Source organism: Pseudahrensia aquimaris (assembly GCF_042676045.1).
GTDB lineage: Bacteria > Pseudomonadota > Alphaproteobacteria > Rhizobiales > Rhizobiaceae > Pseudahrensia > Pseudahrensia aquimaris.
In genome coordinates this window covers 742,111-795,578 of the sequence record NZ_JBHTJV010000002.1, presented here as the reverse complement: position 1 = coordinate 795,578, position 53,468 = coordinate 742,111, and the positions used below count along the sequence as shown (strand labels likewise).

Here is a 53,468-nt window from a genome sequence, read left to right as displayed (position 1 = left end):
CAGGTTCGCATTGTCACCGTCCGGATCATCGTCATTGCCCAGAAGATCAAGCACAACCGGCGTATCGTTGTCGGTCGTACCCGTGTCGTCCTCGGCAACCGGAGGTACAAGCGCCGCGGTAATCGTGATGCCAACCGAAGCCTCATCCGTGCCGCCATTGCCATCGTCAATCGTATAGTCGAATNTGTCGTTGCCCAGAACATCAATCGCCACTGGCGTGTTGAAGTCTGTCGTTGCGTCGTCATCGACCGCATCAACCGTGTTGTCAGAGACCGCAACCGTCACAGAACCTGTGTCCGTCAGGCCGTCTTCGTCCTCAACCGTGTACTCAAACACAGCATCGCCCGTGAAGCCGTCTTCCGGAGTGAACGTCACCGTGCCGTCGTCGTTCAGCGTCACCGTGCCGTTGGCAACGTCAACCGTCTCACCAGGCTGGATCGGCTGGCCGTCGATCTCAGTGATCGTCAGGTTCGCATTGTCACCGTCCGGATCGTCATCATTGCCCAGAAGATCAAGCACAACCGGCGTATCGTTGTCGGTCGTACCCGTGTCATCCTCGGCAACTGGCGGCAAGGCGGATTCGCCCACCGTTACAGTCACCGTCGCCGTGTCGGTGTTACCGTTGGCGTCTGTGATCGTGTATTCGAATGTGTCCGTGCCCTCAAAGCCATCGGCAGGCGTGTAGTTCAGCGTGCCGTCGGCGTTCTCGGTGATTGTGCCACCGTTGGCCGACGTGTCGTCGAAGTCCGTGACCTCGAACGCATCGCCTTCCGGATCCGTGTCATTGCCCAGAACATCAATCGCCACTGGCGTGTTGAAGTCTGTTGTTGCGTCGTCATCGACCGCATCAACCGTGTTGTCAGAGACCGCAACCGTCACAGAACCCGTGTCCGTCAGGCCGTCTTCGTCCTCAACCGTGTAGTCAAACACAGCATCGCCCGTGAAGCCGTCTTCCGGCGTGAACGTTACCGTTCCGTCGTCGTTCAGCGTCACCGTGCCGTTGGCAACGTCAACCGTCTCGCCCGGCTGGATCGGCTGGCCGTCGATCTCCGTGATCGTCAGGTTCGCATTGTCACCGTCCGGATCGTCGTCATTGCCCAGAAGATCAAGCACAACCGGCGTATCGTTGTCGGTCGTGCCCGTGTCGTCCTCGGCAACCGGAGGTACAAGCGCCGCGGTAATCGTGATGCCAACCGAAGCCTCATCCGTGCCGCCATTGCCATCGTCGATCGTGTAGTCGAACGAAGCAGGACCAACATAACCGTCATCTGGCGTGAACGTGATCGTGAAGTCATCGTTCAATGTTGCCGTACCGTTCTGAACAGGAACCGTATCGCCAGGCACGACCGGCGTGCCGTCAATCTCGGTCACCGTCAGCGTGTCACCATCGGCATCCATGTCGTTGTTGAGCACGTCAATGATCACAGGCGTGTTTACCGGCGTATCGGCAAAGTCGGAATCCGCGTCCGGTGGCGTGTTCGGATCTTCACCCACCGTTACAGTCACCGTCGCCGTGTCGGTGTTACCGTTGGCATCCGTGATCGTGTATTCGAACGTGTCCGTGCCTTCAAAGCCGTCGGCTGGCGTGTAGTTCAGCGTGCCGTCGGCGTTCTCGGTGATTGTGCCACCATTGGCCGACGTGTCGTCGAAGTCCGTGACCTCGAACGTATCGCCTTCCGGATCCGTGTCGTTGCCCAGAACATCAATCGCAATCGGCGTGTTGAAGTCTGTTGTTGCGTCGTCATCAACCGCATCGACCGTGTTGTCAGACACAGCAACCGTCACAGAACCCGTGTCCGTCAGGCCGTCTTCGTCCTCAACCGTGTACTCAAACACAGCATCGCCCGTGAAGCCGTCTTCCGGAGTGAACGTCACCGTGCCGTCGTCGTTCAGCGTCACCGTGCCGTTGGCAACGTCAACCGTCTCGCCAGGCTGGATCGGCTGGCCGTCGATCTCAGTGATCGTCAGGTTCGCATTGTCACCGTCCGGATCGTCATCATTGCCCAGAAGATCAAGCACAACCGGCGTATCGTTGTCCGTCGTGCCCGTGTCGTCTTCGGCAACCGGCGGCAAGGCGGACTCGCCCACCGTAACAGTCACCGTCGCCGTGTCGGTGTTACCGTTGGCGTCCGTGATTGTGTATTCGAACGTATCCGTGCCTTCAAAGCCGTCAGCTGGCGTGTAGTTCAGCGTGCCATCGGCGTTCTCGGTAACCGTACCGCCCTGGGCAGACGTCGCGTCGAAGTCCGTGACCTCGAACGTATCGCCTTCAGGATCCGTGTCATTGCCCAGAACATCAATCGCCACAGGCGTGTTGAAGTCTGTTGTTGCGTCGTCATCGACCGCATCAACCGTGTTGTCAGACACAGCAACCGTCACAGTGCCTGTGTCCGTCAGGCCGTCTTCGTCTTCAACCGTGTAGTCGAACGTAGCATCGCCCGTGAAGCCGTCTTCCGGCGTGAACGTCACCGTTCCGTCGTCGTTCAGCGTCACCGTGCCGTTGGCAACGTCAACCGTCTCACCAGGCTGGATCGGCTGGCCGTCGATCTCCGTGATCGTCAGGTTGGCATTGTCACCGTCCGGATCGTCGTCATTGCCCAGAAGATCAAGCACAACCGGCGTATCGTTGTCCGTCGTGCCCGTGTCGTCTTCGGCAACCGGCGGCAAGGCGGATTCGCCCACTGTCACCGTCACGATCGCGGTATCAGTCGCGCCCTTAGCATCCGTAATCGTGTATTCGAATGTGTCCGTGCCCTCGAAGCCGTCGGCTGGTGTGTACGTAAGCGTGCCGTCGGCGTTCTCGGTGATTGTACCGCCGTTGGCCGACGTATCATCGAAGTCACTGACTTCAAACGTGTCGCCCTGCTCATCACTATCGTTTCCAAGCACATCAATAACGACTGGTGTTTCGAAGTCGGTGACCTCGGAATCATCCTCAGCTTCAACCGTGTTCTCTTCGATCGTCACGGTAACCGTAGCGGTATCCGTATTACCGTTGTCGTCGGTGATTGTGTATTCGAACGAATCCTCGCCGGAGAAGCCGGCAGCAGGTGTGTATTTCAACGTGCCATCAGGATTCTGCGTGATCGTGCCACCATTGGCGGTGGTCATGTCGAAGTCCGTCACGTCGAAGGCATCGCCTTCTGGATCTTCGTCATTGTTGAGCACATCGATATCGACGGATTCGTCCTGTCGGGTATCGGCGATATCGTCGCGCGCGATCACCACGTTGTCGGCGATCGTTACGGTCACAGTGGCCGTGTCGGTCGCGCCAAATTCGTCGGTGATGGTGTATTCAAACGTGTCGGTGCCCACAAAGCCATCGTCAGGCGTATAGGTAAGCGTACCATCAGCGTTTTCAGTGACGGTGCCGTTCGCGCCATCGGTGAAGTCAGTAACTTCGAACGTGTCGCCCTGGTCGTCTTCATCGTTAGCCAAAACATCGATGGTGATTGGCGTGTTCTTGTCGGTCGCATCTTCGTCATCAATGGCGTTTACATCGTTGGCTTTCACAACAATCGTAACGATAGCTTCAGCGGTTGCGCCTTTATCGTCGATGATGACGTAGGAGAACGTGTCTGTGCCAACAAAACCAGGAACGGGCGTGTAGACCGCATTGCCGTCTGCATCAATCGTTACTGTTCCGTTATCCGGCTCGGTGCGCGTCAGGATGGTGAAGTCATCGCCTTCTGCATCGATATCGTTGTCGAAAATGTTGAACTCGACTGGATTATCTTTGCGCGTCATCGCCATGTCGTCTTCGGCATTCGTGCCGTTGACTTCCACAGTCACGGTCGCCGTATCGGTGTTACCGAATTCGTCCGTGATCGTGTATTCAAATGTGTCTGTTCCCGTGAAACCATCAGCAGGCGTGTAGGTCACCGTGCCGTCGGCATTCAGCACAATCGTGCCGCCCTCATCGGATGTTGGGTCGATGGCTGTGATGGTTACGCCAGTGTCATCGTTTGCGAGCACGTCAATGTCGACGGCCTCGCCAGTGTTGGTCTGAGCGGTATCATCTACGGCGTCTGTGGCCGTGTCGCCTTTGACGGTGACAGTCACAGTTGTGGTGTCGGTTGCACCAAATTCGTCCGTGATTGTGTATTCGAACGTATCTGTACCAGCGAAGCCGGCCGCAGGGGTGTAAACCAGATTGCCATCGGCGTCTTCTGTTACCGTTCCACCTTCGGCACTGGTGGTGTCGAAATCGGTGATTTCGAACGTGTTGCCGTTCGGATCGACATCGTTGTCGGTCACATCAATCGTGACCGGGGTATCGAAATCGGTCATTTCTGCGTCTTCAACCGCGTCAACCGTGTTGGCGCCGACAGAGACCGTTACGGTGGCGCTATCGCTCGCACCGAATTCATCAGTAATCGTGTAGGTGAACGTGTCATCGCCCTCGAAACCGGCATCCGGCGTGTAGACGAGGTTGCCATCAGCATCGATCGTGACCGTGCCATTTGCTGGCTGTTCAAAGTCGGTAACAGTGAAGTCATCGCCCTGAAGATCAGTGTCGTTTTCACGAACGTCAATTGTAATCGCTTCACCAAATTCGGTATCCGCAACGTCATCAACGGCATCAACGCTGTTTGCACCAACGGTTACAGTCACGGTTGCAGTATCGGTTGCACCATTCTCGTCGGTAATTGTGTAGGTGAACGTGTCGTCACCCTCAAAGCCAGCATTCGGCGTGTAAACGAAGTTGCCATCGGCATTGATGGTGACCGTGCCGTTTGCAGGTTGATCGAAGTCGGTGATGTCAAAATCATCGCCTTCTGGATCGCTGTCGTTAGCTAGAACATTGATTTCCACCTCTTCGCCAAACGGAGTCGTGGCGTTATCATCAACCGCGTCGGTTGTGTTGGTACTCTGGTAGCTCTGGTCAATATTCAGCTGCAAATCGCCTGTTGCGAAGAACGTGCTGGTGCGTCCGGCAGTGTCGCCATCGCTGTCGCCGTCGGAATCCACCGTAGGATCGCCGCCGACGTCTTTCAGCGCGAAGCGGAAGCCGTCAACTTCTGGGAACTGCACATAGTAGTCGCCTTCCAGAACATCGAATTTGTAAGCGCCCGCGTCGTCTGTGACCTGCGAACCGACAAATGTGCCGTCAGCTTTGTAGAGTTCAACGGTTAGGCCGCCAAAGCCCTCGAAAATGTTTCCTGCTTCGGTGTTGTCACCATCCACATCATTGGAAAGCACGCCAGCGATGTGAGCGGTGTTTATAACACTTGCGTCAACATCAGCTTTGGTTTCGCCGCGATCAACGGTGAAGAATTCCGTTTCACCATCAGCGTTTACGTCAGAGTCGACAGCTTCGTCACCACCAACGTTTTGTTGGGCGAAGACCATGCCATCCATGCTCTCAACGACAACCTTGTAGGTGCCAGCAGGAGCGTCGAACTGGTAGCGACCGTCAGCATTTGTCGTGGTTTCACGCACAACATCGCCGTTCTCGTTGATCAGTTGAACCTTGACGCCCTGAATACCTTCATCAAGCCCGCCACCAACAGTGTTAACCTGTGTGTTGTCCTGATCGTCATCCTTGGTAACGCTGCCTTTAATCCAGGCGTTGTTGTTCTGATAGCTGACGTCAATGTTTTTGATCGCCTCACCAGGATTCACATGGAAAACATCGGTGCGGCCATCAGCATTTGCATCGGAGTCTGTCGCGCCGTTGCCAACGTCTTTATCGGCAAAGCCCATGCCCTGCATCTCAGGGAACTGGACATAGTAGCTCCCGGCTGGAACATCGAACTGATAATTGCCGTTTGCATTGGTGGTCGTTTCAGCGACTTTCGTCCCGTCTTCCGTAAACAATTCAACCTTCACATGAGGGATGCCTGTGTCGAGGTCGTCGTTGTTATCGTTCTTGACGGTGTTAACCTGCGTGTCGTCGTAGTCATCGTCTTTTGAGACAGTGCCTTTGATCCACGCATTGTTGTTTTGATAGCTAACGTCGATATCCATCTTCGTCTCGCCACCGGCGATGTGGAATAGGTCTGTGCGACCGTCTGCATTGGCGTCAGAATCGGAAGCTTCGTTACCAACATCTTTGTCAGCAAAACCCATGCCCGGCATGTCCGGGAACTGAATGTAATAGTTACCTTCCGGCACGTCGAACTGATACATGCCGTTAGCGTTGGTCGTCGTTTCACCGAATTTGGTGCCGTCTTCTTTAAAGATTTCGACTTTAACGCCACCGATGCCAACGTCGTGGTTGTCGTTGTTATCGTTCTTGACGGTGTTGACCTGCGTGTCGTCGAAGTCGTCGTCTTTAGAAACGGTGCCTTTGATCCAACCGATAGCGCCGGGTGCGTGCTGATAGCTCGCATCAACGTCTTTGACGGTTTGACCATCCGCCAGATGAATGACGAAACCCAGTCCAGTGTCCACATTGGCGTCGGAATCCACCGTTGGATCGCCGCCCTGATCTTCCTTGGCGAAGACGAGACCGTTCACTTCCGGGAATTGAACAACATATTGCCCTGGAGCCACGTCGAACTGATATTTGCCGTCACCGTCTGTATGCGTCTCAGCAACCACATTGCCGTGCGCATCTTTCAGTTGGACGAGGCGACCGCCGAGGCCGCTGTCAAAGCCACCACCAACGGTGTTGATTTCAGTGTCATCTTTGTCGTCGTCAAACGACAGACGGCCCTTAATCCAACCCATGCCGCTGGCTGCAGACCCTGCGGAGCCGGAACCCGAACCAGAACCCTTTGAACCCGAGCCCGAAGCTTTTGAGCCTGAGCCAGAACCAGATGCTTTGGAGCCTGAAGCCGAACCTTTAGAGCCCGAACCGGAAGCCTTAGTACCCGAAGCCGAACCTCTGGAACCGGAACCAGAAGCCTTGGAACCCGAAGCCGAGCCTTTGGAACCGGAACCAGAAGCCTTGGAACCCGAAGCCGAACCTTTGGAACCGGAACCAGAAGCCTTCGAACCAGATGCTGAGCCTTTGGAGCCAGAACCAGACGCCTTGGAGCCCGACGCCGAACCGGATGCGTCGCTGGCAATGTGCGAAATATCGACCGTCGTGTCGTTGAACTTAATCTTTTCAACGTCATACAGGTACGCGTATGTCGAATGACCTTTTACAACTTCAACGACGCCTTGACCGCGATCAATGAATTCAAATCCTGCTGAATGAGCATGAATGACAAACGAGTCGTGACCACCCCGACCGTCGATCAAATCATCAATGCTGCTGTCGTTAGCGATATGGTCGTTACCGTCCGTCAGCCTGATAATCCCCTGACCAGTATCGAAGCGCGAAAGCGGATGGGCGCTACCCGCCGAGCCTTTCGAACCAGAGCCAGTTCCCTTCGAGGAACTAGAGCCTGAGCCTTTCGAACCTGAACCACTGCCGTGGGCTTCGGCGGTGAATTCGAACCATGTGATGTTCTGTGTGGTGGTCGTGGTCATTTGGATTACCCTCCTAAAGTGGAAGCCACTTCATATAATAGAGAAATACTGTTGTGTAAAAAACTCGGCTTTAACCCTAATTGCTGGGGATTTACTCAATTTAATACTTAATTTGAATAAAATTTGATCTAAATCTTATCCAACCTGTTTTTGGTTGGTCCGCCAGATCCCCTGCTTTGCTTCCGCCTCGTCTCCTACACTCTATTCCTTGATTTACGTTACGTTATGCAGCCAACGAGGCTGCGTGTGTTTGCTTTCCAGTCTGCAGCTCAAAGAAGCTGCTGATATCTTTGATCCAATCGACATAACCGCGCGTCTGGGGTGTTCGGTCAGCCCAGCGGCTCAGACGGTCGCACAGCCGTGCTATTTCAGCCGGCGTGTTTCCCGTGCCATCGCCAGCTAGACTTGTGTTTCGATCACACCAGCCCTGTTGGCGCACGTTCATGTGTATGCAGCGTCGCACGCGCTCGCACATGTGAACAGTGCCATATAGCACAAATTGTCGCGTGGCAGCACCTGTGGATAACTTTGGCGCAAATGCTGAGAGATAAGTGTCAATCAACTGCGTTTCCGCCCTTTCGTCTAACATCATCCATTCATCACATAAGACGAATACAAGATCTTCCAGCGCGTTGCCACGGCCACAATCTTCCCAATCGAACCAAACGGTACGGTGTCCATCTCTTAGTGCATTGCCTGGTCGGGCGTCGAACTTGATGAAATCGTTTCGCGGCCCGCACAATGCTTCACCAATCGCATGTTCATTCACATTCGGAGGTTTTACGCCAAGTTGCTTTGACAGCATGCGAGCGCCCCGCGCGCTCTGCACGAACCAATCCAAATCAGCGCCAATAACTGGCGCTTTGTCGAATAATGGGCCGCACCGACCAATATGTTGAATGCGCAACAGAGCTTCCAGCGCTTCCCCAACCATCTCAACCCGTTCAGCCATCGATAGTGAAGCATCAAGCGCAATCGGCAGTCGCGTGCCGGGAACATATTCTTGGACGGTCCATCGACCGCATATGGCTTTGAATTTAGGGGTGTGACCCGTTCGGGCGAGATATTGTAGCGCCACAGCTTCCAGTGCTGCAGCCTCGGAGGTTTCACGCTGAGATAAAATCCAGCTTTCATCGCCAAGATCAATCAAGAACGTATTGCGGCTTCTACCGCCCGGAAACGCAACGCGTTTCGGAGCTTGGCCGAAGACTTTCATACTCACCTCAGCGACCAGCCGCCCCCGGTCGGCGCCGATCATAGAGGAAGCAGTTTTGACCTGCTTCCGCTCTTCTAGCATTCTAACCACTCCAACCCATCGCGACCACGCAAGAAAAACTCATGCCGACGATACCAACAGCCTACCACAATATGGTTAATGTTCCGAGGCCGAATCGACCTGAACAGATGATGGTTTTCGATCAACTTATTTAAGGAACTGATAAATATGACAGACTCCCGAAAAGTTTTTCGAGCAACAATTGTTTTAACGGCCATTTTGGCGCTTTCTAGCCCGTTATTTGCCCAACAAGCAGCCGATGAAGTCGCCCCAGAAGCCACAACTTCGCTGGCCGCAAAGCGCGCAATCCAACCCGTGAAGTCGAAATCGTGGATGGTGTCAGTCGCCAATCCCTATGCCGCAAACGCGGCCGCGAACGTTCTTGCAAAGGGCGGAAGTGCTGCAGATGCAGCAATAGCTGCACAATTGGTTCTGGGGCTGATAGAGCCGCAATCGTCCGGTCTGGGTGGTGGCGCTTTCGTTGTCCACTACAACGCAACAACCCAGCGCCTCACCACACTCGATGGCCGCGAAACCGCGCCGCTGGCAGCAGACAGCAATCTGTTCCTTTCAGCCGATGGAGAGCCTCTCAAGTTCTTTGATGCAGTAATCGGCGGAAGATCGGTCGGAACACCTGGAACACCTGCCCTCCTCGACACGATGCACAGCAAATGGGGCGAGCTTGAATGGTCCGCGCTTTTCGATGATGCAATACCCTTGGCTGAAAACGGCTTTATCGTCTCCTCCCGCCTCTCAGGCCTTATCGAACGCAACGCAGAAAGCCTTGCGCGCCACGCACCAAGTGCCGCTTATTTTCTGCCAAACGGACAGCCACTGAAAATGGGGGTAAGGCTACAAAACCCGGCATACGCAGATACACTGAAAGCGTTTTTAAACGAACGTTCCCGACCTTTCTATCAGGGTCAGATCGCCACGGACATAATCAGCACAGTCAAAGGTTTCAGCGCCAATCCGGGCTTGTTGGAGCAAGCGGATTTTAACGCCTATCAGGCGAAAGAACGGCCAGCCGTTTGCGCAAAATTCCTCGCTTACAATGTTTGCGGCATGGGACCACCTTCTTCAGGTGCGCTCACACTCGGGCAAATTTTGCAGATTGTTGAACCGTGGAAAATCGAAACCCGCTCACCTGACGATGCTCAAACTTGGCGCTTGATCGGCGATGCAAGCCGTCTCGCCTTCGCGGACCGCGGCCGCTATATGGCAGACAGCGATTTCATCAAAATGCCGACAAAAGGCCTGTTAAAACAGAGCTATACCGATGCTCGTTCCCGACTGCTGAAGATCGAAAAAGCGCTCGAAAAAGCCCCCGTTGGTGAACCTGAATGGGACGATGCCGCCCTGCCCCGTGCAGATGATGAGTCTTTGGAACTCCCTTCAACCTCACATCTTTCCATTGTCGATGCGCAAGGCAACATCGTTTCAATGACCACAACCATCGAAAACGGCTTCGGCTCGCGGCTTATGACCAACGGCTTTTTGCTCAACAACGAACTGACCGATTTCTCCTTCCGCCCAGAACGAAATGGCAAACCCATTGCCAACCGCGTTGAACCCGGCAAACGGCCTCGTTCGTCCATGTCACCCACAATCGTCATGAAAGAGGGGAAACCCGTCTTGGTTATCGGCTCTCCAGGCGGCAGCCGCATCATTCCCTATGTAGCCAACGCTATCATCGCCCATTTGGCGTGGGGCGAAAACATTCAACAAGCGATTGCCCGGCCACATCTGGTGAACCGCTTCGGCACATACGATCTAGAGAAAGGCACCAGCGCGGAAGCGTTTGAACCTTCGCTGCAAGCCCTTGGTTTCAAGACGAATATCAGAGAGCTTAACTCCGGATTGCACGCCATTTCCATCACACCAGAAGGTTTAAGCGGGGGGGCTGATCCACGTCGCGAGGGCATAGTTTTAGGGAAATAACGTACTAGTTGGTTCGGAATTTCGACCTAAACCATATCCCGCTCAACTGTGTCGCTGATATCCTTCTCGAAAACGGTTTCGCCGTTCAACCAAGCCTCAATGCGGGCATTCGTGCGAAACTGTACTGCATCGCACGTCATGCTGCTGAACGTCCTTGTTCGCCACATCGCCCCTTCGCGCCCGCCGGTCGCTTCCCACTCGATCTCGGCGCTGGCTGAATCTGGATTTTCAGGATGGACGCTAAAGCGCTCTCTGGTCCATGAGCCGGAAATCAGGCCGTGGTCGCTGTCACGGTTTTCGCCGTTGTCACATTCGATAATCATCGCCACACGCCCGCTATTGGGGTCTCGCTCGACGCTGCGACGGTAGTTTGCCTCCCGCAAAACCTCGTGTCGCCAGGGCAAAGCGCCTTCCGGCGGCTCAAAAACCCATTCATCGCTGTGCGAATGGGGCCGCACAGGCAGATCAATCGAGCCAGAATGGATGGTGATGCTCCCCTTCTCCGGCGAAGGCCAAATAAATGGAAAATAGGCGTTGGATATAGCAAGACGAAGCCGATGGCCCTCGGGCACCCGATAGGCGATTTGATCAAGCGTAATCTCAACCTCAATGGCCTCATCTGGAACAAGAGCTTGCGGATATTCATGGCTATCGCGGTGGGTCAGGTTAAGAACGCCAAGCGTTATAAATGCGCTCGTTCCATCGGGCAGTAAGTCGCAAAGCCGCACGGCCAACTGCCCACTTTTTGCCGAACACGACACAAGAAGCCGCACAATCAGTGCGCCAACGATATCCATGTCCTCTTCCAACAGTGCACCATCAAAGCACACAGAACGCGCATCATCTTCACTCTGCTCATCTGGGAACTCATCAGAAAACGTGAACGGGAAGTACTCTCCACTGGCCATGCCGCAGTCCAAAGGAGATGAAACCACCCGCTCCACTTTCCCCCCTTCTTGCGCCAGAACATCGCCATTGAGATGAAGGCGCCGCATCTGAATGTTTGACGAAGGCCAGTGTGCTTCCGCGATCCACCGTCCGGGCCGCTCGTCCCACCACCGTTGCGGTGGCAGGGAGTCCATCAGCCATGCACGATAGGCCGGATCAGCCTCCACGCCAGTGTCGATATCCTTGAGCCACTGGTCCCACCAACGCTTGGCCTCTTGTAAGAACCCAATGGCGGGCTGCGGCGCAGCGATGTGCGGATATTTATGAATCCAAGGACCAGCAATCGCTTTGACCGGCGCGCTGATGTTTTCCGCCAGATGCGCCATCGTATTGCGATAGCCATCGTGCCAACCGCCAACAGCCAAAACAGGCGTCTTTATCGCGCTGTAATCCTCACAAACCGACCCGTGTTTCCAATAATCGTCACGCCGTTGATGCCGCGCCCAGATCGACCACAACCAGGGCTGATGTTCCAAACGCTCCAACCAAGCATCCACCCAACCGTCACCAACCAAGGCAGGATCGGGCGGAGCAGATGAATAGGACAGCATCTGGCTGGCCCAACCAAAATTCTCGATCAACTGACACCCGCCTTTGGTGTGAATATCGTCGGCAAATCGGTCTACAGTCGAGCAAATGGAAATCACCGCCTTCAGCGATGGGGGCTGAAGAGCAGCAATCTGAAGCGAATTGAACCCACCCCATGAAATGCCCCACATGCCTGCCTTGCCGGTGCTCCATTCTTGCGCCGCCGCCCACTCCAGCACCCCGCAGGCATCGTCCCATTCCTGCTGCGTGTATTCGTCTTCCAAAAACCCCTGCGAATCTCCGCTGCCACGCATATCCGTGCGGATGATCGCGTAGCCGTGACCCGCCATCCACGGATGACTAATGCAGTCGCGCACCACGGTCCCGTCACGCTTGCGATAGGGCAGATGTTCGAGGATCACCGGCACAGGATCGTCTCGCGCGTCTTCCGGCATCCAAACGCGGGCAGACAAGCGGCATCCGTCAGGCATAATGATGCCCATGTCGGGAAATTCCACCACTTTGCGCGGAAACTCGCTCACGACCTTCATTTCTCACTCCTCGGCAGCACCGATCAAATATCGCTGACGCAGCTTGGAAGCATCTGCTATGGCTTGTCGAGGCGCAGTAGGACAATGACACGATGAACCGCACAACGCTCGGCATCTTATGCGCCATGGGGGCCAGCGTCGCCTTTACGCTCAACGATGTTGGCATCAAGTTTCTCGCAGGAGACTACGCCCTGCACCAGATCGTTTTCTTCCGCACCCTTTCAGCGCTGACGATCACCATGGCGATCATCATTCCGCTGGAAGGCGGTTTTCATCTGCTGAAAACAAAACACCCCATGCTGCACATCGCCAGAGGTTTGGCGGTCGTGGCGTCCAACATGGTGTTCTTTATGGGACTGGCCGCCCTGCCACTTGCAGAAGCGACGGCGATCTTCTTCGTGTCACCGCTCGTCATCACCCTGTTCTCAGTTATCTTTCTGAAAGAGAAAGTTGGCCCATACCGCTGGCTGGCCGTTGTTATCGGTTTGGTGGGCGCCATCGTCATCATGCGGCCGGGCACAGCAGCGTTTCAGATAGCAGCGATCTTCCCCGTGCTGGCGGCCTTTGGCTATGCAACGTTGCACATGCTCACACGCAAACTCGGCGCTACTGAAAAAGCCTCAACGTTGGCATTTTACGTGCAGTTGATTTTCCTCGTCGTCTCAGGCTCCATCGGCATTATCGCGGGCGATGGCAAATTCGCCAGCGATATCCACCCCTCCGTCTCGTTTCTTAGCCGCGCCTGGGTAATGCCCGACCAGCGCGATTTGATGATCATGCTGGCTGTTGGCCTGTGCAGCGCCTCCGGCGGCTATCTCATCAGCCAAGCCTACCGCTTGTGCGCGGCAGCAACGATTGCACCCTTCGAATATCTTGCCCTCGTCTTGGCCATCGTCTGGGGCATCGTCTTCTTTGTTGAATGGCCAGACTTCGTCGCTTGGACGGGCATCGCCCTCATCTTGAGCGCCGGCCTATGCGTGCTGTGGCGCGAAAACGTGCTCAAAAAGCGCATTGCCAGCGAAAGGCCCATGCCGAGGGTACGCTGAACGCGCCAGAAAAAAGGGCGGCCCGAGAGCCGCCCTTTTCATATTGCTGTTTGTAATCAGCTTAGCTGTTGAACCACCAGCGCTCTGCTGAACGGCCCCCGTCGAGATCCCAGTTGGCGGCAACATTTTCGCCAGTGGAGAGCTTTTTGGACAAGCCGTTAATGTAGTTGTTGAACAGTGGAATGATCGCGCCGCCATCGTCGGCGAGCAACATCTGCGTTTCCTTGTACATTTCAGCACGCTTCGTTTCATCGAGCTCGCCTTTGGCGGCCTTGGTGAGCATGTTGAACTTCTTGGCTGCATCGGTGGTTTTCCAAGCGGTATCGTTCCACTCTGTCGAATCCACATAGGCCGAAGCGTACATCCAGTCGATCGTCGGACGACCAGACCAGTAGCAAGCGCACCAGCCTTTTTTGTTCCACACGTTCGACCAATAACCATCGGAAGGCTCGCGAACGACTTCAATGTCGATGCCAGCCTCTTTGGCGGAAGCCGCAATCAATTGAGCAGCATCGACGGCACCTGCGAAGGCAGCGTCAGACGCGGAAAGCTGAATCGTGCCGCTGTGGCCGGACTTCTTGTAGTGCTCGGCTGCTTTCTCCGGATCGAACTCGCGCTGTGGCAGTTCGGCAAAGAAAGGCATGGACGGCGAAACCGGCACATCATTGCCCAATGCGCCATGACCCAGCAGAATTTTGTCCACCAATTCCTGACGCTTGATCGCATGCTTGAGCGCCATACGCAGATCGTAATTGCCAAAGGGCTCTACATCGAGACGCATCGGAAATGTGTAGTGAGCGGTGCCCGATTTCTCCAAAATGTTGATGTTCGGGTTACGCGCCAGCAGTGCGACCGTCTTCGGATCCACACGGCCAATAGCATCCACATCACCATTGATCAGCGCCGTTTGACGCGCAGTGATATCGACAATGGAAAGCAACTGCACTTCATCGAAGAAGGCCGCATTTTCTTTCCAGTAATTCGGGTTGCGGGTAAACTCTGCACGCACGCCTGGCTCGAATTTGTTGAGCACATAGCCGCCGGTGCCAATACCGGAAAGCGGGTCAATCTTGCCGTCTTTGCCGGGCATAATGACCAGATGATAGTCGCTGATCAGGAACGGAAAGTCAGCGTTTGGCGCGTCCAATTCAAAGACAACATCATCGCCATCTTTGCGAATATCGGTGACGCCTGAAAGAATTCCCTTCGCAGCAGACTTGGAAGCCTCGCCGCGGTGATGGTTGAGAGATGCGATCACATCATCGGCATCCATCGTCTTGCCGTTGTGGAATTCAACGCCTTTGCGCAGCTTGAAAACCCAAGTCTTCGCGTCTGTGGAATCGTAGCTTTCGGCAAGTTCTGGGCGCAGCTTGCCCGAAGCATCAACCTCGGTGAGGAAGTTGCCGTAGTTGAACACGGTACCGGCGCTGAAATCGTTTTCAATGGTGCCTGGATCAAGCGAATCCGTGGTCGAGCCATGGCCGGAGCCGAGGCGATACGTTCCGCCTTTTTTCGGCGTCATGGCGTAGGCTTGGTCCGCCATCGTCAGCGCAGATGGCAGAACAAAGCCTGCAGCCAGCAAACCAGTGACAAACTGGCGGCGATCAATCGTGCCGGACTTCAGCTTCTCTGTCTGGTTGGTAACATAAATCTGTTTTTTGTCGTCCATGTCTTCTCTACTCCCTGGGTAAGACAAACGGTTGCTCCAAACTGTTAGTGTGTCGCACTGGAGCAGGTTTTCGTGACACTTGCGCAACAATAAGGCACAGCAACCAATTGGTTGCAAATTTTGCGCAGCACCAACATTTACCCAAAGCTTCTTTTTGGCAAACCGCTCCTTGGCGTTTACACGGCAGGTTCAGTCGCCTAGCGTTAAAGCGACAGCGTGGGAGGGCCAGTTTCGGTCAGCGCTGTCAAAATGTTGCGTAAGCAGGGGAGCGTAGAACCAGTGCATCCGGTCGTGAGCACGATTTTCCAAAGGCTTGCATTGGGCCTTTTGACCCTGTTTTTCGTCTCCATCATCATCTTTTGTGCACTGCTGCTTTTACCGGGCGATTTCGGCCAAGCCGTTCTGGGCCAAGCCGCAACAGAAGCCACCGTGGCAGCCTACCGCGCTGAACTGGGCCTCGATAAGCCAGCCTATCTTCGTTATTTCGAGTGGATGAGCGGTGCGATTGTCGGCGACTTCGGCACATCGTTTTCTGGCCGTGCAGCATCGGGCGTCGACCGATCCCGCCCTGTGTTGGAGCTGATCGCTCCGCGCCTCAGCAACACACTGTTTCTCGCCAGTGTCGCCGCAGTCATTGCCGTGCCTCTTTCCTTGTTTCTCGGCATCACGGCAGCGCTTTATCGCAATTCTATCTACGACCGCATCGTCAACGCCACAACGCTGACGACCATCTCGTTTCCGGAGTTCTTCGTTGCCTACATCCTTATTCTCATGCTGGCGACGATCTTCCCGATCTTTCCATCGCTTCCCAATATTTCTGACGACATGGCGCTATCGGAAAAACTTTATCGCATCACCCTTCCGGCAATGACGCTCACCCTCGTGATCGTCGCGCATATGATGCGCATGACACGGGCCGCAATCATCAACCTGCTTGCTAGCCCCTATATCGAAATGGCGCGGTTGAAGGGCGTTTCACGCTCGCGCATCATTCTCAAACACGCTTTGCCGAACGCTTGGGCGCCCATCGCTGCCGTTATCGCTTTTAACTTGGCCTATCTCGTTGTTGGCGTGGTCGTCGTGGAAGCCGTCTTCGCCTATCCCGGCATCGGACAATTGATGGTCGATGCTGTGACCAGCCGGGACATCCCGGTTGTACAAGCCTGCGCGCTAATCCTCGGCGCAACATACATTTTGCTGAATCTATTGGCGGACGTTATCGGCATAATCACCAACCCCAGATTGTTGCATCCAAGATGAGCGTTGAGAGCAAAGACGTGAGCGAAACCGGATATTCCGCAGCCGCCGAAGTCGGTGTTGTCCGCGTGCGCCGCACCCGCTGGGAGCGAATAAAGGTTGAATTGCGCAAAGCGCCGCTCACCGCTTGGTTCGGCATGATCGTGGTGCTGCTTTACGTTTTGACAGCCATCTTCGCGCCACTCATCGCGCCCTATGGCGAGGCGGAAGTGTTCCCAACCCCTTATGCGCCATGGGACGGGACACACATTTTCGGCACCGACCAGATCGGCCGTGATGTGTTCTCCCGCCTTATCTACGGCGCACGCAACACGATGGGCATCGCTCTGGCGACAACCATCCTATCGTTCATCATCGGTGGTGGCTTGGCATTGGTCGCCGCCATTTGGCGCGGTTGGATTGATCAAATTTTGTCGCGTTTTGTCGATGTGCTGATGGCAATTCCCAGCCTCATTTTCGCGCTCATGCTGCTGGCAGTTTTCAAGTCTTCCGACCCGATCACCAACACGCTCAACCTCATCATGATTATCGCAGTACTGGACGCCACACGTGTGTTCCGGCTCACACGCGCAGTCGCGCTGAACGTTGTGGTAATGGACTATGTCGAGGCCGCAAAACTGCGTGGTGAAGGCACACGCTGGATTATGGTGCGCGAAATCCTGCCCAACATCATGCCGCCGCTGGTCGCCGAGTTCGGCCTGCGTTTCTGCTTCGTGTTCCTAACGTTGGCCGCGCTGTCATATCTCGGCGTCGGCCTTCAGCCACCCACTGCAGACTGGGGTTCGATGGTGCGTGAAAACGCGGCGCTAATCCAGTTTGCCCAATACGATCTCAAAGCCGGTCTAACGCCGCTACTGCCAGCTGGTGCTATTGCCCTATTGGTGGTTGGCGTGAACTTCGTGGTCGATTGGTTCCTGCACAAAACGAGTGGCCTTAAAGATGAGCACTGATAGCGAAAAGGGCGATATTCTGCTGGAAATGCGCGATATTCGCATCGACGGTTTTTCCGACGAACGCTGGCACGAAATCATCAAGGGCGTAGACCTTACCCTGCACCGCGGCGAAGTGCTTGGTCTGATCGGCGAGTCCGGCGCGGGCAAATCAACCCTTGGCAAAGCCGCCATGGGCTTTGCCCAACCGGGCTGCAAAATCAAATCGGGCTCCATCATGTTCGACGGCCTTGATCTTGCTTCGATGCCGGAGAAAGAAAAGCGCAAGCTCTGGGGTTCGCGCATGGCTTATGTTGCGCAATCCGCCGCTGCCTCGTTCAACCCCGCCCACCGCTTGATCGACCAGACCGTTGAGGCGACCGTAGGCCACGATATCAACCCGACAGAAGCGGCCAAACAGGACGCGGTACAGCTTTACGAAAGCCTTCAATTGCCGGACCCTGACACCATCGGCGAGCGCTATCCCCATCAGGTCTCCGGCGGTCAGCTTCAGCGCGTGATGACGGCAATGGCCATGTCACCCCGACCCGATCTCATCATCTTCGACGAACCCACCACGGCACTGGACGTAACCACCCAAGTCGAAGTCTTGGTCGCCATGCGCGATATCGTCGACCGCTTCAACACCGCCGCAATATACATAACCCACGATCTGGCGGTCGTCGCGCAGATGGCAGACAAAATCAAGGTCCTGCGATATGGCGAAGAGGTTGAAGAGGCCGAAACCCGCAAGATGTTGAGCAAGCCGGAAGCGGAATACACGAAGTCTCTGTGGTCAGTGCGTTCTCTGGAAAAGCCGGAAGAAACATCAGACGACACTGTGCTGTCCATCAAGAACGTCGATGCAGCCTACGGCAATTCGATCAAAGTCTTGCACGATGTGTCGATCAATCTTCCGCGGGGAAAAACCGTTGCTGTGGTCGGCGAATCCGGTTCGGGCAAATCCACTACAGCGCGGGTGATAACGGGTCTTCTGCCGCCCATTGGTGGCACTGTGGAATTCAATGGCGAGCCACTGCCCGCAGCATTGAAGCAGCGCAGCAAAGAGCAACTGCGCAAGATCCAGATGATCTATCAAATGGCGGATACGGCAATGAACCCGCGCCAAACCGTTGCGGACATTATCGGACGGCCGCTTGAGTTCTATCACGGCATAAAAGGTGCAGCGCGTGATAAGCGCGTAGCTGAACTGCTGGATATGATCGAGTTGGACAACACTTTCCTCGACCGCTTTCCCGGCGAAATGTCCGGCGGCCAAAAGCAGCGTATCTGCATCGCTCGCGCGCTTGCAGCCGAGCCTGAAATCATCATCTGCGACGAGGTCACTTCTGCGCTCGATCAGATCGTGCAAGAAGGCATTCTGCGCCTGCTGCTGCGGCTCCAGAAAGAGTTCAACATCACCTATCTATTCATCACCCACGACATCGCAGTCGTGAAGGCGATTTCCGATGAGATCGTGGTGATGAATCAGGGTGAAGTAGTGGAGCAGGGCTTGAAGAGCGAAATCTTCGCCCCGCCATATCCCGACTACACCAAACTCTTGCTTTCATCCGTGCCCGAAATGGACCCGGATTGGCTCGATCAATTACTGGCAGAGCGCGAAGGCTGATCCCCGCACTCAAACCGCTTGCTTACATACCCAACGCAGATTTGTAGAGGTCCAGCACGGCTTCTTCTTCTTCACGCTCGGTAGGCTCCTTCTTGCGCAGACGTACGATGGCACGCAGCGCTTTGATATCGAAACCGTTGGCTTTGGCTTCAGCGAAAACATCGCGGATATCGTCGGCAATCGCCTTCTTTTCTTCTTCCAAACGCTCGATGCGCTCGATGACGGAACGCAATTGCGCAACGGCCACACCGTGGCTTGCGCTTTCCGGGCCGGTTTCTTCTTCTGCCATATTATTGCTCTTTCACTTGGGCTGAACCGCCGCTTAAATCGAACGCTTTTGTGATGGTTTCACTGCGCGAAATCAACCGTGAGATTTGTCGAATGCAGCTTTTTGTTCTTCGCTAGCCTCGGTCTGATATTTTGCCTTCCATTCATCGAATGGCATGCCGTAGACGACCTCGCGCGCACCGTCTTTGTCGAGGTCAATGCCCTTCTCATTCGCGGCTTCCATATACCAGCGCGACAGGCAGTTTCGGCAAAAGCCGCTCAGGTTCATCATGTCGATGTTTTGAACGTCCGTACGCTCGCGCAAATGCGAGATCAGGCGACGGAAAGCAGCGGCTTCCAGTTCCGTGCGGGTTGCGTCGTCAATCTCATTCATCGCTCAGTCCTCTTTCTTCAATGTCCCATCAGTGCGGGAACCGTAATAGACTATTTCATGCATTTCAGGCCGCATGTTGGCCAGTTCAAGCAGCGGAGCGATGATGTCGGCCCAGCGCTGAACACCCGCTTCATCAGCGATCAAATCCTGCCGCACTTCAATCAGCGAGTGCGCCAGTCCTCGTTGGGTGCAGTGGCGGTACATCGTGTCATTTTTCAACGCGCCGTCATAAGGTTCATTATCACCGATGATCAGATTTCCATGGGCGCGCAGACCGTCAATCATGAAGCGATTCAATCGCGGGTCACTGTCCCACAAGATCGCGCCATGCCATGGCCGTTTCGCGCCGCGCCAAACGGGGGTGAAGGAATGGATCGACAACACCAACGGGTTTCGCCCTGCTTCGATGCACGCATCCAATTGATCATCGATAGCGCGATGATAGGGCGCGTGAAATCGTTCGATACGGCCTCTGATTTCTTCCGTTGTGATTGGGTGATTGCCGGGCACCACGGTTCCATCCGATAGGCGCATGACAATTGTGGGATCGTCCTCACCACGGTTTGGATCAATCAGCAGGCGCGAAAAACAAGAATGAACGGCCGGACACCCAAGCCGCTTGGCCAAAGCGTGGGTAAGAGCCTCCACGCCTATGTCATATGCGATATGTCGCTCAAATTCTTCTGCAGGAAGCCCCAGCGAGCCGTATTCTTCAGGCAGTGTATTTCGCGCATGATCGCACAACAGCACGATCCCAGATGAGGGGTCGCCTTCAATCGTCTCATAGGGCATGAACTCAGAGGCTGACAATGCGCACCAAAGGGTTTGCTGGCAAGAATTAGCTTCTTGTCACAGCCCAGTCACTCGTTCAATGCTGCAGGCCCATCAGCAACGCCGCAGATCCTGCAAGTGACACTCCCAGCAGAAAACAGTCCATCAAACGCTTCCGATGTCGACGATGCCATGCCCCAATTGTCGTTTCCGTTGGCATTCGGCGCGTTGGTGTTGGGCGCGCTGGCCATGGGCATTTCGCCCGTCTTTGTGCGTTTTGCAGACGTTGGCCCGTTTGCCAGCGCCTTCTGGCGCGTGGCGCTAGCGCTTCCCGTTTTGTTTCTGTGGATGGTGTGGGAGTGCCGCCGAACCGGCATACCGCTGAAAAAAGCCTTGCGTTGGGACGGTGCTGTTTGGCTATCCGGTCTCTTTTTCGCAGGCGATCTGTTCTTTTGGCATTTGGCCATTTTAGAAACGACGATTGCCAACGCAACCTTTCTGGCCTGCCTCGCGCCTATCTGGGTCGCACTGCTTTCAGGAGCTTTCATCGGTGAACCCGTCACACAGAGGATCGTCTTTGGCTTGTTCCTATGCCTTGCAGGCGCTGCGCTGTTGATCGGCGGCTCGTATCAACTCGCGCCCGAGCGCTTTATGGGCGATGTCTACGGCTTCATCACGTCGATCTTCTTTGGCCTCTATTTTCTCGCTGTGCGCGTCGCACGCCGCACACACGGAGCGGGAGCATTGGTTTTTATGAGCACAACCATCACAGCCGCCTGCTTGCTGGTGGTCACTTTGTTGGCCGGCCAAGGGCTATGGCCGCAAACCATCACAGGTTTGCTCGCTGTGCTTGCACTTGGCCTACTGGCGCACACGGGTGGGCAAGGTTTGTTGGCCGTGGCGCTTGGTTCACTGTCAGCGACATTCTCATCGCTGGTGATTTTTATCGAAGCGGTGGCAGCAGCGCTTTTTGCTTGGCTGATCGTAAACGAAAGTCTATCCGGCATCCAGATTATCGGCGGCGCACTGATCTTGTTCGGCATATGGATGGCACGGCCGCAAAAGGACCAACAATGAGCGCTGAGCAACCGCCCGGGCGCGTTGACACCCGGAGCCGAACGTTGCAACAAACCATACTATGAAAAAGCGGTGCGAACCCTTGCGTTTTGTGAAAAAAACTTGGCTTGCAGCCGCCGCGCTGCTTGCGGCAACTGCCGCGCAAACCGCACCCGCTCTTGCCGATCTGAAAGTCTGCAATGACACCAAAAGCATGACCGGAGTTGCTATCGGTTACCGCAACACCGACGGCTGGGTGATGGAAGGTTGGTGGCGGGTTCCATCCGGCGTATGCGCTACTGTAATCGAAGGCGCTCTGTCGTCGCGATACTTCTATATTTATGCAGAAAACGCAGATACTGGTGGCCAATGGCGCGGCCCCGTTTTCATGTGTACATCGGCACGCGAATTTCGCATTGAGGGCCTGAAAGACTGTTTTGCACGTGGCTACGAACGCACGGGCTTTTTTGAAATCGACACTGGAAATCAAGCCAACTGGCAGGTCCGTCTGACGGAAGCCAACCAGAGCGGCACGGACGAGAAAGCCCAACAATGATCCGCTCAAGACGCATCAAAATACTCGCAACACTTGGCCCCGCGTCAAACACGGAAGAGATGATCAAGAAGCTGTGCCTTGCAGGCGCTGACGCCTTTCGCATCAACATGAGCCATTCCAGCCACGAAATGCTGAGCGACCTCGTTCGCCGCATTCGCAATGTGGAAAAGGAAGTCGGATTTCCCATTGGTATTCTGGCCGACATTCAAGGCCCGAAACACCGCCTGGGTACGTTTGCAAATGGTGAAGTTGCCGTGCAGCCGGGTCACGTTATCACACTCGACAGTGATCCCACACCGGGCGACGCTTACCGCGTCCAACTTCCCCACCCGGAAATTCTTGAGGCAATGGAAATTGGCCACAGGCTTCTGGTCAACGACGGTAAGGTAAAGCTGAAAGTTATCGAAACGGGCGACGGTTGGGCAAAGGCCGAAGTCGTCAACGGAACGTGGTTGGCCGACCGCAAGGGCGTGAACTTGCCCGATTCTGAGCTCATGTCCGGAGCATTGACCGAAAAAGACCGGGCAGACCTTCAAGCCGTACTGAAAGAGGAAGTCGACTGGGTAGCTCTGTCTTTCATTCAGCGCCCGGAAGACCTCGCTGAAGCGCGCAAGATCTGCAAAGGCAAAGTCGGTCTTCTTGCAAAGATCGAAAAACCACAAGCCGTTCAGCGCTTGGACGAGATCATCGAAATGGCAGACGCCATCATGGTGGCACGTGGCGATCTTGGCGTAGAAATGCCGCTGGAAGTCGTGCCGTCTATCCAGAAGAAGATGATCCGCAAATGCCGTCGCGCTGGCCGCCCGGTGATTGTCGCAACGCAAATGCTGGAATCAATGATCGACAACCCGGTGCCGACGCGTGCAGAGGTCTCTGACGTCGCAAACGCCGTCTACGAGGGCGCAGACGCCATTATGCTGTCCGCCGAAAGTGCCGCCGGTTCCTACCCGCTGGAAGCCGTACAAACCATGAATTCCGTTGCAGAGGCCATGGAAGCCGACAAAGGCTACCTGGACACAATCGCAAGCCAACGCCCCGAAGCGGAACCGACTGGCGCTGATGCGATATCGTTTGCTGCAGCGCAGATCGCGGAAACACTCGATCTTGCAGCCATAGTTTGCTTCACCGCATCCGGCTCGACGGGACTTCGCGCCGCACGGGTGCGCCCCAGCAAGCCAATCCTCGCTTTGTCGCCTGTCACTGAAACAGCCCGCAGGCTCGCTCTGTGTTGGGGTACCCGCTGTGTCATTGCACCGGATGCAAAAGACCTCGACGACATGGTGGATAAGGCGTGTGAGTTTGCCTTTAACGAAGGTTTGGTTGAAGCGGGAGGCCGCATTATCATTTCGGCAGGCGTACCGCTGCAAACCCCCGGCTCTACAAACATGCTGCGCATCGCCTATGTCGGCAAAGACGGCAAAAACACCGGCTAATCTGGCCTATCTGCGCGATACTTTCTCGATTGCCTCGATAGCAACCCGCGTTGCTGCATAGTCTGGCTTGTGGCCAACGCCATCCAGCACGATCAGTTCGGCACCTTCAATATCGCGCTCCAAGCCAACAGAGTGAATGTCTGGGAGCACCACGTCGTCTTTGTTCCCTGTAATGATCACTGTCGGCTTTTTTATCTGGGAATAGCGTGGCTGCATCCGTGTCACTTCCGACTTCAGAGTTGTCACATCCCGCGCGTTGTTGCGAAACTGCTCCGGGCGCAACACAAGCGCAATTCCTGTTGCATCAACATAATCATCTGGCATCTCACTCGGGTCGAAGACGCTTCTCGCTCCACTTTCCAAACGAGCTAGACCAGCGGGAAGTGACAGCGTTTCGCTGAACAACCAACCGACTACTGGTAGGGCCGTCACCTCATAATACCACGTCACTCCACCCGGCCAGCGGTGGGTAGCAGGCGCAAGAAACACCAGCCCGCGAACCTTTTCGGGATGGTTGAGTGCCATGGCTATCGCTGACGCACAGCCCATAGAATGACACACCACCACCGCGCTTTCGATGCCGATATCATCCAGCAACTCGGCGTAAACTGCGCCATGCCCTTCCGGCGTATTCGCTTCTTCAGGGCCGCGTTCACTCCAGCCATGGCCGGGCCGGTCGACAAAAATCATCCGCGCTCTACCCTCAAGCGGCTTTTGAAATGCCACCGCTTGGTCACGCAGATTTCCGCTCGCCCCATGCACAAAAAGCAGCGGCGGCAGATCGGCATTGTCGCCTTCGGTCACATCGAGAAAGTGAATTTCGCGCCCACCGATTTCAGTCACCGACCCAAAAGCGGGAAACTGCGCAGAAATTTCCGCCGCTTTGTAGCGGGTGACGAAAAACAACACGAGAAAGACGAACGCTATAACAGCGAGGAGGACAGCTAGAATTTTCAAGGGAACGGCCGATGGATGAGGGAGAATGTGTCAGAAAAAACGCATTTGAGCGCAAATAGTTCGCGTAGTTTGGCCCGTTTAGCGCCAATTGATAACTAAAGCGACTGCCCTGCCAGTTTCTCTTCCAAACGAATAACGCTTTTTTGCGCGCTTTCCATGGCCGGATAAACGTCCAACACCCGATACCACGTTTTCAAGGCAGCTTTATCGTCGCCCATACGCGCCTGCATGTTGGCAAGACCAGCCAACGCACCGAAGTGACGAGGTTCCAGCGCCAGCGTGCGTTCAATATCGGCAATCGACTTCGAATAATTATCCATCATGAAATGAAGCGTTGCACGTTGGTTCCAGCCTTCGGGGTGGTCAGGCTGTAACACCACCATCTGATCAAGCAGATCAAGCGCTGCCGAGAACTGCCGCTTTTGCATCGCAGCCCGCGCCCATGCGGCTAGAAGATCGACTGAATCGTTCTCGGAATCACGCCACAATTCCCAAATTCGATCAGAAATACGCTTTGCGCGCCCTTTATTGGCGGTGCGCTTCAATTGAGAAAACAGCGTGTCGAGATCATCGCCCAACTTAAACAGAGCTGGAATTTTGTCGGTTTTGGCGGGAGCGGTTTGCTCCTCCACTTCGGGCCGAGGCGCCAAGTCGCCATTTGGATCTGTCTGCACCGACTGGGCATACACGCCTGACGCGACACTGGCGGAAAGGATCAGCGCCAAATTTAAAACACGAAATCTCATGAGTGCAGGTTACCCCCTGCTCCCACGAGTGCAAATGCAAAATGCTGTGATGCGGCGTGATGCCCCGCCCAGCGGCGCGAGGCCAGCGTTTAACTAGCCTTGGCGGGCTTTAAAGCGCGGGTTCACCTTGTTGATGATGTAAACGCGGCCCTTGCGGCGCACCAAGCGGTTGGCGCGGTGACGGCCTTTAAGCGATTTGAGAGAGTTTTTGACTTTCATCGGTCCGAACCATTGCTGTGTTGTGCAGGGCCCCATTGCCACGAACGCACAAAAAAGAGCGCACCAATTAGGGCGCGCCCGAACTCTGATGTGTGCTTAGGGGATTCCGCTCAATTCTGTCAAGGCCGTCTGTGCGCCAAGCACCTGCTTCACACCCTGCGCCGCTTTGACGTGAGTCGTGAGCAGACGCTATCATGTCGCACAAAGTCGCAAGCCATTGTCGCATGCGCCTTACTCCACTTTAATGAGAATTGTGCCGGCGGTTTATCACGCATTGAGCCACATTCTTTTCCGACGAAACGGGATGCCACGACGATGAGAAGATTCAACGCGTTCAATCTGGCGAGAGAATCGCTTCGCGGCCACAAAGGCTGGGGCCAGCAATGGCGCCATCCTGAGCCGAAGAAGGAATACGACGTCATCATCGTAGGCGCTGGTGGCCACGGCCTTGGCACGGCCTATTATCTGGCGAAAGAACACGGCATCACCAACATCGCGGTGTTGGACAAAGGTTGGCTCGGCGGCGGCAACACCGGCCGCAACACGACGATCATTCGCTCAAACTATCTCTATGACGAAAGTGCAGGCCTTTATAACCACTCGGTCAAGCTGTGGGAGACGCTGTCACAAGAGCTGAACTACAACGTCATGTTCTCCCAGCGCGGCGTGATGATGCTTGCGCATTCGGTGCACGACGTTCAATCCGCCCAGCGCCACATCCACGCTAACCGCCTGAACGGTGTCGACAACGAATGGCTGACACCGCAGCAGGCGAAGGAATATTGCCCGCCGCTCGATATTTCCAAAACCGCCCGCTATCCCGTCATGGGCGCAGCGCTTCAGCGCCGCGGCGGCGTGGCCCGCCACGATGCAGTCGCGTGGGGCTTTGCCCGTAAGGCGTCGGATATGGGCGTCGATATTATCCAGAACTGCGAAGTCACCGGCATAAACCGCGCCCCCTCCGGCGAAGTGACAGGCTTGGAAACGACCAAGGGCACAATCGGCGCGAAGAAAGTCGGCGTCGTTGCCGCCGGACACACATCCGTGCTGATGGAAATGGCTGGCGTGCGCATGCCGCTGGAAAGCTATCCGCTGCAAGCGCTGGTGTCGGAGCCGGTGAAGCCAGTCTTCCCCTGCGTGGTCATGTCCAACGCCGTCCACGCCTATATTAGCCAGTCCGACAAGGGCGAATTGGTGATCGGCGCGGGCACGGACAGCTATCTGTCCTATTCCCAAACAGGCTCCATGCACATCCTACAGCACACGCTGGATGCGATCTGCGAACTCTACCCCATGTTCCGCCGCATGCGCATGCTGCGCACATGGGGCGGCATTGTGGACGTAACCCCCGACCGCTCACCGATTTTGAGCAAAACGCCCGTCAAAGGGCTCTATGTGAATTGCGGCTGGGGAACGGGCGGGTTCAAAGCAACACCCGGCAGCGCCAACGTCTTCGCGCACACGATTGCCAAGGACGAGCCGCATAAGATCAACGCTGGGTTTAATCTCGATAGATTCCGCACGGGTCGTTTGATTGATGAAGCTGCGGCTGCGGCTGTGGCGCATTAAAATCATGTGGGGTTTATTCCGAAAGAAACACCATGAGGAAAAACATGTGGGATCCTCATTGATCCAGCCTGCGTTGTTTGAAGAAATCGAAGAAGCAATTGTATTTGACGTGGAAACCACAGGCCTTGATCCAGTCAGTGATAGGATTGCATCAATCTGCATGATCAAAGCAAACATCAGGCAAGTAGCGAAAGGTGAAACAATTCAGGCGGATGTATTCCACACCCTAATCAATCCAGAAATGGCTTTGCCGAAGCCCGCATTTAGGATTCACGGTCTAGGCGATGATGTGCTGTCAGCCTGTGAAAATTTCTCGGAGCAAGCTGGTGAGATAGCTAAATTTGCAGGTGATTTACCACTAATTGCCCATAATATTGAATTCGATCTTGGTTTCTTAACACAGGCTTTTATTAGAACGGACATTGCTGGCCCAATCTTCAATTTGCCCTTCTGCACGATGGACGAAATGGCTGAAATGGTTGGAGGACAATATGCTGAAACCGGACGAATAAGTTTGAAAAAATGCTGCGGAATCATGGGGATAGACTTTGATCGATCCACCAAACACGATGCCCGATCTGACGCTATGGCCACACTACAATTGGCGGCTGCAATAAGTAAGCTCAGAATGCAAGGATACTAAGAATGCTCCTGATCCATTGCCCCTATTGCGAAGAAGATCGTCCGGAATTGGAATTTGCTAATGCGGGTGAGGCTCATATCGTGCGGCCTACCGACATGGCGGATATGTCCGACGAGGACTTCGAGAAAATGTTCTTCATCCGCGAAAACCCAAAGGGCTTGAGCGTTGAGCGCTGGCGCCATGCCCATGGCTGCGGACGCTTTTTCAACTGCGTGCGCTCGACGATCTCCGACAAATTCCTGAAGGTCTACAAGGCTGGCGAACCGCGCCCGACCGATAAAGAGCTGGCGGAGATGCAGAAATGACCGATTGTTATCAACTCGTCATTCCGGGGCGCGTTCACGCGAACCCGGAACCCAGAACCGAGCGTTCTCTGCTCTGGGTTCCGGGTTCCGCGCTGCGGCCCCGGAATGACGACCGTATTTGTTTGGGTTCAAAACAATGACCGGCCCCTTCCGCATCCCCGCCCACGGCCTGCTGGACCGCAACAAGACGGTGCAGTTCAGCTTTGATGGCAAGCAATATGAAGCGCTGGAGGGCGACACCGTCGCCTCTGCCCTGCTTGCCCACGGCGTGCACCTGATGGGACGTTCGTTCAAATATCACCGGCCGCGCGGCATCATGGCGGCGGGGGTCGAAGAGCCCAACGCGCTAATCGGCGTGAGCAAGGGCAATGCCCGTCACACGCCAAACGTGCGCGCGTCCGTGGCGGAAGTTTTCGACGGCATGAAGGCCAAAAGCCAAAACGCATTCCCGAGCCTGAAATACGATATCGGCGCGGTGAACAATCTGCTCTCACCCGTCTTCGTGGCCGGCTTCTACTACAAAACTTTCATGTGGCCGCGCAAAGCGTGGGACCAACTCTACGAACCCTTTATCCGCCGCGCCGCTGGCTTGGGCGAAAGCCCAACGGAAGACGATCCAGACCGCTACACCAACCGCTTCGCCCATTGCGATGTGCTGGTCGTCGGCATGGGTGCAGCTGGCCTGACCGCCGCACTGGAAGCCGCCAAACAGGGCAAGCAGGTCATCGTCTGCGACGAACAGGCCATGCCTGGCGGTTGGCTGAACAGCGACAGCGACATTCGGATTGATGGCCATGAAGGCCACGCATGGGCTGCGAAAGTGACAGCCAAGCTGCGGGCCATGGACAATGTCCGCGTGCTCACCCGCACCACCGCGTTTGGCTATTTCCAGCAAAACATGGTGGCACTGACGGAGCGCGTGACCGACCACATCGCCAAGCCCGACCTCGACGCGCCACGCGAGCGCCTCTGGCAGGTTCGCGCAGAGCAAGTCGTGATCGCCCAAGGCGGGATTGAGCGCCACATGGTCTTCCCCGACAACGACCGCCCCGGCATCATGCTGGCAGGCGCGGCACAGACCTATTGCAACAAATACGGCGTCATTGTCGGCTCCCGCATCGGCGTGTTCGCGTCCTGCGACACAGCCTATGCCGCCGCGTTCGATCTGTATGAATTTGGCGCTTCCTTTGATGACGATGATGATGACGCCGAAGTGGTGGTCATCGTCGACACCCGCGATGAGGTCAACCCTGCCCTGCTCAAACAAGCCGAAGAACTGGGCATTGAGGTTATTACCGGGGCGCACGTGACCGGCACCAAAGGCCGTTTGCGCATCAAGTCCATGACTGTGGAAAAGAAGGGCAGTGCCGCGCCGTCCTCCTTCGAGATCGACACGCTCATCCATTCCGCAGGCTGGACGCCGTCGCTCCACCTCTACAGCCAATCGCGCGGCAAGCCGCAATGGCATGAGTATACTCAGCGCTTTCTGCCCGGTGAAAGCCCGCAAAACTGCGTCAGCATCGGCCTGTGCAACGGCACCGACACGGTTGCTGAAAGCATGGCGGAAGCCGCCAAGGCCGTCGGCGCTAAACCGTTCGACCACGCCATTATTGACGATGTCTCCACAGCAGGCGGCATGATCGGCACGACCGAAGCGGCTGGTCCTCATGCCACCAACAAAGCGTTCGTCGATTTCCAGAACGACGTGACCGCCAAGGATATCCGCCTCGCCGTCCGCGAAGGCATGCACTCGATTGAGCACGTCAAACGCTACACGACCAACGGCATGGCGACCGATCAGGGCAAACTGTCGAACATGCATGGTCTCGCCATCGCAGCCGACATGCTCGATAAGCCCGTGCCGCAAGTGGGCCTCACCACGTTCCGCGCGCCTTATACGCCCACAACCTTCGGCACATTCGCCAACCATTCCCGCGATCACCTGTTCGACCCGCGCCGCAAAACGCCGATCCACGAATGGGCGGAAGAACATGGCGCGGCGTTCGAACCCGTCAGCTTGTGGGACCGAGCATGGTATTTCCCCCGCGCAGGCGAGGGTATGCACGAAGCGGTCGACCGCGAATGTCAGACCGTCCGCAAGGTCGCGGGCGTGTTTGACGCTTCCACACTGGGCAAGATCGAAATCGTCGGGCCCGATGCCGCTGCCTTCATGGACAAGATGTACACGAACGGCTGGTCCAAGCTGAAAGCGGGCCGTGCCAAATACGGTATCATGCTGCGCGAAGATGGCTTCATCTATGATGACGGCGTTGTCGGCAAACTGGCCGACGACCGTTTCCATGTAACCACGACGACAGGCGGTGCGCCCCGCGTGATGAACCACATGGAGGACTACCTCCAGACAGAATTCCCCGAGATGAAGGTCTGGCTCACCTCCACAACCGAGCAATGGGCAACCATCGCCGTGCAAGGTCCAAAAGCGCGCGAGATCATCGAGCCGCTCGTTGAGGGCGCGGACATTTCCAATGAGAAGTTTCCTCACATGAGCGTGGTGGAATGCAAGGTGTGCGGCGTGCCCGCCCGCCTGTTCCGCATCTCGTTCACCGGCGAGTTGGGCTTTGAGATCAACGTGCCCGCCGATTACGGCCGCGCCGTATGGGAAGCCGTGTGGGCGCGTGCAGAGCCGATGGGCGCATGCGTTTACGGCACCGAAACCATGCACGTGCTTCGTGCAGAAAAAGGCTACATCATCGTTGGCCAAGACACCGATGGCACGGTCACACCGTTCGATGCAGGGCTCGGTTGGGCAGTGGCTAAATCCAAACCCGATTACGTGGGCAAGCGCGGCCTGCAACGGCCGGACTTGGTGGCTGAAGGCCGCCGCCAACTGGTCGGCCTGAAAACCAAAGACCCTAAAAAGGTACTAGAAGAAGGCGCACAAATCGTCGCTGATCCGAACCAGCCGATCCCGATGAAAATGCTCGGTTTCGTCACTTCTTCTTATTGGTCCGGCACGCTTGGCCAATCCATTGCGATGGCCTTGGTCGAAGACGGTTTCAATAGAATGGGCAAAAAGCTCTATGTGCCGATGCCAGACGACGAAGTGATCGAGGTCGAAGTGACGGGCACCGTCTTTTACGATGAGGAAGGGGAACGTCTCCATGGCTAAACCCGCAACAGCAGCGCGCGCGCCACAACTGGCCGGCAACCGTTTCGCCAATTCCGCCGTATCGCTCGAAATGGCCCCACCCGCATCGCGCCTAAGCCTGCGCGCCAACGAAAAGGGCGTGAAGTCGTTTGAGCGCACGCTCGGTTTCGCGCTACCGAAAAAACCGAAAAAGTCGAACAGCAAGGGCAGCCGCCACGCACTTTGGCTTGGCCCGGATGAGTGGCTGATCATCGATGAAGCCAAGCCGGACGAAAGCCTCGTTCCGGCAAAGGCCAGCCCCGACTTCTCTGCCGTAGATATATCGCACCGCAATTGCGCGGTCATTGTCTCCGGCATCGGGGCGGAGGCAACACTGTCGGCAGGTTGCCCGCAGGATTTGCGGCTGGCTGCTTTTCCCGTTGGAGCTTGCTCTCGCACGGTGTTCGGCAAGGCCGAAATCGCACTTTATCGGACAGATGAGCAAACATTCCGGGTCGAGTTTTGGCGCTCTTTTGCGCCCTATGTTTGGGGCTATCTCTCTGACGCAGCGCGAGACGCGCAATTCTAACAAGCCAGCACCATTGGCAATCAGTGCAATTTCTCGCTAATTCAGGGAATTGATCGATTCGCAGCGATTGGGTCTACAAGCCGATAGCAGCGCAAACCGGATAGCAGCCTTGCTCGAACCCGTGGCCAAACGTGCGATTTTCTATATCGGTGGATATGACCCCAAGTCTCCACAAGCGTTCTTCGAGCGTTTGCAGAAAGAATCGCGCCGATTTGAAGAGCTGGTCGGCGCAGATATCCAAGCGATCGAAACCAAGAAGGTTCGAGACGACATAACCCTTACCCGCTTCACCGCTTCAGGTGAAACGGAGGGCAAAGCCTGGCAAACTCAAACCGACTTTCACTTTTTGACGCTGGACGACATTGTTCTGAAAGACTTCAAACGGCCATTTTACACCCGATTCGGACGCTCCGTCTTGACAACATGGGACTATCTGCTGACAGGCACAGCCTTCAAATTTCTTGCACATGCTTGGCGCTTTTTCCTGTATTTTTCCTATCCGCCGATGGCCGTGGTATTGAGCTTTGTTTTGGCCTGGTTGGCTGCAAGAGGCAGCATGAGCCTGTCACTTCCATATGCCCCCGCCATTGCCACGGTCGTTTTCGTGCTGGTGCTTTTCGCACTTGTAAAACTGGTGTGGAAACGCCGTTTTGTCTGGCACTTGATGGCCTTGTGGAGTTTTTCCCGCGACTATCTTCGCAGAACGCGCAGGGATATTGAGGTCAAACTCGACGGTCTTGCTGACGTCGCCATCGAGACGGTGAAGGCGCAAGAATATGACGAGGTCTTGTTTATCGGTCACAGCACGGGCGGTGCGTTGATTTTAGATGTCGCCGCGCGTGTCCATGAAAAAGACAGCTATTTTTCGGCTCGCAGCAGCAAAACCAGCATTTTAACGGTTGGTTCAACGGCCCTTAAAATTGGACTTCATCCGGCTGCCCAGTGGTATCGCCAACGGCTCCAAAAAATGTTCGACACCAGCACTATTAATTGGATCGAGTATCAATGCCTGAGTGACGTGATCAACTTCTATAAGACGGATCCTGCCAAACTGATGGATCTCGATATGACGCGAAATTCATTGGCAGCCAAAAGACCTATCTGTCGGAGTATTCGGATTAAGCAGATGGTTTCCGAAGACGTCTACCGACGAATGCGCACCAACTTTTTTCGCATCCACTACCAGTTCGTGTTCGGCAATACGAAACCCTATCACTACGACTTTATGGGCATTTGCTTTGGCACTAAAAGCCTCGTTGAGCGGGCGGGCGGCAAAACTGTGGAAGGTCAGCAATAGAGATGGAATGGTTTTCCGATCCTCGCTGGGCGCATATCGTTTGGGCGCTTGGACTTGCCGCTTGGTGGGGCATTCGACTGCCGCGCCGTCGTGCAGCAAAACGCTCGAAAGTGATCAAAGACAAGGTAACCGTGGGCGAGCGTGTGGCGCTTAGCTTTAATATCACGGCGCTGGCGCTCGTTCCCGCGATCGGGCTGGCAACGGACTGGCTGGATTTCGCAGATTACCCGTTCGTGCCCGTATTGGCCGTTCTTGGCGCTTTGGCACTGATTGCTTTCTTGGCTCTTTTTTATCTCAGCCACAAACAGTTAGGCAAAAATTGGTCGGTGACACTGGAAGTTCGCGAGAATCACAGCTTCGTGCGGCGTGGCCTTTACGCCAGAATGCGCCATCCGATGTATACATCGTTCTGGCTCTGGGGCATTTCGCAAGCCTTGCTGCTGAACAATTGGATTTACGGCCCCATCGGATTGCTTAGCATTGCGTGGCTGTATTTTTCGCGTGTTTCCAACGAGGAAGCCATGATGCGCGAACAATTTGGCGAAGAATACGACGCCTATTGCGCGGTCACTCCTCGTGTCGTGCCTCGGATATTTTGACGTCGATCCGCTTTTATTGTTGCGCTGTGCAAGCTGGCTTTGTAACAGGCAACCATTCTAGTTCAGGGCGGGCTGTTGGAAGAGGTTTGACGGAATGATCCGTTATATCTGCATTATTCTTTTTTCGTTTTTTGCTGCGCTGTCGTTTTTCTCGGCACCAAGCCACGCGCAAAAAGTGCCCCTTGCCATGTCGGAGACCGAAACCGACCTCGCAGCCCGCAAAGTATCGGCCGATGTTTATCTGCTGCGTGGTTTCGGAAACGTCTTCTCTCGTGGTCTCGATGAGATGAGCGCTAAGCTGCAAAAACAAGGTGTTCCGGCCAAGGTTGCCCATCACAGCGAGTGGAAAAACATCGCCGACCAAATCGCTGCCAACCGCCGAAAATTCGGTCGCCGCCCAGTAGTGTTGATCGGTCACAGTCTCGGGGCAAACGCCGTTCTTCGCATGGCACAAGAGCTTCGCAAGAAGCGCATCACCGTGCAATACATGGCCACCTTCGCTGCGACAGCCCCACCACCGGTTCCGTCGAACGTGCGTAAGCTGACGAATTACTATTTCAAGACCGACGGCTGGGGTAAGCCAATTGCCAAAGGCAAGGGCTTTCGCGGAAATCTGAAAAACATCGACTTTTCCAAGTCCAAGACCATCGGTCACTTCAATATCGACAAACAGCCTCGTTTGCAACGCCAAGTGATCCGCAACGTGCTGCGTTTTGTAAAAGGTTCAAAACGCGCCAATGCTGAACAGACAGACGACACGCTTTTGCCCGGCTGAAAGCTGCTGGCGGGAAACGTGAATTCGGCTAAAGTGCCGCGATGGACAGAAGCCTCACCCGATATGTGATCTGGAGCGCAATTGCGCTGTTTCTGGCGGTCGGCACCTATGTCGCCTACCAAATCACCGAACGACAATTTCTTGAACGCGACGCGGCACGCAATGCCAGCACGTTGGAACTCATCCGTACAGGTCTCGACAGTACGTTAGCAAGGTATGAGACACTGCCATCGCTTCTCGCCGAGCGTGGTGCCATCAAATTGGTTCTCGCAGATCCCACAGGCAGCGACCATGCAGCCAAGGTCAATCTTGAACTCAAGCAACTGGCAGATCAGGTAGACGCCTCGGATATTTACATCCTGAACGCAGCTGGCGACGCTATCGCAGCCAGCAATTTTGACAAGGAGCGTTCTTTCCTGGGCAAGAACTACGCTTATCGTCCCTATTTCACAGGAGCGATTTCAGGCGAGCTCACTCACTATTTTGCTCTTGGAACAGTATCGCTCAAGCGCGGATATTACTTTGCTGCGCCCGTTACAATCGGCCAACGGATCATTGGCGCTGTGGTGGTGAAGATCGAGGTTGATCGGCTGGAGAACGCATGGCGGGAGAGTGGTGCCGATGTCATCGTTACTGATGCAAACGGCATCATCTTTATGGCCAGTGATAAAGGTCGCCTGTTCAAAGCCATTCGTCCGTTGAGCGTGGAAACAATTGCAGCCATCGAGACGTCGCGCCAATATCCTATTTCTCAAGTGCAAGAGTTAAACGCCAATCTTACCGAAGCCACCTCAAGCGATCCTGCCTTGCTGGCACTCGAACAGGCGGGCACTACCACAACCTATCTCGCCAGCTTGACCGCATTGCCATCTGCCAATTGGACACTCATCTCTTTGCGAGACCGCAATGAAACGCGAGGGCAGGCATTTTATGCCGTTGCCTCCGGTGTCATGGCACTTTTGCTGGTCATGGGCACAATCGCGATGCTCGTTTCTCGCCGCACCCGGGCACGAATTGAAAAGCAGCGAGAGGCAAACACGCGCGAATTGCTGGAAGAAACGGTGGAAACCAGAACTCGCGACCTCAACACGCTCAACAGTCAATTGCGTCTGGAAATCAAGGAACGGGAGGCTGCCGAACGCCGGCTTCGCACCACGCAAAACGAACTCATTCAGGCAGGAAAACTTGCCGCACTGGGGCAGATGTCAGCTGCCCTTTCCCACGAGTTGAACCAGCCTCTCGCAGCCGTAAAGAGCTATGCCGACAACGCCAAAGCCTATCTCAAACGCAACGAAACACAAAAGGCCACGAGCAACATTGAGCGCATATCATCGATGGCAGACCGCATGGCCCAACTGAGCAAAAATCTGCGCACATTTGCCCGAAAGCCTAAAGAGATGCTCGACAGTATATCGCTCAAGAGCGCTGTGCACGGCGCGTTAGAAATCATGGCCCCGCGGCTGAAAGCGACCAAAGCCAGAATTGTGAACCAGGTCCATGATGAATCGATGTTCGTACGCGGTGGCGATATCCGCTTACAACAGGTCATCATCAATCTCATAAACAACGCGCTGGATGCGATGGAGAGCGCAGATAAGCCACAAGTTGAGCTTGCCGCACAAGAATTTGGCGACGAAATAACTTTCACTGTGCGCGATCACGGCCCAGGAATTCCGGATGACGTTATGGAAACTCTGTTCGATCCATTCTTCACCACCAAACCCGTCAACGAAGGTTTGGGGCTCGGCCTGTCCATCTCCTACAACATCATTCAAGACTTCGGCGGCAGCTTAAAGGCCCGCAACCACCCAGATGGTGGTGCTGAATTTTCCATCACATTGCAACGCGCTGAAGCCATGCAAAGTGCTGCAGAATGACCAGCGGCGGCATTATCTTTATCGACGATGAGGAAGATCTGCGCGTTGCCGCAGAGCAAACATTCGATCTTGCCGATCTGCCCATTCGCACTTTCACAAACGCGGATGCGGCGTTGGAAATTCTATCACGCGATTTCACGGGTATCGTCATATCAGACATCAGAATGCCCGGCATGCAGGGCACCGAATTGATGCGTGCTGCACTGGAAATAGACTTTGAGTTGCCTGTGATTTTGGTAACCGGACATGGCGACGTACAAATGGCCGTGGAGGCGATGCGCGATGGCGCCTACGATTTCATAGAAAAACCGTTCGCCCCTGACAGGCTGGTCGCGGTAGCCCGCCGCGCGTTAGACAAGCGACGGCTGACGCTGGAGAACCGCCAGTTGCGCGGCGTCGTTACCAAGCGCGACGATCTGGAAAACCGCCTTACCGGACGCACTCCGGTCATGCTTGAGTTGCGCAAGAAGTTGCGGGCGATTGGGCCGACAGAAACCGATGTACTGATTGAAGGCGCAACCGGCACCGGCAAAGAAGTTGTCGCCCGCGCCCTTCACGAACTAAGCGACAGAGCAGACAAACCGTTCGTGGCCATCAATTGCGGCGCGCTTGATGCCGCCACCATCGAAAGCGAATTGTTCGGCCACGAGGTCGGCGCTTTTCCCAACGCCTTGCGCTCCCGTTTCGGCAAATTTGAGCACGCCAGAGGCGGCACCGTTTTCCTCGATGAAATTGGCGCGATGCCAGACTCAATGCAGCTGAGACTTTTGCGCGTGGTGGAAGACCGCCAAATCAGTCGACTTGGTTCAAACGAATTGATTGACCTCGACATCAGGTTTTTAGCCGCCACAAAAGACGATCTCGAAAAAGCTGTCGCCAATGGCACGTTTCGCAGCGATCTCTTCTACCGCCTGTCACAAGTCACTCTCGCCGTCCCTGCCTTGGCTGATCGGCGCGAGGATATTCCACGTCTGTTCCTGCAGTTAGCCAACGAGGCCGCGCGGCGATACCGCCGTGATTTCCAAGAGGTGCCGACCGATTTGCTCGCAAAACTCAGCGCACACAACTGGCCCGGCAATGTGCGGGAATTGCGTAATGCTGCCGACCGTTATGTGCTGGGAATACAAGACCCGATGCCAGCGCCAAGCGAAAGCTCAGCCACCGCAGGCAAGCTGAGCGAACGACTGGCCGAGCACGAAAAGTTGATTTTGTCGCTTGAACTGGCTGCACACCAAGGCGTGTTAAAGGAAGTCTATGAGAGCCTGGGCCTGTCGCGAAAAGCGCTGTACGAAAAGATGCAACGCCACGGCTTGAAACGCGAAGACTTCAAGAAAAGCTGAATGCTGCGAGAGCACTCATGGACAATGTGCATGAATACGCCCACGCTTGCCAACAAATGTTACCAAAAATACCCATCTTGAGATGAAGAGTCTGATTTGTCGCAGAATTCCGATTCAGTCTTTTGACTCCATCCCATTCAGCTAGTCTATATCGTGCACACCACGGCGCCGCGCCAAAACGCATGGCAGACCGTGTGACACTTCTGGAGGACACCAAATGAAATTTTCGAAACTTGCAGCAACTGCTGTCGCACTGCTGATGACAGCTGGCGTTGCCACCGCACAAGACAAAACCGGCTGGCCTGCCAGCTTCACCGTGGGCACAGCCTCACAGGGCGGAACATACTTCGTCTATGGCTCCGGCTTCGCCAACATTATTTCCGAAGACCTCGGCGTGCCCGGCGGCGGCGAAGTCACCGGCGGCCCCATGCAGAACATGGCGCTCGTCCACACAGGCGAAGCAGCTTTCGGCATGACGACAATGGGTCCGGCCAATGAATCGGTAAAAGGCACAAACCCGATTGCACCGGGCCTGATGATGGACAAAGCCTGCGCCATGTTCCCGATGTACAAAACACCATTCGGTATCACGACGCTGTCGTCCACTGGCATCACATCGATTGACCAGATCCCCGAAGGCGCGAAAATCGGTTTCGGTCCGGCCGGCTCGACTTCCGACACCTACTTCCCTGCCATGCTCGAAGCATTGGGCGTGAAATTTGAGCGCCGCAACGGCTCGTGGAATGACCTTGGTTCGCAGTTGCAAGACGGCCTTCTGGATGTTGTGGCTTTCGCAGTCGGCATTCCAACACCAGCCGTAAGCCAACTTGAAGCCCAAACGACCGTGAACTTCGTAGACTTCACAGAAGCCGAGCAAGCGAAAATCCTGGCCGACTTCCCGGTCGCAGATTTCACCATCAGCTCCGGTACATACTCTACGCTCAACCGCGATCTGCGCTCGGTCTCCATGTGGAACTTCGGTATCGCAAACTGCGACTTGCCAGAGAGCTTTGTCTATGAGGCAACCAAAGCAGTTATGGGCGACCATGACCGCATGATGGGTGTCCACAAAGCGGCCCGCGAAACGCTGGTCGAAAACTGGGACAAAAACAAAGTGCTGAAATGGCACCCAGGTGCAGCGAAATGGATGAACGAAAACGGTGCGTCCATTCCTGCTTCTGACATCTACGGCGGCTAAACGCCCGGTATTTGAGAAAACGAAAGGGCCACCTTCAGCCGAAGGCGGCCCTTTTTTGTAAATGACTGAAAAGCCCGTGCCGGAGGGCAGCGCCGCAGGCGTGACGACCGGTGAAATTTGGAGGGGCATACCATGTCGGACACCACGCTGGACAAAGAGACCATTACTCCGATCAAGGTTGAGGGCGTCGATCAAGAGCCGACAGAGAGCAACCGCCGACTGTTTTCCGGCAAGGTCGGTCTAGCGATGGCTGCCTATTCGGCAATCTACGCGTTGTTCCACATGGTAGCGCTAAACGGAATATCGATTTCGTCGCTGACCGGCATAACCATTCCACTGCTTCCATCGTTTCCAATGGAGACATGGAATTTTCGCATCGTGCACGTTGCAGGAGCCCTGGGCCTCGGCTTTCTGCTGTTTTCAGGACGCAGTTTTGGCGATGATGGCATGAAAAGTTCCATGCCCCTTAACGCGGCAGCCATCATTCTTGGCCTTTTGGCTCTTTTTAGCCTCGGCATGGCATTTTCGTTTCAGATCGAGATCAGCAACGGTGCGATGTGGAACGGCATAGATCCACGCATTAAATTCAATGAGACTTGGCTGTTTGGCGCTCCGTTGATTGCCGCCACCTTTGGTGGCATTGCCCTTTCATGGGCGGACAAACGCGCCCGCGGCGCGATATCACCGATTGACGTTACGCTGGCCATTTGCGGCGTGGCCGTTGCGGTTTATTTGATCACGATCTTCGGCACGCAAATGCGCAATGCCACAGGCACGCCCTTCGCGCCGATTGGCATGTCGCTGGCGGCAGTCGCGGGCACTGCGCTCATTTTGGAAATGACCCGCCGCGTGGCCGGCCTAGCGCTGGTCATCATCGCAGGCATTTTTCTCGCCTATGTCTTTACTGGCCAATACATGCCCGGCGTTTTGAATTCGCCAGCAATCACATGGCAGCGCTTCTTCTCTCAGGTCTACACCGATGCAGGCATTCTGGGACCGACAACGGCGGTGTCATCGACCTACATCATTCTCTTCATCATCTTCGCCGGCTTTTTGCAGGCATCGAAAGTGGGCGACTATTTCGTCAACTTCGCCTTTGCCAGCGCCGGGCGCGCGCGGGGTGGCCCCGCCAAGGTCGCCATCTTTGCATCCGGTTTGATGGGCATGATCAACGGCACTTCGGCGGGCAACGTGGTCGCAACAGGCTCGCTCACAATCCCGCTGATGAAGCGTGTGGGCTATTCCTCAAAAGTCTCCGGCGCGGTGGAAGCCGCAGCGTCAACAGGCGGTCAAATCATGCCGCCGATTATGGGCGCTGGCGCGTTCATCATGGCGGAAGTGACAGGTATCGCATACCAAGACATCGCCATCGCTGCGATCATTCCAGCCGTGCTTTTCTACGTTTCGGTCTATTTCATGGTCGACTTCGAAGCCGCAAAACTCGGCATGCGCGGCATGAAAAAAGAAGAGCTGCCGATCTTCGGCGAGTTGGTCAAACAGGTCTATCTCTTCATTCCGATTATCATTCTGATCGTAGCCCTTTTCATGGGCTATTCGGTCATCCGCGCTGGCACGCTGGCAACAGCGGCAGCCGCAATGGTCAGTTGGCTCACGCCAAACCGAATGGGCCTGCGCTCCATCATAAAGGCGTTTGAGCTTTCCGGCCTTATGTCCATCCAGATCATCGCCGTTTGCGCCTGCGCGGGCATCATCGTTGGCGTGATTTCGCTCACCGGCGTTGGCGCACGCTTCTCCAACCTGCTCTTGGGCTTGGCTGAGACATCGCAGTTGCTCGCCATGTTCTTTGCCATGTGCATCGCCATTCTGCTTGGCATGGGCATGCCAACAACGGCGGCCTATGCGGTTGCAGCTTCGGTAGTCGCGCCCGGTTTGGTCGAGTTGGGCATCCCGCTGCTGACCGCGCACTTCTTTGTGTTCTACTTCGCAGTCGTCTCAGCAATAACACCGCCAGTGGCCCTCGCTTCATACGCGGCGGCGGGCATATCGGGGGCCAATCCCATGGCCACGTCTGTAACATCCTTCCGCATTGGCATTTCGGCATTCATCGTGCCGTTCATGTTCTTCTATAATTCGGCGCTGCTGATGGATGGCACGAACATGGAGATACTGCGTGCCTTCATAACCGCTGTTATCGGCGTCTACCTGCTCTCGGCAGGCGTGCAAGGCTGGTTCTTGGAGCGCAAAGCGGTCTGGTTCAGCCGTGCCATCCTGATCGCCGCCGCCTTCTTCCTCATTGAAGGAGGTTTGCGCACAGACCTGATCGGCGGCGGCTTGGCTGCTCTTGTTTTCTTCATCCAGCGTGTAATCAAACCGAAAGAAGGGGCGGTGCCTGCAATTCGAGGTGCGGATTAGAGGACTTAGGGACGCTCGGAGAACGGTTTTCCGAAGTCGGCTTCGAACTCTTCTTCATCCCAGTAGCCGATGAGCACACCCGGCGGTTCGCGGGTAGCCAGCATGTGGTCCACCTGTTCGGCACTTTTCGTGATGCGAGAATGATGCCTCCGCGCCCACGCCGAAAGCGCTTTCTCCATACGCTCACACACGGCCAGCACGTCCGCAGCATTGCTTGCACCAAGATCGTTCAACTCGTCGGGATCGCTTGCCATATCAAAAAGCATCGGGCGGAAGCCCTCCGCATGGACATATTTCCACCGCGCATCACGGAGCATAACCAGCCGTGCATCGGCTTGATCCACACCCAGAGTTGCCCGCGCATCACGGGTTGAATAATCGTATTCCGAGATAGCATAGCCACGCCATTCAATCTCACCCGCATCATGCAGAAGTGGGGCAAGGTCGCGCCCTTCCAGCACATGCGGCTTCGGCTTGCCCCCCTGCGCATGAAGGAACGTCGGAGCAAGATCAATAGCCTCAACAAGCTCATCTCGCGCCATTCCCCGCGTTGCGTCAGCTTCCTTGCGCGGGTCATAGACGATGAGGGGGATCTTGGCAGATTGATCGTGGAACAGATCCTTCTCTCCCATCCAGTGATCGCCCAGATAGTCACCATGGTCGGACGTGAACACGACCATCGTGTTCTCCATCAGGCCGCGCTCTTCCATCCATTTGAAAAGCACGCCCATCTGATCGTCGATCTGCTTAATCAGCCCCATATAGCAAGGAACAACCCTCTCCCGCACCTCATCACGCGCAAAGCTGCGGCAGATGCGGCTGTTGATATAGGCTTCGAATACCGGATGGGCATTGTCCCGCTCAGCCTGCGAACGCACCGGCGGCTTAATGTGCTCCGGCCCGTACATATCGTGATATGGCGCCGGTACGATGTAAGGCCAATGGGGCTTGATGAACGAGAGGTGGCACAGCCACGGTTGATCGCCAGCGCTTTCCATAAACTCCATAGCGCGGCGTGTCATGTAAGGCGTCTCAGAATGTTCTTCTGGAATATTGGCGGGCATGTTGGCGTATTTCAGCAGCCAGCCGGACAGCAATTCACCATCATCGCCAAGCGCAGAATTTGCCAGATCTTCCCACGGGTTTTCAGCCTCAAACCCCTGCGACCTCAAATAGTCATCATAGGCAGGTTCAGGGTCATATGGCCCATAAGGGTGCATCCCGTCGTCCCGTTCAAATGGCTCAAAGCCACACTCCGATAGCAGCACTCCAAGGTCAGACGTCGGGTCAATCCCGAGCCGTTTCATGCCCTCCGCATCCGCAACCATATGTGTTTTGCCGACGAGCACAGGCCGGACACCAATTTCGCGCAAATGATCGCCCAGCGTTGGCTCGCCAACACGCAGCGGAAAGCCATTCCATGTCGCCCCATGAGAGTGGCAATAGCGCCCTGTATAAGAACTCATCCGCGACGGCCCACATATGGGCGACTGCACATAAGCGTTTGTGAAACGAACACCCTTGGCCGCCAGCGCATCAATGTTCGGTGTATGCAAATGCGGATGGCCCGCGCAGGAAAGATAATCCCAGCGCAATTGGTCCGCCATGATCCAAAGTACGTTCAATGTGCCTGCCCTCTCGCAATGCGCCCGATGCCCACCAAAAGCGTAGCCGCCCAGCGCCTCTGTGTTGAGGGTAAATCTACAAAAGCTCCCATGCACAATCGCCCATTCACGATAAAGCCCAAACGCAGAGCAATTTTCTCCCAAGAGCGAAAATAACGCAATTTCATCCCCCGAAATTAGCGTGTGACCGCCTTATCTTAGAACAATGTTGCAACAAGGCAGGCCAAGCGCATGAAATACTATCCAGCCTTTTTGAAATTGGAGGGCGAAAAAGTCGTCTTCTCCGGCGCTGGTGACCACGCGGCAGCGAAGATTAAACTGCTGCTCAAGACAGAAGCCGATATTCTGGTGGTCGGCGAAGACCCAAGCGACACCGTGCTTGCATGGGCCAAAGACGGTCGCCTTACGCTTGCACAACGCGAAATCCAAATCTGCGATGCCTTCGGCGCAAGGCTTGTCTATGGCGCAAACGATGAGCCAGAGGCAGACGCCCGAGCTGTCGCGTTTGGCAAGAAAGCAGGTGCCCTCACCAACATCGTCGACAATCTGGAAGCGAGCGAGTTTCTCACCCCCGCAATCGTCGATCGCGACCCTGTCGTTATCGCTATCGGCACGGAAGGCACCGCCCCTGTCTTGGCCCGCAAGGTCAAAAGCGAAATTGAGGAAATGCTGCCAACTTCCACTGGCACACTGGCGCTGATTGCCAATTCGTTCCGCCCGATGGCTACGCGGTTGAAATCGTCCACCGAGCGCCGTGCCTTCTGGAAGCGTTTCTTTTTTGCCGACGGTCCAAAAGCCTTAGCAGAAGGCGGCACCGAGGCTGTCGAGAACACGCTGCTCACCCTTTACAACGACGCACAGTCCGACATGCCAAAGACTGGACATGCCGATCTAATCGGAACTGGACCCGGCGACCCGGAACTGCTGACGCTCAAAGCACGCCGCAAACTGCACGAGGCAGATGTGGTGCTGCACGACCGCTTGGTAACACCGGAAATACTCGAACTGGCCCGCCGCGAGGCTACCGTGATCTGCGTTGGCAAACAGGGCTACGGGCCGAGCTGGAAGCAAGAAGACATCAACGCCCTGCTCGTAGAGCACGTTCGGAAAGGCCATATAGTTGCACGTTTGAAATCCGGCGACGCCGCAATCTTCGGTCGGTTAGACGAAGAAATCGACGCCCTCGAAGCATCAAACTTATCATGGGAAGTCGTCCCAGGCATCACATCGGCCTCTGCTGCTGCGGCGAGCATCGGCGCTTCACTCACCCGCAGAGGCCGCAACTCTTCCTTACGCTTTCTCACCGGTCGCGATGTGGACGGCTTTGCCGAACACGAATGGAAAGCACTTGCCAAGGATGGCAGCACCGCCGCCATTTACATGGGGGTAAACGCATCGCGTTTCCTCGCTGGTCGCCTGCTCATGCACGGAGCAAATGCAGCGACCCCGATCACAATAGTTGAGAACGCATCGCGCATTGACCAGCGCGTCATCGCCACAACGCTGGCAAACCTGACAGCCGATATCGACAGCGCAATGATTGAAGGCCCGGCGATCATTTTCCTCGGCATCGCTCCGCGCCGCATCAACACCGCAACATTAGCGCACGCCACCACGCTGGCCGCGACAGGAGCCTGAGCCATGCCCCGTTTTGCCTATCCCCAAGTCGTCACCGCAAATGATCTGTTTTCCGGCGATGTCGTCTACCTCACGCCAGCACATGATTGGTGCGGCGCTTTAGATGACGCAGCCATTGCCGACACTCCGGAAGAAGCCGCCGATCTGCTCGCAGCCGGTACGGCGCAGCAAGACAAAATTGTCGGCGCCTATCTAGCGGACGTAGAGCGAACCGGAGACGGCCTGCCGAAACCCGTCCATTTCCGAGAAGCGTTTAGGACGCGCGGCCCTTCAAACTATTTCCACGGCAAGCAGGCGGAGTGAGCAGATGTATCTCTACAACGAATTTGACGAGACATTCGTGCGCAACCGCGTGGCGCAGTTTCGCGGTCAGGTGGAAAAGCGCATCAGCGGTCAGCTTACCGAAGACGAGTTCAAGCCGCTGCGGCTGATGAACGGTTTATACTTGCAACTCCATGCATACATGCTGCGCGTTGCGGTTCCTTATGGCACCTTGGACGCCCCAAAAATGCGCCAGCTCGCCATGATTGCCGAGCGTTGGGACAAGGGCTACGGCCATTTCACAACGCGCCAGAACATCCAGTTCAATTGGCCGAAACTGCAAGACGTGCCGGACATTCTCGACGCCTTGGCAGATGTGGAAATGCACGCGATCCAGACTTCGGGCAACACAGTGCGCAACGTCACCGCGGATCATTTCGCGGGCGCTGCCGCAGACGAAATCGAAGACCCCCGCCCCGCAGCTGAATTGCTGCGCCAATGGTCAACAGATCACCCCGAGTTTCAGTCATTACCGCGCAAGTTCAAAATCGCGGTCAGCGGTTCGCCCAATGATAGGGCGGTCGTGAAGGCGCACGACATCGGCCTACAAATGGTGCGAAATGAGGCGGGCGAGACCGGCTTCGAAGTTGTTATCGGCGGCGGTCTTGGCCGCTCGCCTTTCGTTGGCAAAGTGCTTCGGTCGTTTCTGCCAAAAGCCGAGCTGCTTCCCTATGTTGAAGCGATTTTGCACGTCTACAATCTCAATGGTCGCCGCGACAACAAATACAAAGCCCGCATCAAAATTCTGGTTCACGAAGCCGGTCTGGATGAAATCCGAGAAGCTGTGGAAGACGCCTTCGAACGCAGCAAGGCCGAATTCAAGGTGCCGAGTGACCAACTGATCGCTGGCATTGAGGCGACTTTTCAGCGTCCCGATCTGACGCCATCGAGAGAGGATATCGACCCGATAGAACTGTCGAAAAACAAAGCGCTTGCCACCTTCGTCAACCACAATGTCACCGATCATGCCGTTGACGGTTATTCCATTGTGACGATCTCGCTCAAACCCATCGGCGGCACGCCCGGCGACGCAACAGCGGATCAAATGCGCACCGTCGCCAATTTGGCAGAGCGTCATGGCCACAACGAAATTCGCGTCAGCCACGAGCAAAACCTGATCTTGCCTCACATCAAAAGAACAGACCTGCCTGCGGTTCACGCCGCCTTGGTTGAAGCCGACCTTGCCACTGCCAATGTTGGGTTGATCTCCGACATCATCGCCTGCCCCGGCATGGACTATTGCGCGCTGGCGACTGCACGATCCATTCCCGTGGCGCAAGAAATTTCCACGCGCTTTAACGAGCTAAAACTGGAACACGAAATCGGCCCACTGAAGGTCAAAATCTCCGGCTGCATAAATGCTTGTGGTCACCACCATGTCGGCCATATCGGCATTTTGGGCCTCGACCGTGCAGGTGTTGAAAATTACCAGATTACGCTGGGAGGCGATGGAACAGAGACCATGACCATCGGCGAACGCACAGGACCCGGCTTTGCCGCTGAAGACCTCGTTCCAGCAATCGAGCGCATCATCGACACATATCTTCGCGAACGCACTGACCAATCCGAAACCTTCTTGCAGGCCTATCGCCGCCTTGGCGGTGCGCCCTTCAAACAAGCCCTCTATCCAGCACAGAACAAGGCAGCTTGACCATGACCAACACAATCATCACCCAAGGCCGTTTCACCGGCACGCACCTCACCTATATCCCACTGGCGGACGTGTCAGATCTGGCCGTATTCTCCGGCAATCTAGACATCAGCAGCGATACCGATCCAGCGCTCATCGTGCCGCATCTGGCGCGGTTGAAAGCTGTGCGCATTGCCTTCCCATCTTCCGCTGACGGACGCGGCAATTCCATCGCCAAGCGGTTGCGGGCAGAGGGCTATCGCGGCCCCATCCGAGCGTTCGGCCATGTTCATGCCGATCAATATCCACTTGCGCTGCGCAACGGATTCACAGACGTCGAAATCGAACCGACGCTGGCAAACCGCCAACCAGAGGCTCTGTGGACCGACAGCCACAGCCGCCTGAACCACACTTATCTGGAGCGTTTGAAAACGGGTTCAGAGGTTCTCGACGAAAGGCTTGCCGCATAAACGGCTAGTGGTCTTCCAACGCTATCAACGAAGCGTTGCCGCCCGCTGCCGTCGTGTCCGTTGAAACCACGCGCTCCTGCACAAAGCGGGTGAGATAAAGCGGACCTCCAGCTTTCGGCCCCGTGCCGGAAAGCCCCTGCCCGCCAAAGGGCTGGCTTTCCACAATCGCGCCAATCTGGTTTCGGTTCACATACACGTTGCCCGCACCGACCCGCGCGGTCACATGATCAATCACCGCCTGAATGCGAGAGTGCAGCGCAAAGGTCAGCCCGAAGCCCGTTGAGTTAATCTCGTCAATCACTGCATCCAGCTTTCCGGCCTTGTATGTTTTCACATGCAAGACGGGCCCGAAAATTTCGCGGTCCAGCACCTCATCATCGCGCAAGCGAATGATGGTTGGCGCCATAAACAAGCCACCCTCCGGCGCCTTGCCTTGCCAAACGATCTGATCTTTCTTTTCCACCACATAATCGCGCAAGCGGCTTAGCGCGTCGGCGTCGATGACAGGGCCGATATCAGTTTGCGGCAACATCGGATCGCCCATCTCCAATGTAGCAGCAGACCCTTGAATCATCGTCAGCATCCGCTCAGCGACATCTTCCTGCACATAGAGTATGCGGCACGCCGAACAGCGCTGACCAGCCGAGCGGAAGGCGGACAAGATCACGTCATCGGTCACCTGTTCCGGCAGTGCGGTGGCATCCGCAATCATTGCGTTGGTGCCGCCCGTTTCAGCGATGAACGGAATAATCGCACCCGGCTTTTGCGCCAGTTGCAGGTTGATCGCTTTGGCTGTGGCCGTCGATCCGGTGAAAGCAATTGCCGCTACGCGCGGATCACCCACAAGCGCCTGCCCGGTCTCGGCACCGCCGGGCGCCAGAATGAGAGCATCCTTCGGCACGCCAGCCTTGTGCAACAGCGCCAACGCTTCGGCAGCGATTATCGGTGTCTGCGGAGCAGGCTTGGCAACAACTGCATTGCCCGCAGCAAGAGCCGCTGAGACTTGTCCAAGAAAAATCGCGAGCGGGAAATTCCACGGCGCAATCGTCACAACAACGCCGCGCCCTGTCAGACTGTAAGCATTGTCTTCACCCACCGGCCCCGGCAGCATGCGCGGCACCATGATACGGCGGGCCTCGGCTGCGTAGTAGCGCAGAAAGTCTACCGCTTCGCGCACCTCGGCAATGCCATCATCAACGGTCTTTCCAGCCTCTTTTGCCAGGACACCCATGATACGGGTTGTGTCGCTTTCCAGCAGATCAGCGGCACGCTCCAAAATCGAAGCGCGCTCTTTCACATCGCGGCCGCGCCACGCGGGAAAAGCCGCCTGCGCTTTCGCCATACACGCTTCCACGTCCTCTGCACCGAATGCTTCAAGGCTGCCCGATAGCGAAGCAGCCGCCATACCATCCAGCGTGTGTTTCAGTTCCACTCGCGAGCCGAATTCTATACCACGCGAGTTTTTGCGCGGAGCGTACAGCCTGCGCGGAAGTTGAATATCGGGGTGACGGTAAGCACCATCATCCAACCAAGAGGCAGGGCTGGTGAGCAGATCATCAATCGGCACGTCTTTATCGCCCACTTGCGCCACAAAAGATGAGTTCGCCCCGTTCTCCAAAAGCCGTCGCACCAGATAGGCCAACAGATCACGGTGGTGGCCAACGGGTGCGTAAATCCGGCAAGGTACACCATCGCGTCCCTCTGTGATCTGCTCGAAAAGCTCTTCGCCCATGCCGTGCAAGCGCTGAAACTCGTAACCGCCTTTTTCTCCATCGCCTGCAAAAGCCAAAATGGTCGCCACAGTCAAAGCATTGTGCGTAGCGAATTGTGGGTACAGCACATCGCGGTGGAGCAGCATTTGGCGCGCACATGCGGTGTAGGAAACATCCGTCGCCGCTTTGCGGGTGAAAACCGGGAAATCAGCAGCGCCTTCCACCTGGGCATGTTTCACTTCACTGTCCCAATAGGCACCTTTGACCAGCCGAACCATCATGCGCCCATCATTCTTGCGGCAAAGGTCTGCCACCCAGTCGATCACAGCTATCGCGCGTTTTTGATAAGCCTGAATGGCAAGTCCGAACCCATCCCAACCGCGCAGGGAGGGGTCGCTGAACACTGCGTCAATGACGTCCAGCGACAATTCCAGACGGTCAGCTTCTTCCGCATCAATTGTCAGGTTAAGATCGAACGACTTGGCAGACTGCACCAGTTTCAGAACTTCCGGCACCAATTCGCGCAACACCGCGTCGCGGTTGCGGGCAGTGTAGCGCGGGTGCAGCGCAGAGAGCTTGATGGAAATGCCCGGGCGATCCGGCAAAGGTTTGTTGCCCGCCTTGCGCCCAATTTCCTCAATGGCGTCGGCATACGACGCAGCATATCGCTTTGCATCATCCCAAGTTCGCGCGCCCTCGCCCAGCATATCGTAGGAATAGCGATAACCCTTCGCCTCCTGCGCACCAGCCCGTTTCAAGCCCTCTTCAATGGTTTGCCCGAGTACGAACTGATGCCCCAAATAGCGCATGGATTGGCGCACGCCTTGGCGCACAGCGGGGCCACCGATGCGCTTCGTCAGATGCGACAGCAGACCAGAGGGCGAATCGTCCGGCCGGACAATCTTGCTGGAAAGCCCAAGCCCCCAAGTGGCGGCAGAAACAAACCACGTGTCAGCCCCTTCCGTGTCTTCCCAATTGCCTGCAGTGATCTTGTCAGCAATGAGCGCATCTTGGGTGGCCGCATCCGGTACGCGCAACAGCGCTTCAGCCATCACCATCAAGGCAAGACCTTCCTTGGTAGAAAGGCCGTAGTCGCGCAGAAAGTCCTCCATCCCACCAACGGAACCAGCTCGCTCGCGTATGCCTTCAATCAGTGAACGTGCTTTGTCGTCGATCTGCTTCTGCGCCACGCCATCCCGCGCAATGCGCTGCAACAAATCGGGTAACACCGCTTCATCAGCGGGGGCATAGGCGGCAGCGAACGGCGCGAGAAAATTGGTAGACATGACAGACCTCCACGAAGTGATTGCTCACTATATTCCGCTCAGAAAACGATTTCCCACAAATCAAACCTTCCAAATCAGCCGTTAACTGCGATAATCTCTGTATTATTCTAAATTTGGGACAAAATCCGCAATGATTGCCCTTGATGCCTTCGACAAATCCATCCTTCGTGCCCTTTCACATGATGGGCGCATGACGCACACCGCGCTGAGCGAAACGGTGAACCTGTCCCCCAACGCTGTTGCCGAGCGCATCAAACGCCTGCAACGCGATGGTGTGATCGAAGGTTTCGGCGTGCGTTTGTCGGCCAAAGCGCTCGGTAAAACACTGTTGGTGTTTATCGAGGTGAAACTAGATCGCACTTCTGCCGATGTGTTCGACGCATTTTCAGCCGCCGCTGCAAAAACTTCAGAAATTGAGGAATGTCATATGGTAGCGGGCGGCTTCGACTACCTTATCAAGACACGCCACGCGGATATGGCGGCATTCCGGCGTTTCCTGTCGGACACGCTGCTGTCACTTCCGGGCATACGCGAAACCCACACTTACGCGGTGATGGAAGAGGTCAAAGCGTCGGCGACCACAGTCTGACATGAAGGCAAAAATCCAATTTTGCCGCAGGCTTAATTCACAATTCCGGTCAGATTCGGCTCGATTTTGTCACAGAGATTGGATAAACGAGCAGCACGAAGTCTGGAACTTTTCTAAACAAGAACGAAAGGGATAACCCCATGGCAGCCGTCGAAAAAGATATGAACCAAAGCGAAGGCAAATGCCCGGTCATGCACGGAACCCACAGCCAAGTCGCTCGTGGCAGCACTGCAAACCAGCATTGGTGGCCCAATCAGCTCAACTTGAAAATCCTGCACCAGAATTCCGGCATGGTTGACCCGCTCGGCGAAGATTTCGATTATGCCACTGAGTTCCAGAAGCTCGATCTTGAAGCACTCTACAAAGATCTCGAAAGCCTGATGACCACCTCGCAAGAGTGGTGGCCGGCAGACTATGGCCATTACGGCCCGTTCTTCATTCGCATGGCGTGGCACAGCGCTGGCACATACCGCATTCAAGACGGTCGCGGCGGCGCAGGCTCCGGCACGCAGCGCTTCGCCCCGCTAAACTCTTGGCCCGATAACGGCAACCTCGACAAAGCCCGTGCACTGCTCTGGCCAATCAAACAGAAATACGGCAACAGCCTCTCCTGGGCCGACCTGATGGTCTATGCGGGCAACGCTGCGCTGGAATCAATGGGCTTCAAAACCTACGGCTTCGGCGGCGGACGCGAAGACGTGTTTGAGCCGGAAGAAGACATCTACTGGGGCCCGGAAACAACATGGCTTGGCGACGAGCGCTATCGTGGCGACCGCGAGTTGGACCACCCGCTGGCCGCGGTGCAGATGGGTCTGATCTACGTCAACCCGGAAGGCCCGAACGGCAATCCGGACCCGCTCGGCTCTGCCCGCGACATCCGCGAAACTTTCGCCCGCATGGCGATGAACGATGAAGAAACAGTCGCACTCGTTGCCGGTGGCCATACTTTCGGCAAAGCGCACGGCGCTGGCGACCCAGAAAAATTCGTTGGTCGTGAGCCGGAAGGCGCGCCGATGGAACAAATGGGTCTTGGTTGGAAAAACACGATGGGTTCAGGCAAAGGTGTCAATACAATCACTTCGGGCGTCGAAGGCGCTTGGACCTACAACCCAACCAAATGGGACAACGAATATTTCGACATTCTATTCGGCCACGAATGGGAACTGACGAAAAGCCCGGCTGGCGCAAACCAGTGGACACCAAAAGCCGACAGCGCCAAGGACACCGTGCCGGACGCGCACGACCCGAACCGCCGCCACGCGCCAATGATGACCACGGCGGACATGGCGCTTCGCATGGACCCGGCTTACGAGAAAATCTCTCGCCGCTTCCACGAAAACCCGGACGAGTTTGCGGACGCTTTCGCGAAGGCTTGGTACAAACTCACCCACCGCGACATGGGCCCGATCGACCGCTATCTCGGCTCGCAAGTGCCGTCTGAGCCGCTGATCTGGCAGGACCCTGTGCCTGCCGTTGATCACGACTTGATCGACGCTGCGGACATCAAAGCACTGAAAGCCAAGCTTCTCGATTGCGGCCTGTCTGTCTCGCAACTGGTTTCGACCGCTTGGGCGTCCGCTTCCACATTCCGTGGCAGCGACAAGCGTGGTGGCGCCAACGGTGCCCGCCTGCGTTTGGCCCCGCAAAAAGACTGGGACGTCAACAACCCAGCCGAACTCGCCAAAGCGCTGAACGCCATTGAAGGCGTGCAGAAAGCATTCAACGATGACCAAACAGGCAACAAGAAAGTCTCTCTTGCAGACCTGATCGTTCTCGGCGGATGCGCCGCTGTCGAGGCTGCTGCGAAAGCCGCAGGCCAAAGCGTCGAAGTGCCATTCACACCGGGCCGCACAGACGCGACCGACGAGATGACAGACGTGGATAGCTTTGCAGTGCTGGAGCCAACAGTTGATGGTTTCCGCAACTACATCAAAGACGCATCCGCCAAAGGCAGCCGCTCGACTGAAGAACTGTTGATCGACCGTGCGCAACTGCTGACGCTGACTGCGCCGGAAATGACCGTTCTTATTGGCGGCCTGCGGGTGCTCGGCGCAAATGCGTTTGGCTCAACCCACGGCGTCTTCACTGACAAGCCAGGTACGTTGAACACAGGCTTCTTCTCCACCGTGCTGGACTACGGCATCGAGTGGGAACCTGTTGCTGGCAGCGAAGAAGAATTCGTCGGCAAAGACCGCACAACAGGCAAAACCAAATGGACCGGCACACGCGCCGATCTCGTATTCGGTGCCAATTCACAGCTGCGCGCTCAAGCCGAAATATACGCCCAGAACGGCGCGGAAGCGAAGTTCGCGAACGACTTCGTGGCCGCTTGGAACAAAGTGATGAACCTCGACCGCTTCGATGTGAAGTGATTCACCCCGTCATTTGACATAAAGCGGCGCTGCGATTGTAAATCGCGGCGCCGTTTTCTTTTTGAGGCAGGAAACACACATGGCCAACAGCGCCTTCACATTCGACAACACTTTCGCTCGCGATATGGAGGACTTCTACGTCGCATGGAAAGGCGAAAACGCGCCTGCCCCAGAAATCAAATTTTTCAACGATGATTTAGCAAGTTCGCTTGGCCTTGATTCGAAAGAGCTGAACACACCCGATGGCGCAAGAATTTTTACAGGAAGCGGGGTGCCTCAAGGCGCAAATCCGCTGGCGCAAGTTTATGCGGGTCACCAATTCGGCGGCTTTTCGCAACAATTAGGCGATGGCCGCGCACTGCTCTTGGGCGAAATCGTCGATCCGAATGGCGAACGCTACGACATCCAATTAAAGGGCTCCGGCAAGACACCCTTCTCGCGCGGCGGCGACGGCAAGGCCGTTCTCGGCCCTGTGCTGCGCGAATACATCATGGGTGAGGCCATGCATGCGCTCGGCATTCCCACCACCCGCGCACTGGCCGCAGCCACCACAGGCGAGAAAGTCTACCGCGA

Annotated in this window: 39 protein-coding genes (1 of these 39 running past the window's edge); 27 read left to right on the top strand and 12 right to left on the bottom strand. The window is 55.8% G+C overall.

The features are described from left to right. Together ACFQ14_RS03550 and ACFQ14_RS03545 are read right to left on the bottom strand one after the other, a co-directional pair. Positions 1-6,675: Ig-like domain-containing protein (locus ACFQ14_RS03550; RefSeq protein WP_449301294.1), on the bottom strand; the 6,675-nt coding region annotated here is incomplete at its 3' end. Between the two features lie 973 nt (positions 6,676-7,648). Continuing rightward, complete coding sequence (locus ACFQ14_RS03545) at positions 7,649-8,722, bottom strand: phosphotransferase (protein WP_377211316.1); 1,074 nt, start codon at positions 8,720-8,722, stop codon at positions 7,649-7,651. 147 nt (positions 8,723-8,869) lie between these two features. Between ACFQ14_RS03545 and ggt the strand changes: the two genes are divergently transcribed. Next, complete coding sequence (gene ggt, locus ACFQ14_RS03540) at positions 8,870-10,642, top strand: gamma-glutamyltransferase (RefSeq protein WP_377211315.1); 1,773 nt, start codon at positions 8,870-8,872, stop codon at positions 10,640-10,642. Between the two features lie 26 nt (positions 10,643-10,668). On the opposite strand, the gene ACFQ14_RS03535 is transcribed toward ggt, so the two are convergent. Then, the gene (locus ACFQ14_RS03535) at positions 10,669-12,669 is read right to left on the bottom strand and encodes a CocE/NonD family hydrolase (RefSeq protein WP_377211314.1); all 2,001 of its coding nucleotides are present in this window, start codon (positions 12,667-12,669) and stop codon (positions 10,669-10,671) included. 92 nt (positions 12,670-12,761) lie between these two features. On the opposite strand from ACFQ14_RS03535, the gene ACFQ14_RS03530 reads away from it, so the two are divergent. Then, positions 12,762-13,715: a DMT family transporter gene (locus tag ACFQ14_RS03530; protein ID WP_377211313.1), complete on the top strand. Its 954-nt coding sequence runs from the start codon at positions 12,762-12,764 to the stop codon at positions 13,713-13,715. Between the two features lie 61 nt (positions 13,716-13,776). Here the strand turns inward: ACFQ14_RS03530 and ACFQ14_RS03525 are convergent, their stop codons facing one another. Then, the gene (locus tag ACFQ14_RS03525; RefSeq protein ID WP_377211312.1) at positions 13,777-15,384 is read right to left on the bottom strand and encodes an ABC transporter substrate-binding protein; all 1,608 of its coding nucleotides are present in this window, start codon (positions 15,382-15,384) and stop codon (positions 13,777-13,779) included. Positions 15,385-15,663: 279 nt separating this feature from the next. Between ACFQ14_RS03525 and ACFQ14_RS03520 the strand changes: the two genes are divergently transcribed. The 3 genes from ACFQ14_RS03520 to ACFQ14_RS03510 are packed head-to-tail and all read left to right on the top strand — an operon-like array spanning position 15,664 to position 19,200. Continuing rightward, positions 15,664-16,644 carry an ABC transporter permease gene (locus ACFQ14_RS03520; protein ID WP_377211311.1) on the top strand — a complete coding sequence of 327 codons (981 nt, stop codon included), beginning with the start codon at positions 15,664-15,666 and terminating at the stop codon, positions 16,642-16,644. A 17-nt stretch (positions 16,645-16,661) separates the two neighbouring features. Beyond that, positions 16,662-17,591 carry an ABC transporter permease gene (locus ACFQ14_RS03515; protein WP_377211310.1) on the top strand — a complete coding sequence of 310 codons (930 nt, stop codon included), beginning with the start codon at positions 16,662-16,664 and terminating at the stop codon, positions 17,589-17,591. Beyond that, a complete protein-coding gene (locus ACFQ14_RS03510) occupies positions 17,581-19,200 on the top strand; it encodes an ABC transporter ATP-binding protein (protein WP_377211309.1) in 1,620 nt (539 codons plus the stop codon). The genes ACFQ14_RS03515 and ACFQ14_RS03510 overlap by 11 nt, the downstream gene beginning before the upstream one ends. A 22-nt stretch (positions 19,201-19,222) precedes the next feature. On the opposite strand, the gene ACFQ14_RS03505 is transcribed toward ACFQ14_RS03510, so the two are convergent. From ACFQ14_RS03505 to ACFQ14_RS03495, 3 genes are all read right to left on the bottom strand, one after another. Next, entirely contained in the window at positions 19,223-19,489 is a 267-nt protein-coding gene (locus tag ACFQ14_RS03505; protein WP_377211308.1) for a DUF2312 domain-containing protein, read from the bottom strand. 72 nt (positions 19,490-19,561) lie between these two features. Continuing rightward, positions 19,562-19,861 (bottom strand): DUF1244 domain-containing protein, encoded by a 300-nt coding sequence (locus tag ACFQ14_RS03500; RefSeq protein ID WP_377211307.1) that lies wholly within the window; start codon positions 19,859-19,861, stop codon positions 19,562-19,564. Positions 19,862-19,864: 3 nt separating this feature from the next. Next, positions 19,865-20,653, bottom strand: a complete 789-nt coding sequence (locus ACFQ14_RS03495; RefSeq protein ID WP_377211306.1) for an N-formylglutamate amidohydrolase — start codon at positions 20,651-20,653, stop codon at positions 19,865-19,867. A gap of 117 nt (positions 20,654-20,770) precedes the next feature. Here ACFQ14_RS03495 and ACFQ14_RS03490 point away from each other — a divergent pair, with 117 nt between their 5' ends. The 3 genes from ACFQ14_RS03490 (at position 20,771) to pyk (ending at position 23,677) form a co-directional block, all read left to right on the top strand. Further along, positions 20,771-21,709 carry a DMT family transporter gene (locus ACFQ14_RS03490; protein ID WP_377211305.1) on the top strand — a complete coding sequence of 313 codons (939 nt, stop codon included), beginning with the start codon at positions 20,771-20,773 and terminating at the stop codon, positions 21,707-21,709. Between the two features lie 91 nt (positions 21,710-21,800). Continuing rightward, complete coding sequence (locus tag ACFQ14_RS03485) at positions 21,801-22,244, top strand: DUF1036 domain-containing protein (protein WP_377211338.1); 444 nt, start codon at positions 21,801-21,803, stop codon at positions 22,242-22,244. Continuing rightward, entirely contained in the window at positions 22,241-23,677 is a 1,437-nt protein-coding gene (gene pyk, locus ACFQ14_RS03480) for a pyruvate kinase (protein ID WP_377211304.1), read from the top strand. The genes ACFQ14_RS03485 and pyk overlap by 4 nt, the downstream gene beginning before the upstream one ends. Before the next feature lie 6 nt (positions 23,678-23,683). Here the strand turns inward: pyk and ACFQ14_RS03475 are convergent, their stop codons facing one another. From ACFQ14_RS03475 to ykgO, 3 genes are all read right to left on the bottom strand, one after another. After that, positions 23,684-24,634 carry an alpha/beta fold hydrolase gene (locus tag ACFQ14_RS03475; protein WP_377211303.1) on the bottom strand — a complete coding sequence of 317 codons (951 nt, stop codon included), beginning with the start codon at positions 24,632-24,634 and terminating at the stop codon, positions 23,684-23,686. 95 nt (positions 24,635-24,729) lie between these two features. After that, a complete protein-coding gene (locus ACFQ14_RS03470; RefSeq protein ID WP_377211302.1) occupies positions 24,730-25,380 on the bottom strand; it encodes a tetratricopeptide repeat protein in 651 nt (216 codons plus the stop codon). A 93-nt stretch (positions 25,381-25,473) separates the two neighbouring features. Then, positions 25,474-25,599, bottom strand: a complete 126-nt coding sequence (gene ykgO / locus ACFQ14_RS03465) for a type B 50S ribosomal protein L36 (protein ID WP_377211301.1) — start codon at positions 25,597-25,599, stop codon at positions 25,474-25,476. A 315-nt stretch (positions 25,600-25,914) separates the two neighbouring features. Between ykgO and ACFQ14_RS03460 the strand changes: the two genes are divergently transcribed. From ACFQ14_RS03460 to ACFQ14_RS03405, 12 genes are all read left to right on the top strand, one after another. Then, on the top strand, positions 25,915-27,168 hold the full coding sequence (locus tag ACFQ14_RS03460; RefSeq protein ID WP_377211300.1) for a sarcosine oxidase subunit beta family protein: 1,254 nt from the start codon (positions 25,915-25,917) through the stop codon (positions 27,166-27,168). Between the two features lie 58 nt (positions 27,169-27,226). Next, complete coding sequence (locus ACFQ14_RS03455) at positions 27,227-27,811, top strand: 3'-5' exonuclease (RefSeq protein WP_377211299.1); 585 nt, start codon at positions 27,227-27,229, stop codon at positions 27,809-27,811. A 2-nt stretch (positions 27,812-27,813) separates the two neighbouring features. After that, positions 27,814-28,116 (top strand): sarcosine oxidase subunit delta, encoded by a 303-nt coding sequence (locus tag ACFQ14_RS03450; protein WP_377211298.1) that lies wholly within the window; start codon positions 27,814-27,816, stop codon positions 28,114-28,116. Between the two features lie 136 nt (positions 28,117-28,252). Further along, positions 28,253-31,246 carry a sarcosine oxidase subunit alpha gene (locus ACFQ14_RS03445; RefSeq protein WP_377211297.1) on the top strand — a complete coding sequence of 998 codons (2,994 nt, stop codon included), beginning with the start codon at positions 28,253-28,255 and terminating at the stop codon, positions 31,244-31,246. Beyond that, positions 31,239-31,793: a sarcosine oxidase subunit gamma gene (locus ACFQ14_RS03440; RefSeq protein ID WP_377211296.1), complete on the top strand. Its 555-nt coding sequence runs from the start codon at positions 31,239-31,241 to the stop codon at positions 31,791-31,793. Before ACFQ14_RS03445 ends, ACFQ14_RS03440 begins: the two co-directional genes overlap by 8 nt. Positions 31,794-31,902: 109 nt before the next feature. Continuing rightward, complete coding sequence (locus ACFQ14_RS03435; RefSeq protein WP_377211295.1) at positions 31,903-33,090, top strand: lipase; 1,188 nt, start codon at positions 31,903-31,905, stop codon at positions 33,088-33,090. 2 nt (positions 33,091-33,092) lie between these two features. After that, complete coding sequence (locus ACFQ14_RS03430) at positions 33,093-33,689, top strand: protein-S-isoprenylcysteine O-methyltransferase (RefSeq protein ID WP_377211294.1); 597 nt, start codon at positions 33,093-33,095, stop codon at positions 33,687-33,689. 94 nt (positions 33,690-33,783) lie between these two features. Further along, a complete protein-coding gene (locus ACFQ14_RS03425) occupies positions 33,784-34,464 on the top strand; it encodes a DUF726 domain-containing protein (RefSeq protein WP_377211293.1) in 681 nt (226 codons plus the stop codon). 41 nt (positions 34,465-34,505) lie between these two features. Next, entirely contained in the window at positions 34,506-36,341 is a 1,836-nt protein-coding gene (locus ACFQ14_RS03420; protein WP_377211292.1) for a sensor histidine kinase, read from the top strand. Further along, positions 36,338-37,681, top strand: coding sequence for a sigma-54-dependent transcriptional regulator (locus ACFQ14_RS03415; protein ID WP_377211291.1), 1,344 nt, complete (start codon positions 36,338-36,340; stop codon positions 37,679-37,681). The genes ACFQ14_RS03420 and ACFQ14_RS03415 overlap by 4 nt, the downstream gene beginning before the upstream one ends. A 217-nt stretch (positions 37,682-37,898) precedes the next feature. Next, positions 37,899-38,879 (top strand): TAXI family TRAP transporter solute-binding subunit, encoded by a 981-nt coding sequence (locus ACFQ14_RS03410; protein WP_377211290.1) that lies wholly within the window; start codon positions 37,899-37,901, stop codon positions 38,877-38,879. Positions 38,880-39,011: 132 nt separating this feature from the next. Further along, a complete protein-coding gene (locus ACFQ14_RS03405) occupies positions 39,012-41,252 on the top strand; it encodes a TRAP transporter permease (RefSeq protein WP_377211289.1) in 2,241 nt (746 codons plus the stop codon). 5 nt (positions 41,253-41,257) lie between these two features. On the opposite strand, the gene ACFQ14_RS03400 is transcribed toward ACFQ14_RS03405, so the two are convergent. Beyond that, a complete protein-coding gene (locus ACFQ14_RS03400) occupies positions 41,258-42,877 on the bottom strand; it encodes an alkaline phosphatase family protein (RefSeq protein ID WP_377211288.1) in 1,620 nt (539 codons plus the stop codon). 231 nt (positions 42,878-43,108) lie between these two features. Here ACFQ14_RS03400 and cysG point away from each other — a divergent pair, with 231 nt between their 5' ends. From cysG to ACFQ14_RS03380, 4 genes are read left to right on the top strand one after another with little or no spacing between them, the layout of a single operon-like run. After that, positions 43,109-44,515 (top strand): siroheme synthase CysG, encoded by a 1,407-nt coding sequence (gene cysG / locus ACFQ14_RS03395; protein WP_377211287.1) that lies wholly within the window; start codon positions 43,109-43,111, stop codon positions 44,513-44,515. A gap of 3 nt (positions 44,516-44,518) precedes the next feature. Then, positions 44,519-44,818 carry a DUF2849 domain-containing protein gene (locus ACFQ14_RS03390; RefSeq protein WP_377211286.1) on the top strand — a complete coding sequence of 100 codons (300 nt, stop codon included), beginning with the start codon at positions 44,519-44,521 and terminating at the stop codon, positions 44,816-44,818. A gap of 4 nt (positions 44,819-44,822) precedes the next feature. Further along, positions 44,823-46,487 carry a nitrite/sulfite reductase gene (locus ACFQ14_RS03385; protein WP_377211285.1) on the top strand — a complete coding sequence of 555 codons (1,665 nt, stop codon included), beginning with the start codon at positions 44,823-44,825 and terminating at the stop codon, positions 46,485-46,487. A 2-nt stretch (positions 46,488-46,489) separates the two neighbouring features. Further along, the gene (locus tag ACFQ14_RS03380) at positions 46,490-46,936 is read left to right on the top strand and encodes a DUF934 domain-containing protein (RefSeq protein ID WP_377211284.1); all 447 of its coding nucleotides are present in this window, start codon (positions 46,490-46,492) and stop codon (positions 46,934-46,936) included. Positions 46,937-46,940: 4 nt separating this feature from the next. Here the strand turns inward: ACFQ14_RS03380 and ACFQ14_RS03375 are convergent, their stop codons facing one another. Further along, positions 46,941-49,934, bottom strand: coding sequence for an L-glutamate gamma-semialdehyde dehydrogenase (locus tag ACFQ14_RS03375; protein WP_377211283.1), 2,994 nt, complete (start codon positions 49,932-49,934; stop codon positions 46,941-46,943). Between the two features lie 130 nt (positions 49,935-50,064). On the opposite strand from ACFQ14_RS03375, the gene ACFQ14_RS03370 reads away from it, so the two are divergent. The 3 genes from ACFQ14_RS03370 to ACFQ14_RS03360 all read left to right on the top strand — a co-directional run. Next, entirely contained in the window at positions 50,065-50,523 is a 459-nt protein-coding gene (locus ACFQ14_RS03370; RefSeq protein WP_377211282.1) for an Lrp/AsnC ligand binding domain-containing protein, read from the top strand. A 140-nt stretch (positions 50,524-50,663) separates the two neighbouring features. Then, positions 50,664-52,895 (top strand): catalase/peroxidase HPI, encoded by a 2,232-nt coding sequence (katG, locus tag ACFQ14_RS03365; protein ID WP_377211281.1) that lies wholly within the window; start codon positions 50,664-50,666, stop codon positions 52,893-52,895. Positions 52,896-52,974: 79 nt separating this feature from the next. Continuing rightward, positions 52,975-53,468 carry the 5' end (the start) of a protein adenylyltransferase SelO gene (locus tag ACFQ14_RS03360; RefSeq protein ID WP_377211280.1) on the top strand. It continues 985 nt past the right edge of the window, so the window shows 494 of its 1,479 coding nt (coding positions 1-494); its start codon is at positions 52,975-52,977; its stop codon lies off the right edge, out of view.

Bases quoted from the DNA above. Each gene is read 5' to 3' on its own strand.
- ACFQ14_RS03545 (WP_377211316.1), bottom strand. From the start codon at position 8,722: ATGCTAGAAGAGCGGAAGCAGGTCAAAACTGCTTCCTCTATGATCGGC.
- ggt (WP_377211315.1), top strand. From the start codon at position 8,870: ATGACAGACTCCCGAAAAGTTTTTCGAGCAACAATTGTTTTAACGGCC.
- ACFQ14_RS03535 (WP_377211314.1), bottom strand. From the start codon at position 12,669: ATGAAGGTCGTGAGCGAGTTTCCGCGCAAAGTGGTGGAATTTCCCGAC.
- ACFQ14_RS03530 (WP_377211313.1), top strand. From the start codon at position 12,762: ATGAACCGCACAACGCTCGGCATCTTATGCGCCATGGGGGCCAGCGTC.
- ACFQ14_RS03525 (WP_377211312.1), bottom strand. From the start codon at position 15,384: ATGGACGACAAAAAACAGATTTATGTTACCAACCAGACAGAGAAGCTG.
- ACFQ14_RS03510 (WP_377211309.1), top strand. From the start codon at position 17,581: ATGAGCACTGATAGCGAAAAGGGCGATATTCTGCTGGAAATGCGCGAT.
- ACFQ14_RS03505 (WP_377211308.1), bottom strand. From the start codon at position 19,489: ATGGCAGAAGAAGAAACCGGCCCGGAAAGCGCAAGCCACGGTGTGGCC.
- ACFQ14_RS03500 (WP_377211307.1), bottom strand. From the start codon at position 19,861: ATGAATGAGATTGACGACGCAACCCGCACGGAACTGGAAGCCGCTGCT.
- ACFQ14_RS03495 (WP_377211306.1), bottom strand. From the start codon at position 20,653: ATGCCCTATGAGACGATTGAAGGCGACCCCTCATCTGGGATCGTGCTG.
- pyk (WP_377211304.1), top strand. From the start codon at position 22,241: ATGATCCGCTCAAGACGCATCAAAATACTCGCAACACTTGGCCCCGCG.
- ACFQ14_RS03470 (WP_377211302.1), bottom strand. From the start codon at position 25,380: ATGAGATTTCGTGTTTTAAATTTGGCGCTGATCCTTTCCGCCAGTGTC.
- ykgO (WP_377211301.1), bottom strand. From the start codon at position 25,599: ATGAAAGTCAAAAACTCTCTCAAATCGCTTAAAGGCCGTCACCGCGCC.
- ACFQ14_RS03460 (WP_377211300.1), top strand. From the start codon at position 25,915: ATGAGAAGATTCAACGCGTTCAATCTGGCGAGAGAATCGCTTCGCGGC.
- ACFQ14_RS03450 (WP_377211298.1), top strand. From the start codon at position 27,814: ATGCTCCTGATCCATTGCCCCTATTGCGAAGAAGATCGTCCGGAATTG.
- ACFQ14_RS03445 (WP_377211297.1), top strand. From the start codon at position 28,253: ATGACCGGCCCCTTCCGCATCCCCGCCCACGGCCTGCTGGACCGCAAC.
- ACFQ14_RS03440 (WP_377211296.1), top strand. From the start codon at position 31,239: ATGGCTAAACCCGCAACAGCAGCGCGCGCGCCACAACTGGCCGGCAAC.
- ACFQ14_RS03430 (WP_377211294.1), top strand. From the start codon at position 33,093: ATGGAATGGTTTTCCGATCCTCGCTGGGCGCATATCGTTTGGGCGCTT.
- ACFQ14_RS03425 (WP_377211293.1), top strand. From the start codon at position 33,784: ATGATCCGTTATATCTGCATTATTCTTTTTTCGTTTTTTGCTGCGCTG.
- ACFQ14_RS03420 (WP_377211292.1), top strand. From the start codon at position 34,506: ATGGACAGAAGCCTCACCCGATATGTGATCTGGAGCGCAATTGCGCTG.
- ACFQ14_RS03415 (WP_377211291.1), top strand. From the start codon at position 36,338: ATGACCAGCGGCGGCATTATCTTTATCGACGATGAGGAAGATCTGCGC.
- ACFQ14_RS03410 (WP_377211290.1), top strand. From the start codon at position 37,899: ATGAAATTTTCGAAACTTGCAGCAACTGCTGTCGCACTGCTGATGACA.
- ACFQ14_RS03405 (WP_377211289.1), top strand. From the start codon at position 39,012: ATGTCGGACACCACGCTGGACAAAGAGACCATTACTCCGATCAAGGTT.
- cysG (WP_377211287.1), top strand. From the start codon at position 43,109: ATGAAATACTATCCAGCCTTTTTGAAATTGGAGGGCGAAAAAGTCGTC.
- ACFQ14_RS03390 (WP_377211286.1), top strand. From the start codon at position 44,519: ATGCCCCGTTTTGCCTATCCCCAAGTCGTCACCGCAAATGATCTGTTT.
- ACFQ14_RS03385 (WP_377211285.1), top strand. From the start codon at position 44,823: ATGTATCTCTACAACGAATTTGACGAGACATTCGTGCGCAACCGCGTG.
- ACFQ14_RS03380 (WP_377211284.1), top strand. From the start codon at position 46,490: ATGACCAACACAATCATCACCCAAGGCCGTTTCACCGGCACGCACCTC.
- ACFQ14_RS03375 (WP_377211283.1), bottom strand. From the start codon at position 49,934: ATGTCTACCAATTTTCTCGCGCCGTTCGCTGCCGCCTATGCCCCCGCT.
- ACFQ14_RS03370 (WP_377211282.1), top strand. From the start codon at position 50,065: ATGATTGCCCTTGATGCCTTCGACAAATCCATCCTTCGTGCCCTTTCA.
- katG (WP_377211281.1), top strand. From the start codon at position 50,664: ATGGCAGCCGTCGAAAAAGATATGAACCAAAGCGAAGGCAAATGCCCG.